57 protein-coding genes, 2 tRNA genes and 1 pseudogene (1 of these 60 only partly in view) are annotated in these 55497 nt (G+C 64.3%); 26 read left to right on the forward strand and 34 right to left on the reverse strand.

Translation table 11 applies throughout. From position 1 onward, the window contains the following. Positions 1-230: transposase (locus G394_RS0110245; protein WP_028577568.1), on the reverse strand; the 230-nt coding region annotated here is incomplete at its 3' end. 44 nt (positions 231-274) lie between these two features. Here G394_RS0110245 and G394_RS0110250 point away from each other — a divergent pair. Further along, on the forward strand, positions 275-790 hold the full coding sequence (locus tag G394_RS0110250; protein WP_051307105.1) for a DedA family protein: 516 nt from the start codon (positions 275-277) through the stop codon (positions 788-790). Positions 791-827: 37 nt separating this feature from the next. On the opposite strand, the gene G394_RS0110255 is transcribed toward G394_RS0110250, so the two are convergent. Next, on the reverse strand, positions 828-1574 hold the full coding sequence (locus G394_RS0110255; RefSeq protein ID WP_028577570.1) for an RNA methyltransferase: 747 nt from the start codon (positions 1572-1574) through the stop codon (positions 828-830). A 9-nt stretch (positions 1575-1583) separates the two neighbouring features. Beyond that, positions 1584-2684, reverse strand: coding sequence for a redox-regulated ATPase YchF (gene ychF, locus G394_RS0110260; protein ID WP_028577571.1), 1101 nt, complete (start codon positions 2682-2684; stop codon positions 1584-1586). 424 nt (positions 2685-3108) lie between these two features. Between ychF and G394_RS0110265 the strand changes: the two genes are divergently transcribed. The 3 genes from G394_RS0110265 to G394_RS0110275 all read left to right on the forward strand — a co-directional run bounded on the left by G394_RS0110265 (position 3109) and on the right by G394_RS0110275 (position 5799). Continuing rightward, complete coding sequence (locus G394_RS0110265) at positions 3109-4263, forward strand: pyridoxal phosphate-dependent aminotransferase (protein WP_028577572.1); 1155 nt, start codon at positions 3109-3111, stop codon at positions 4261-4263. Then, entirely contained in the window at positions 4260-4454 is a 195-nt protein-coding gene (locus tag G394_RS0110270) for a ferredoxin (protein ID WP_028577573.1), read from the forward strand. Before G394_RS0110265 ends, G394_RS0110270 begins: the two co-directional genes overlap by 4 nt. A 145-nt stretch (positions 4455-4599) precedes the next feature. After that, on the forward strand, positions 4600-5799 hold the full coding sequence (locus G394_RS0110275; protein ID WP_028577574.1) for a methyltransferase domain-containing protein: 1200 nt from the start codon (positions 4600-4602) through the stop codon (positions 5797-5799). Positions 5800-5872: 73 nt separating this feature from the next. On the opposite strand, the gene G394_RS0110280 is transcribed toward G394_RS0110275, so the two are convergent. From G394_RS0110280 to G394_RS0110315, 8 genes are all read right to left on the reverse strand, one after another. Further along, positions 5873-6169 (reverse strand): DUF5320 domain-containing protein, encoded by a 297-nt coding sequence (locus G394_RS0110280; RefSeq protein ID WP_028577575.1) that lies wholly within the window; start codon positions 6167-6169, stop codon positions 5873-5875. A 50-nt stretch (positions 6170-6219) separates the two neighbouring features. Further along, positions 6220-6660: an iron-sulfur cluster assembly scaffold protein gene (locus G394_RS0110285; protein ID WP_028577576.1), complete on the reverse strand. Its 441-nt coding sequence runs from the start codon at positions 6658-6660 to the stop codon at positions 6220-6222. 20 nt (positions 6661-6680) lie between these two features. Further along, a complete protein-coding gene (locus G394_RS0110290; protein ID WP_028577577.1) occupies positions 6681-7058 on the reverse strand; it encodes a CGGC domain-containing protein in 378 nt (125 codons plus the stop codon). A gap of 393 nt (positions 7059-7451) precedes the next feature. Further along, positions 7452-7706: a Txe/YoeB family addiction module toxin gene (locus G394_RS0110295; RefSeq protein ID WP_028577578.1), complete on the reverse strand. Its 255-nt coding sequence runs from the start codon at positions 7704-7706 to the stop codon at positions 7452-7454. Further along, the gene (locus G394_RS0110300) at positions 7703-7954 is read right to left on the reverse strand and encodes a type II toxin-antitoxin system prevent-host-death family antitoxin (RefSeq protein ID WP_028577579.1); all 252 of its coding nucleotides are present in this window, start codon (positions 7952-7954) and stop codon (positions 7703-7705) included. The genes G394_RS0110295 and G394_RS0110300 overlap by 4 nt, the downstream gene beginning before the upstream one ends. Positions 7955-8092: 138 nt before the next feature. After that, positions 8093-8959 carry a DMT family transporter gene (locus G394_RS0110305; RefSeq protein ID WP_028577580.1) on the reverse strand — a complete coding sequence of 289 codons (867 nt, stop codon included), beginning with the start codon at positions 8957-8959 and terminating at the stop codon, positions 8093-8095. A gap of 63 nt (positions 8960-9022) precedes the next feature. Further along, positions 9023-9838, reverse strand: coding sequence for a nitroreductase family protein (locus G394_RS0110310; protein WP_028577581.1), 816 nt, complete (start codon positions 9836-9838; stop codon positions 9023-9025). Positions 9839-9849: 11 nt separating this feature from the next. After that, positions 9850-10464 carry a flavodoxin family protein gene (locus G394_RS0110315; RefSeq protein ID WP_028577582.1) on the reverse strand — a complete coding sequence of 205 codons (615 nt, stop codon included), beginning with the start codon at positions 10462-10464 and terminating at the stop codon, positions 9850-9852. A 112-nt stretch (positions 10465-10576) separates the two neighbouring features. Between G394_RS0110315 and G394_RS0110320 the strand changes: the two genes are divergently transcribed. Next, positions 10577-11020: a winged helix-turn-helix transcriptional regulator gene (locus G394_RS0110320; RefSeq protein WP_028577583.1), complete on the forward strand. Its 444-nt coding sequence runs from the start codon at positions 10577-10579 to the stop codon at positions 11018-11020. 173 nt (positions 11021-11193) lie between these two features. Here the strand turns inward: G394_RS0110320 and G394_RS0110325 are convergent. The 6 genes and pseudogenes from G394_RS0110325 to G394_RS0110345 all read right to left on the reverse strand — a co-directional run. Beyond that, positions 11194-11412 (reverse strand): annotated as a pseudogene (locus G394_RS0110325) (transposase); the annotation flags it as partial. A 183-nt stretch (positions 11413-11595) separates the two neighbouring features. After that, the gene (locus G394_RS21195; RefSeq protein ID WP_156902568.1) at positions 11596-11943 is read right to left on the reverse strand and encodes a hypothetical protein; all 348 of its coding nucleotides are present in this window, start codon (positions 11941-11943) and stop codon (positions 11596-11598) included. A 72-nt stretch (positions 11944-12015) separates the two neighbouring features. Then, a complete protein-coding gene (locus G394_RS18785; protein WP_051307106.1) occupies positions 12016-14448 on the reverse strand; it encodes a type VI secretion system Vgr family protein in 2433 nt (810 codons plus the stop codon). 369 nt (positions 14449-14817) lie between these two features. Continuing rightward, positions 14818-16077 carry a DUF401 family protein gene (locus G394_RS0110335; protein ID WP_028577585.1) on the reverse strand — a complete coding sequence of 420 codons (1260 nt, stop codon included), beginning with the start codon at positions 16075-16077 and terminating at the stop codon, positions 14818-14820. Next, positions 16074-16649: a YchJ family protein gene (locus tag G394_RS0110340; protein WP_342663418.1), complete on the reverse strand. Its 576-nt coding sequence runs from the start codon at positions 16647-16649 to the stop codon at positions 16074-16076. The genes G394_RS0110335 and G394_RS0110340 overlap by 4 nt, the downstream gene beginning before the upstream one ends. Further along, positions 16555-16917: a NifB/NifX family molybdenum-iron cluster-binding protein gene (locus G394_RS0110345; protein ID WP_028577587.1), complete on the reverse strand. Its 363-nt coding sequence runs from the start codon at positions 16915-16917 to the stop codon at positions 16555-16557. Before G394_RS0110345 ends, G394_RS0110340 begins: the two co-directional genes overlap by 95 nt. Positions 16918-17017: 100 nt before the next feature. Here G394_RS0110345 and G394_RS0110350 point away from each other — a divergent pair, with 100 nt between their 5' ends. The 3 genes from G394_RS0110350 (at position 17018) to G394_RS0110360 (ending at position 18692) form a co-directional block, all read left to right on the forward strand. Further along, on the forward strand, positions 17018-17329 hold the full coding sequence (locus G394_RS0110350) for a carboxymuconolactone decarboxylase family protein (RefSeq protein WP_028577588.1): 312 nt from the start codon (positions 17018-17020) through the stop codon (positions 17327-17329). A gap of 64 nt (positions 17330-17393) precedes the next feature. Then, complete coding sequence (locus G394_RS0110355) at positions 17394-17783, forward strand: Rid family detoxifying hydrolase (RefSeq protein ID WP_028577589.1); 390 nt, start codon at positions 17394-17396, stop codon at positions 17781-17783. A 9-nt stretch (positions 17784-17792) separates the two neighbouring features. Then, positions 17793-18692: an LOG family protein gene (locus G394_RS0110360; protein ID WP_028577590.1), complete on the forward strand. Its 900-nt coding sequence runs from the start codon at positions 17793-17795 to the stop codon at positions 18690-18692. Between the two features lies 1 nt (position 18693). On the opposite strand, the gene G394_RS0110365 is transcribed toward G394_RS0110360, so the two are convergent. Genes G394_RS0110365 through G394_RS0110380 form a run of 4 tightly spaced genes read right to left on the reverse strand, consistent with a single transcriptional unit; the run spans position 18694 to position 22198 of the window. Next, positions 18694-19305: an ABC-type transport auxiliary lipoprotein family protein gene (locus tag G394_RS0110365; protein ID WP_028577591.1), complete on the reverse strand. Its 612-nt coding sequence runs from the start codon at positions 19303-19305 to the stop codon at positions 18694-18696. 6 nt (positions 19306-19311) lie between these two features. Continuing rightward, the gene (locus G394_RS0110370) at positions 19312-20322 is read right to left on the reverse strand and encodes an MlaD family protein (RefSeq protein ID WP_028577592.1); all 1011 of its coding nucleotides are present in this window, start codon (positions 20320-20322) and stop codon (positions 19312-19314) included. Continuing rightward, on the reverse strand, positions 20322-21077 hold the full coding sequence (locus G394_RS0110375; protein WP_043775501.1) for an ABC transporter ATP-binding protein: 756 nt from the start codon (positions 21075-21077) through the stop codon (positions 20322-20324). The genes G394_RS0110370 and G394_RS0110375 overlap by 1 nt, the downstream gene beginning before the upstream one ends. Beyond that, the gene (locus G394_RS0110380; RefSeq protein ID WP_028577594.1) at positions 21074-22198 is read right to left on the reverse strand and encodes an ABC transporter permease; all 1125 of its coding nucleotides are present in this window, start codon (positions 22196-22198) and stop codon (positions 21074-21076) included. The genes G394_RS0110375 and G394_RS0110380 overlap by 4 nt, the downstream gene beginning before the upstream one ends. 199 nt (positions 22199-22397) lie before the next feature. Between G394_RS0110380 and G394_RS0110385 the strand changes: the two genes are divergently transcribed. From G394_RS0110385 to G394_RS0110400, 4 genes are all read left to right on the forward strand, one after another. After that, complete coding sequence (locus G394_RS0110385) at positions 22398-23546, forward strand: hypothetical protein (protein ID WP_028577595.1); 1149 nt, start codon at positions 22398-22400, stop codon at positions 23544-23546. A gap of 150 nt (positions 23547-23696) precedes the next feature. Further along, the gene (locus G394_RS0110390; protein WP_028577596.1) at positions 23697-24134 is read left to right on the forward strand and encodes a ribonuclease D; all 438 of its coding nucleotides are present in this window, start codon (positions 23697-23699) and stop codon (positions 24132-24134) included. A gap of 181 nt (positions 24135-24315) precedes the next feature. Next, positions 24316-25308, forward strand: a complete 993-nt coding sequence (locus G394_RS0110395; RefSeq protein WP_084435529.1) for an amidoligase family protein — start codon at positions 24316-24318, stop codon at positions 25306-25308. Beyond that, entirely contained in the window at positions 25281-25952 is a 672-nt protein-coding gene (locus G394_RS0110400) for a gamma-glutamyl-gamma-aminobutyrate hydrolase family protein (protein WP_028577598.1), read from the forward strand. Before G394_RS0110395 ends, G394_RS0110400 begins: the two co-directional genes overlap by 28 nt. A 60-nt stretch (positions 25953-26012) precedes the next feature. Here G394_RS0110400 and G394_RS0110405 read toward each other — a convergent pair whose 3' ends face one another. Beyond that, a complete protein-coding gene (locus tag G394_RS0110405; protein ID WP_028577599.1) occupies positions 26013-26978 on the reverse strand; it encodes a hypothetical protein in 966 nt (321 codons plus the stop codon). Positions 26979-27145: 167 nt separating this feature from the next. On the opposite strand from G394_RS0110405, the gene ybgF (G394_RS20205) reads away from it, so the two are divergent. From ybgF (G394_RS20205) to G394_RS0110440, 7 genes are all read left to right on the forward strand, one after another. Continuing rightward, a complete protein-coding gene (gene ybgF, locus G394_RS20205; RefSeq protein ID WP_051307108.1) occupies positions 27146-28015 on the forward strand; it encodes a tol-pal system protein YbgF in 870 nt (289 codons plus the stop codon). Continuing rightward, positions 28008-29135, forward strand: coding sequence for a DNA-processing protein DprA (gene dprA, locus G394_RS0110415; RefSeq protein ID WP_028577600.1), 1128 nt, complete (start codon positions 28008-28010; stop codon positions 29133-29135). Before ybgF (G394_RS20205) ends, dprA begins: the two co-directional genes overlap by 8 nt. A 21-nt stretch (positions 29136-29156) precedes the next feature. Further along, positions 29157-29507 carry a hypothetical protein gene (locus G394_RS18795; protein WP_043775506.1) on the forward strand — a complete coding sequence of 117 codons (351 nt, stop codon included), beginning with the start codon at positions 29157-29159 and terminating at the stop codon, positions 29505-29507. Then, the gene (locus G394_RS0110425) at positions 29507-30331 is read left to right on the forward strand and encodes an HDOD domain-containing protein (RefSeq protein ID WP_084435554.1); all 825 of its coding nucleotides are present in this window, start codon (positions 29507-29509) and stop codon (positions 30329-30331) included. The genes G394_RS18795 and G394_RS0110425 overlap by 1 nt, the downstream gene beginning before the upstream one ends. A gap of 10 nt (positions 30332-30341) precedes the next feature. Next, positions 30342-31280, forward strand: a complete 939-nt coding sequence (locus tag G394_RS0110430; RefSeq protein WP_028577602.1) for a GGDEF domain-containing response regulator — start codon at positions 30342-30344, stop codon at positions 31278-31280. Then, positions 31252-32187 (forward strand): tyrosine recombinase XerC, encoded by a 936-nt coding sequence (locus G394_RS0110435; protein ID WP_028577603.1) that lies wholly within the window; start codon positions 31252-31254, stop codon positions 32185-32187. The genes G394_RS0110430 and G394_RS0110435 overlap by 29 nt, the downstream gene beginning before the upstream one ends. Before the next feature lie 64 nt (positions 32188-32251). Further along, on the forward strand, positions 32252-32875 hold the full coding sequence (locus G394_RS0110440) for a glycosyltransferase family 2 protein (protein ID WP_028577604.1): 624 nt from the start codon (positions 32252-32254) through the stop codon (positions 32873-32875). Positions 32876-32880: 5 nt separating this feature from the next. Here G394_RS0110440 and G394_RS0110445 read toward each other — a convergent pair whose 3' ends face one another. From G394_RS0110445 to galE, 10 genes are all read right to left on the reverse strand, one after another. Further along, positions 32881-33168, reverse strand: a complete 288-nt coding sequence (locus tag G394_RS0110445; protein WP_028577605.1) for a hypothetical protein — start codon at positions 33166-33168, stop codon at positions 32881-32883. Between the two features lie 73 nt (positions 33169-33241). After that, positions 33242-33970: a protein phosphatase CheZ gene (locus G394_RS0110450; RefSeq protein WP_043775507.1), complete on the reverse strand. Its 729-nt coding sequence runs from the start codon at positions 33968-33970 to the stop codon at positions 33242-33244. A gap of 11 nt (positions 33971-33981) precedes the next feature. Next, positions 33982-34515: a PilZ domain-containing protein gene (locus tag G394_RS0110455; RefSeq protein WP_028577607.1), complete on the reverse strand. Its 534-nt coding sequence runs from the start codon at positions 34513-34515 to the stop codon at positions 33982-33984. Between the two features lie 10 nt (positions 34516-34525). After that, entirely contained in the window at positions 34526-34960 is a 435-nt protein-coding gene (locus tag G394_RS0110460; RefSeq protein ID WP_028577608.1) for an NIL domain-containing protein, read from the reverse strand. Between the two features lie 21 nt (positions 34961-34981). Further along, positions 34982-35923, reverse strand: a complete 942-nt coding sequence (gene ybgF / locus G394_RS0110465; protein ID WP_028577609.1) for a tol-pal system protein YbgF — start codon at positions 35921-35923, stop codon at positions 34982-34984. 62 nt (positions 35924-35985) lie between these two features. After that, positions 35986-36189, reverse strand: coding sequence for a PLDc N-terminal domain-containing protein (locus G394_RS0110470; protein ID WP_028577610.1), 204 nt, complete (start codon positions 36187-36189; stop codon positions 35986-35988). After that, a complete protein-coding gene (gene lgt, locus G394_RS0110475) occupies positions 36179-36964 on the reverse strand; it encodes a prolipoprotein diacylglyceryl transferase (RefSeq protein ID WP_084435531.1) in 786 nt (261 codons plus the stop codon). Before lgt ends, G394_RS0110470 begins: the two co-directional genes overlap by 11 nt. Further along, a complete protein-coding gene (gene lspA / locus G394_RS0110480) occupies positions 36945-37484 on the reverse strand; it encodes a signal peptidase II (protein ID WP_084435533.1) in 540 nt (179 codons plus the stop codon). The genes lgt and lspA overlap by 20 nt, the downstream gene beginning before the upstream one ends. Then, on the reverse strand, positions 37477-40287 hold the full coding sequence (gene ileS / locus G394_RS0110485; protein WP_028577613.1) for an isoleucine--tRNA ligase: 2811 nt from the start codon (positions 40285-40287) through the stop codon (positions 37477-37479). Before ileS ends, lspA begins: the two co-directional genes overlap by 8 nt. A 123-nt stretch (positions 40288-40410) precedes the next feature. Next, a complete protein-coding gene (gene galE, locus G394_RS0110490; protein WP_028577614.1) occupies positions 40411-41388 on the reverse strand; it encodes a UDP-glucose 4-epimerase GalE in 978 nt (325 codons plus the stop codon). Positions 41389-41518: 130 nt separating this feature from the next. Between galE and G394_RS0110495 the strand changes: the two genes are divergently transcribed. The 7 genes from G394_RS0110495 (at position 41519) to G394_RS0110525 (ending at position 50839) form a co-directional block, all read left to right on the forward strand. Then, complete coding sequence (locus G394_RS0110495) at positions 41519-44428, forward strand: insulinase family protein (protein ID WP_028577615.1); 2910 nt, start codon at positions 41519-41521, stop codon at positions 44426-44428. Positions 44429-44591: 163 nt separating this feature from the next. Then, positions 44592-46157: a DUF3369 domain-containing protein gene (locus tag G394_RS0110500; RefSeq protein WP_051307109.1), complete on the forward strand. Its 1566-nt coding sequence runs from the start codon at positions 44592-44594 to the stop codon at positions 46155-46157. 18 nt (positions 46158-46175) lie between these two features. After that, the gene (locus tag G394_RS0110505) at positions 46176-47711 is read left to right on the forward strand and encodes a response regulator (protein ID WP_084435535.1); all 1536 of its coding nucleotides are present in this window, start codon (positions 46176-46178) and stop codon (positions 47709-47711) included. Positions 47712-47736: 25 nt separating this feature from the next. Beyond that, positions 47737-49332: a DUF3369 domain-containing protein gene (locus G394_RS0110510; protein WP_028577618.1), complete on the forward strand. Its 1596-nt coding sequence runs from the start codon at positions 47737-47739 to the stop codon at positions 49330-49332. 37 nt (positions 49333-49369) lie between these two features. Beyond that, positions 49370-49455 (forward strand) — tRNA-Tyr (locus G394_RS0110515). A gap of 447 nt (positions 49456-49902) precedes the next feature. Beyond that, on the forward strand, positions 49903-50673 hold the full coding sequence (locus G394_RS0110520) for a hypothetical protein (protein WP_028577619.1): 771 nt from the start codon (positions 49903-49905) through the stop codon (positions 50671-50673). 90 nt (positions 50674-50763) lie between these two features. Next, a tRNA-Thr gene (locus G394_RS0110525) sits at positions 50764-50839 on the forward strand. A gap of 83 nt (positions 50840-50922) precedes the next feature. Here the strand turns inward: G394_RS0110525 and G394_RS0110530 are convergent. Beyond that, a complete protein-coding gene (locus G394_RS0110530) occupies positions 50923-51777 on the reverse strand; it encodes a pirin family protein (RefSeq protein ID WP_028577620.1) in 855 nt (284 codons plus the stop codon). Between the two features lie 689 nt (positions 51778-52466). Further along, positions 52467-55497, reverse strand: the 3' portion of a protein-coding gene (locus G394_RS20210; RefSeq protein ID WP_084435536.1) for a PAS domain S-box protein. It continues 965 nt past the right edge of the window; only the last 3031 of its 3996 coding nucleotides appear in the window; its start codon lies off the right edge, out of view; its stop codon occupies positions 52467-52469.

Raw genomic sequence — 55497 nt, forward strand, 5'->3', positions numbered from 1 at the left:
CGGAGTTCGAGCTTGCCGACGCGGGTGATCAGGGTGCGGCCATAATAGCCACTGCGATAGCCCAGACGGCCCTCTGTGCGCTCACCCTTGGATGCTCCAAGGGCTGCGTCCATCTCGGCCTCCAACGTTTGCTGGACAACCGCACGCACGAGTTCCTTCAAAACATCCTGTTCGCCTTCAAGAAGCCCTTTCAGTTCAGACGACGATAGAATAGAATTCTTCCTGACCATGGCAGACTCCTCCCGGAGTTGTGGATTGGTGGTACAACCCACACATGCCATGGTCTTTCTTTTTGCTGAAGATCCCGCACACTACCGGCTTTCTGGCGCACCGCGGTTACATGGACCTGCGGCTGGTCGTCCTGTGCGCGTATCTCGGCAGCATGGCGGGCGATCAGCTGTTTTTCTTTCTCGGCCGCCGGCACGGGCAGCAGTGGCTTGTTCGCCACGAGGGGTGGCGGGCCGGGATCGAGCGCGTCGACCGGCTCATGTCGCGGTACGGATGGGTTGTGCTGCTGGGCTTCCGCTTTGCCTATGGCCTGCGCTCGGTGACCCCGTTCGCCCTGGGCCTGAGCGGGCTGCCGGCCATGAAATTCGCGGTCTTCAATCTTGTCGGGGCCCTGATCTGGGCGGTGGTCGTGGGAGGTGCGGGGTACCTGTTCGGTTCCACGCTGGAACTTTTCATGGACCGGCTGGCCCGCTACGAGCATCTCATGGCCGCCGGAATCCTGGCGGCGGGCGTTGTCATCTGGGCCGGTCGCCGCTGGCTGAACCGGCGGAGAAAGGCCTGAAGCCTGCCGCCGGCTCTCGGTTCCGCCGGCGCCATGATCAGGCCTGACGGCCCTTGGCGATATTCACGATGCGCTGAATCTGCCGGCACAGGCCCATGAGCTGGTTGTATTCGTTCAGCCGCGGGTTGACCCGGTTCAGGATGCGCTTGATGGACAGCATGAAGTAGTCGGGGTTCTCGGGCTTGAGGTAGTCGATGTCGATGAGGGTTTCGCGCAGTTCGGAGAAGAGGATCTCGCGCTCCTCGTGGTTGATGTAGCGGTCCTTGGGTTGGCCCGCGATCTTGAAGGGTTTGGTCAGCGACTTCTTGAAGCACTCGTAGAGCACGACCATGACGGCCTGGCTCAGGTTCAGGGACGTCAGGCTGTCGGTGGTGGGGATGGTCAGGAGGTGGTTGCACAGCTCCGTCTCGTCGTTGGTCAGGCCCTTGTCCTCGGGGCCGAAGACGATGGCCACGGAGCCGCCGGTGTTGCGCTGCTCGATGATCTGCGGCGCGGCCTCCTCGGGCGTCTGGATGGACTTGCGCCAGCCGCCCGTGCGGGCCGTGGTCCCGTAGGAGAAGGAGTAGGGCGCCAGGGCCTCGGCCAGGGTGGCGTGGATGCGCACGTTGTCCAGCAGGTGCCGGGCGTGGTGCGTGGCCAGGGGCAGGGCCTTGTCGATGTTCCAGTTCCACGGGTCCACGAGCACGATCTGGCCGCAGCCCATGTTCTTGCAGGCCCTGGCCACGGACCCGATGTTCTCGGGGTACTTGGGCCGGAAGAGGATGACGTCGATGTTCTCGAGCACGGCCGTCCCCTAGACGTTGAACAGGAAGTGGACCACGTCGCCGTCCTTCAGGACGTACTCCTTGCCTTCCACCCGCAGCACCCCGGCGGCGCGGCATTTGGCCTCGGTGCCGTGCTTGACGTAGTCGTCGAAGGCGATGACCTCGGCCCGGATGAAGCCGCGCTCGAAGTCCGTGTGGATGACACCCGCGCCCTGGGGGGCCTTGGTGCCCTGGCGGATGGTCCAGGCGCGCACTTCCTTGGGGCCGGCCGTGAAGTAGGAGCACAGGCCGAGCATCTCGTAGCCCGTGCGGATGACGAGATCGAGGCCCGACTCGGTCACGCCGTAGGACGCCAGGAACTCCTGGGCCTCCTCGGGCGAGAGGCCAACCAGCTCCTCCTCGATGCGGGCCGAGATCTTCACGGCGCGGGAGCCGCGGGCTTCGGCCAGGGCGCGCACCTGGCGCACGTAGTCGTTGTCCTCGGCCAGCCCTTCCTCGTCCACGTTCATGCCGTAGATGACGGGCTTGAAGGTGATGAGCAGGAGATCCTTGCGCAGTTCCTGGCCCAGGTCGCTCTTCAGCTCTTCGAGTTCGCAGGCCGGCCTGCCCGCGTTCAGATGCGTGATGAGCTTCTGCAGCAGTTCCAGCTGCACGCCCAGCTTCTTGTCGCCCTTGAGCTGCTTGGACAGGCGGTCGGCCTTGCGCTCGGCAGCCTGCAGGTCGGCCAGGATGAGCTCGGTGTCGATGATGTCGATGTCGCGGATGGGGTCGACCGAGCCGCTGACGTGGATGACGTCGTCGTTCTCGAAGCAGCGCACCACGTGCAGGATGGCGTCGCACTCGCGGATGTTGGCCAGGAACTGGTTACCCAGGCCCTCGCCCTGGCTCGCGCCCTTGACCAGCCCGGCGATGTCGATGAAGTCCACCGTGGCCTGGATGACCTTCTGGGAGGCGGCCAGTTCCTGCAGCTTGGCCAGGCGCGGGTCGGGCACCGGGACCACGGCCTTGTTGGGCTCGATGGTGCAGAAGGGGTAGTTGGCGCTCTCGGCGTTCTGTGCCTTGGTCAGCGCGTTGAAGAGGGTGGACTTGCCCACGTTGGGCAGACCCACGATGCCGATGCTCAGTCCCATGATATCTCCTTCATTCCCTTGCCCGTCGGCAGTCATTCAGCGTGGTCCCGGCATGCGCCGGGAGGCGCGTCGCCCTGCGAGGCGGACCCGGATGGCGGCCTGTGTCTGGATGGAGGGAATGGTTTCGTGCGAATTGCCTCTCGCCCGTCCCCGGGCGTGAGGTGGCGAAGCCATAATATGATCGTTCCGACGACGCAAGGCGAGATATGGCGTGGGAAATGGTACGGCACCGTCCCGCCGGCATTCGCGGAGCATCCGTGGCATGGCGCGAAAGTGCAAAGAATGCTGGCCGATTTTGAGGCAAAGTGTGAAAAATCGTTACCACTTCCACGAGATCGCCGCCTTGGACCGCGCGGAAGAGAATTTGAGCTTTCCTCCGAACGGGTATAAGCGGCCCCTATCACAACTTGCGAGGGGGATTTTCATGAACGAATGCCGCATCAACCCGTGCTGCCAGGACCTGAGTTCCTTCAAGGTCATGGATGTGCTGGAGCGGGCCTGCGCCCTGGAGAGCCAGGGACGGGACATCGTGCACCTGCAGATCGGCGAGCCGGACTTCGACACGCCCGAGTGCGTCAAGGACGCCGCCTGCAAGGCCATCCGCGACGGCCGCTGCCAGTACACCCATTCCCTGGGCATCATCGAGCTGCGCGAGGCCGTCTGCGCCCACTACCACGCCAAGTACGGCGTGGACGTCCATCCCGACCAGGTCCTTGTGACCTCGGGCACGTCGCCGTCCATGCTGCTGGTCTTTTCGCTCCTCTGCCGGCCCGGCGAACGGGTCCTGCTGTCGGATCCGAGCTATGCCTGCTACCCCAATTTCATTCGCTTCACCGGCGCCGTGCCGGACTTCGTGCCCGTGCGCGAGGCCGACGGCTTCCAGTTCCGCGTCGATCAGGTCAAGGCCCGCATGGGTGAGGACGTGCGCGGCATCCTGGTCAACTCCCCGTCCAACCCCACGGGAACGCTGGTCAGCCCCGAGGTCTATTGCGGACTGGCCGAGCTTGGCGTGCCGCTTTTCTCCGACGAGATCTACCACGGCCTGGTCTACGAGGGGCAGGAGCACACGGCCCTGGAATTCACGGACAACTGCTTCGTCTTCAACGGCTTCTCCAAGCTCTACGCCATGACCGGCTGGCGCCTGGGCTACGTCATCGCCCCCAAGGCGTACATGAAGCGCCTGCAGACCATGCAGCAGAACTTTTTCCTGTGCACCAGCTCCATCGCCCAGTGGGCCGGTGTGGCCGCCCTGACCCAGGCCGACGCGGACGTGGCGCGCATGAAGGCGGTCTACGACCAGCGGCGGCGGTACATGATCGGGCGGCTGCGGGAGCTGGACTTCGGCATCGAGGTCGAGCCGACCGGCGCGTTCTACGTCTTCGCCAACGCGAAGAAGTTCACGAACGACTCCATGCAGTTCACCTTCGACCTGCTGGAGAAAGCCGGCGTGGGCGTGGCCCCCGGCGTGGACTTCGGTCCCGGAGGCGAGGGCTACATCCGCTTTTCCTACGCCAATTCCATTGAGAACATCGAGGAGGGCATGCGCCGTCTCGAAAAATATCTGGGAGGCTTGAAATGAACATGGTCGAAGTGGCCCTGAACCGGCCCTGCTGTTCCGGCTGCCTGGCCTGCGTGGAACTGGCCCCGGAGATTTTCGCCTACGACGAGGCCGCCCACGTGGCCGTGATCCTCAAGAACCCCTGCGAGGAAGACCTGGCCCGCAAGGCCGCGGCCTACTGTCCGGACGACTGCATCGAGGTCATCGAATAGGGATTGACGTAAACAAGCAATCAAAAGGCGCTCCATTTGGGGCGCTTTCTTGTTTTATGGGCAAGTCGCAACCGCTCCCTCCTTGACTGTCGAACCCTCCTTCTTATCAGGAATTGTTCTTTTTTAAATTACACCGGAGGCAGTCATGACCGCCATTTCCAACGATACCCTGGCCAACATTCTGTTCCGCCTGCACTGGGAAGAGCACGGGGTGCGCCATGAAGACAGTTTTTATGCCCAGAACGTGAACCTGTGGCGCGATGTATTTCCTGCGGGGCTGGAGAAGGAAATTCTCGGCCTGGAGGAAGGGCGGTCCCGGCATGTGGACCTGCGGCCTGGAGTTCATGTGCCGGTGCGGGACATGCGCAAGGTCGTGACCGTGCCGCGAAAGGCCTTCAAGGTCGCCCCGGACCTTCCGCCCATTGTCCCGACTCAGGGCCGCTTCTACCCCCAGGGCGTGCTGCGTGGCCTGCCCGGCATCTATCCGCAGAATATCCAGCCGTTTCGGGTCATCAATATCGGCGAGGACACGCTGACCGTCGATCTGAACCATCCCCTGGCCGATGTGCAGGCGCGGCTCGAAATTACGCCGCTGGCCGTCTGGACCAAGCAGGCGGAGTTCGGCGGGCAGTGCCAGGACTGGATCTGCGCCCTGACCGATGGGCCGGGGCTGAAGCGCAGGGCGGACAGGGGCACGGATTTCGGCCTGGACACGCCGCTGGAAAAGCCGTTGGGAGAGGGCGACGCCGACTTCTACGCCACGCCGCGCAAGGTCGCCCATGTGGACAGCCAGGCCCGCGAGAACATCGGCAAAGTCTATGCGCGCCTTTTGCCCGGCAGGAAGCGTATCCTCGACCTCATGGCAGGCTGGCAGTCCCATCTGCCGGACGGCGTCACGGCCACGGGCCTGGGTATGAACGCCGAGGAGATGGGCGAAAACCCGGCCTTGTCGTCCCTCGTGGTGCACGACCTGAACGCCGACCCGGCACTGCCTTTCGCGGACCGCGCTTTCGACGCCGTGATCTGCAGCCTGTCCGTGGAATACCTGACCCGGCCCCTGGAGGTCTTCCGCGAGATCGCGCGGGTGCTGGAACCCGGAGGGCTGTGCGCCGTGGTCTTCTCCCACCGCTGGTTCCCGGATCAGGCCGTACGGATTTGGACCGAACTGCACGAGTTCGAGCGGGTTGGGCTGGTCACGGGATATTTTCGAGAGAGCGGCCTCTTCAAGGATTTGTCCACATTGTCCGAGCGCGGCTGGCCCCGGCCCATGGACGCACGGGACCGCTACTATCCCATGATCCAGCATTCGGACCCGGTGCACGCGGTCTGGGGCGTCGCGGGCTGACGGCCGCATCCCTGCTGCCCGCAAAAGGTGACGGTCGCTCCTGTGCGGGGCGGCCGTCGTGTCGAGGGTTGGATTATTCCATGTCCGAGAGACGTTTCTGGATGGCGTCCAGTTGGGCCTGCAGTGCCTCGGCCTGGTTTTTCAGAGCCTGTTTCTCCATGGTCGGGTCAAGCCCGGCGCGGGGGGCGAAGCGGCCCTGGTAGCCGGCCCCAAAGAAACGGTTCCTGCAGCCCCGGCCGCCGCCGAAACCCATCCCGCGGCCGTACCCGTAGCCGGCATTGCCCGGCATTGCCGCGCCGGAGCAGTATCCGGCTCCCCTGCCTGTCATGGCGCCCATTCCCATGGGCCCCGTTCCATCACCAGCTGGCATGACGATCCTCCTTCCCGCGGTCGCGCGGGAGCGGTTGTGTGGAAAAAATGTCATCCTTCCTTGGAGTCGGGGCGCATGTGCCTGTTCACGGCCTCGTGCAGCGATGTCACGGCCAGGAAGGCGCAATGGTGGTGGTCCTCCGGAATCTGCCCGGCCCGGGCCAAAACCTCTTCGCCGGTGATGTCGAGGATCTCCTCGGCTGTTTTGCCCATGGCCATCTCGGCGGCTATGGACCCACAGACCACGCTCGGCCCGCAACCGTCCGTCTCGAAGGACGCGGCGCCGACCCGCTCGCCGTCGAACTTGAGGAAGATGGCCATTGAGTCGCCGCAGGGCCCCCGAAGTTCCGCCGCGCCGTCGGCGTTCGCAAGGGCGCCTCGGTTGGGCGGATCGATCCAGCGCTGAAAGGCCTCCTCGCCCCATGCCTCCCTGGTGTCCTCGTTGATGGTCTCCTGCAGGACCGCGACGATGCGGTCGAAATCATCACCCATGTGCGAAGCTCCTCGTGTTCTTATGTGAAAATGTCGGGACGATAGCCCTTGGGCAGGTGCGCCGTGCCCAGCACGCAGGGAATCCCCGCTGCGCGGGCCGCGTCCCCGGCCAACCGGGCAGCGTCCGGGCACAGCCCGTCGCCTTCGACCCAGCCGTCTTTGTCCTTGTGGGCGAACATGCACGTGCAGAAATGGATCTGTGCGGCCCCCTTGCTCTTCAGAATCCTGGCCATGTCCGCCACGCCGTCCCCAGGGCCGCGGCAGGTGAAAACCCCCACCAATTCGTGCCCATCCCCGTCCTGAAAGCCTTCGCGGCCCTGGTCCAGGGCCTTGAGGCACGAGGTCAGGGGGCATCGTGTTTCGTTTTTTTCGCAGCGGATGATGCCGATCTGTTTCATGTTTTCTCCGTGGAAAGATGTGCTGTGCCCGGCCAGTTTCAGATGGCGGCCATGCTTGGAAGGGCTGAAGCAACAGCAATGCCATTGCCGAAATATGGGCGGTTATCTTTCAACTAGCCAACATAAAAGATAAATTATTTCCGGAAGCGCTACGGCATCGGGGTAGGGACGCATTTCCGCAACTCTCGGGACCGGCAGGGTTGCGGCACTGCAGTACTCAACCTGTCCATGCAAAAATAAGGGTCACATTCAAAATTTGATGGGTGACCCCTGAGTTACGTGGTCCCTGATTTACGCGAATGGGCCGTATCGTATGGGCAGATCTGCGTGTCTGCTCATTTTCCATACTGCCACCCGTGCGATTTGTAGTGGCGAAATTTTTTTCGCCCCGTCCTAATAATGGTAACGAAGCTGGGCGATGAGCAGGCCCTCGTCCGTGGCCTTGTAGACAAAGCGGTGTTCGTCGTTGATCCTCCGGGACCAGTACCCTTTGAGAGCGTGTTTGAGGGGCTCGGGCTTGCCGATGCCGGTGAACGGCTGGCGGGAGGCTTCGCGGATGAGTTGATTGATCCGGGCCAGGGTCTTTGTGTCTGTCTTCTGCCAGTAAAGGTAATCCTCCCAGGCGGTTTCGGAGAAGACGAGTTTCATTCCGCCAAAGCTCTTTCCAGGCCCTGGCCGGATTCGAGTTCGGAGATGGCCTTGAGCAAGCGCATCGCGTTCTTTGGGCTGCGCAGGAGATAGGCCGTTTCTTCCAGGGCCGCATAATCCTCCAGGGACATCATGACAACCGACTGGTCGTTGCCCCGGGTGATGATGATCGGTGCGTGGTCCTCGCAGACTTGGCTCATGGTCTGGGCCAGATTGGCGCGGGCATTGGTATAGGTGATGGCGTTCATTGGTTGTCTCCGTATGTACAATATTCTGTACATAATTCGTGCGGAGATGACAAGGGTCGGGGCGAAAGATTTTTCGCCCCGACAACTGTGGGCGTTTTGACTGCGTGACATCCAGCGTAAGTCTGGGGGGGGGCGTGGTCAGAGCGTAGCAGTGCGGGATGCGAGCAGTGCCTTGGCGCAGCCGCTGGCCATGATCGTGGCGCAGCCTGCCAGTTGCAGGACGGAGAGGTTTTCTCCGAAGATGGTCCAGCCGAAGAAGACCACGGCCAGGGGTTCGAAATAGGCCAGGGTGCCGAAGGTGGCGGCGGGCAGGCGGCTCAGGGCCGCGACGGCGAAGGTGATGGCCAGGAAGCCGGGGATCAGGCCCGTGGCCAGGAGCCAGAGGCCGTTCACGGCGGTGATTTCGGGCCGGGAGTGCAGGAAGAAGGGCAGCATGACCAGGGCTCCGGTCAGGAGTTGGTAGAAGGCGCGGGTCATGACCGGAACGTGGGGCCGGATACGGCGGTTCATGAGGATGAAGCCCGCGTAGCAGAGCATGGCCAGGGCTGCGAGGCCCAGGCCCGCCGCATGGTTTGAGCCGTCCGCGAAATCGAGCCGGAATTCCATCATGGCCGCGAAACCGAGCATGGCCAGGCCGATGAGAATCCAGCCCGCGAGATTCAGCCGCTCCTCCATGAAGCAGTGCGCGAAGATCGAGGCCGCCACCGGGGCCAGATAGACGAGCATGATGGCGTTGGCCATGGAGGTCAGGTTCATGGCCTGCACGTAGAAGATGATGAACCCGGCCAGGAGCGCGCCGTTGACGATCACGGGCCAGGTCGGCCAGCGCCTGAGCGTCCCGGCCTGACGGGTGGCCAGGAGAAAAACGGCCAGGAACCCCGCACCGAGCAGGAGGCGGAAAAAGGTGATGGTCTCGGCGGGCAGGCCGGTGATTCTGGAGAAGACGCCGATGGTGCCCATGAACAGGGCCGAGAGGATGGCCAGGGCGATGCCGGTTGTGTCCAAGGGGAAATTTCTCCGTTGCGCAAAAGGAAAGGACCGGAACGCATGCGCGCTCCGGTCCTTTTTCTATTCGAGGATGTTGACCTTGGCCGGTCCCCGTCTGACGGGGCGGTGGTACTGGACGTCGGGTTTGCCGAAGAGCATCGCGTAGCCGATGGCGTGATCGGCCGGGATGCGCAGGGTTTCGCGCAGCTGCGGGCAGATGGCCAGGGCCATCATGAACATGCCGTCCCACAGGGTGCCAAGGCCATGAGAGCTGGCCAGGAGCTCGAAGGTGGTCAGGGCGATGTGCGCGTCCTGCACCGCGCAGGGCACGCCGGGCGGGGTGCTCGTCAGCAGCATGTGCGGCGCGCCCCGGAAGATGGCGTCGCGGCCTTGGGTCCTCCAAGCCTGGACGGCGAAGCCCAGGTACTGTGCGATGAGCCCTTCCGGCAGCTTCCCGGCGTCGGCCAGCGCCCCGAGGCGCTCCAGGGTCTCGCGGCGAAGCTTGTCCATGAAAGCCTTGTCCCGGACCACCGTGAACACGACGCCCTGGGCGTTGACCCCGGTTGGCGCGTGGCAGGTGGTGTTGACGAGTTCGTCGATGAGGGCCGCGGGGACGTTTTCGTCCCTGTAGCGCCGCACGGACCGCCGCCATTTGATCAGGTCGATCATCTGCGCCGGGGACGGCAGGTCTTTCGCCGGTTCGCTCTCTTCGGGCGTCAGGCCTAGGATGGACACGGCCCCCGTCGGGCAGACCGTGTAGCAGTGCAGGCAGCGGTAGCAGCGGCCCTCGTCGGTCATTGCGGGGAAATCGTCCATGGCGATGATGCCGGCGGGACAGTCCGCCGCGCACTCGCCGCACTGGATGCATTTTTCCCGGTCGATGCTGAAATCGATCATCTGAACCTCCCTCATTCGCTCACGGCTTCCAGGGCGGGGAACGTCGCCAGGTGCGGCTTTATGGCCGCACCCAGCCAGGCGATTGTCTGCCCCAGATTCTTCATGTTGCCAAGCCCTTCGGCATCGCCCTCGACCTCGCCCTTGTCGCGGCCGTAGGCCATGTTCCAGTAGACCGAACCGGGGATGAGCATCTGGTTCATGAGGAACATGTGGTTGATGGTGTCGTAGACGTGGGTCGCCCCGCCGCGGCGCACGGCCACCACGGCCGCACCGATCTTGCCCTTGAAGGCGCGGCCGTTGGCCAGGGCCACGAGGCCGGCGCGGTCAAGCAGCGCCTTCATCTCGGCCGAGACGTCGGTGAAATAGGTCGGGGAGCCGAAGATCAGGGCGTCGGCCCGCAGGAGCTTCTCCATGACCGGGTTGAAGACGTCGTTCTTCATGGCGCACTGGCCGTCCTTGTTCTCGAAGCATTTGTAGCAGGCCTGGCAGCCGCGGATCTTCTGCCCGCCGACCTGGACCAGCTCCGTTTCCCAGCCCGCCTGGGCCAGGGGGGCCAGAACCCTGTTCAGAAGAATTTCGGTGTTGCCGCCCTTGCGCGGGCTGCCGTTGACTGCGATCGCGTACATATTTCGTCCTCCATGTTGGGGTTGACTGCGTGTTCCGGACGCAGATAGAGCACATGTCGACGTTTTTGAAAAGTACTGTCTTGAATGTCTGGTACGTACACGGAGTATAGTAATGAGCAAAGACCGGCCTGCGCCCTGCAAAATCAAGGAGATAGGCGGGAAGCGCTACCGCTGCTATTTCGAACTGACCCTGTCCGTCATCGGCGGGAAATGGAAGCCCATCATCCTCTACCATCTCTCCCTGGCCGACGCCGTGCGCTTCGGGGAGCTCCGGCGAGGCATGCCCGACGTGACCGAGCGCATGCTGACGCGCCAGCTGCGCGAACTGGAGGCCGACGGCCTGGTGCACCGCGAGGTCTACCGCGAAGTGCCGCCCCGGGTCGAGTATTCCCTGACGGACATGGGCGCGAGCCTGATCCCGATCCTCAAGCAGATGCAGGCCTGGGGGGTGGCGTACGAGGAGTTTCTTGGCGGGGAGGGGCGTTTCGGGGAGGAGGGGTATGAGCGTCCTCCTCAATCGGATACATCAGTCTGTTCGGCGGTAGGGGGAGATTGATCAGGGGCATGTCAAGATGGGTGCCTGAAGGCCGAGGATGAGTTTTCAGCGGCGCCGGGAGGAGGGGATGAAGGGCCGCACAGGGATGGCCGGCCCGTTAGCGCAGCCGCCTTGGCCTTGATCCGATTCTCATGGTCAAGAAAGAGACCGGATCGTCATTCTCAAACCATGTTGCGGCTCTTGCCGTTCCGAGTATTGCCGGTGGGGTTTGCGACGGGCGCATGCTTTGAATGGCCGAGATGGTCGGTCATTTCGGCGTTAAGGGCTCGCTCGACGAGGGCCTTGGTCAGTTGCTTGAGAAGGCCTTCCTCGTCGATGAGGTCTTCAGGCTTCTTGTAATCCGCCAGGAGGGCGTCGATCAGGTCGACTGGAAGAGGCTTGCGTGCGGTCATGTCGTCTCCTTGTGGGGTCGATTATCGACAACTGACCGTTTACACAAAATATTTTACCCCCCCCCATACGTACCTGAACAAAAAAGCCACCCATTACCAGATGGCTTCATTTCCAATCGTCAAACCGGTCTGACAAAACTCCTCGTCGACGTGAATACCAACCTCCATGCTATACACAATATTTCACTTCATGATACAGTAAGGCAATTTCTTACCTGCATTTGGATATTTTGTACCTATTTCATTTTCACTAAGCACAACGAAGTCAATCAAGTCTATGACTATATCTACTTCTAATTCTGGATATCTTCCCTGCTCTTTTATGTAGCCGTCTTTCTTAATTTTTTCATTTATCATATCAAACACAGAATTATGCGTCGCACTAAGAATCGCAATATTTTTTTCTGTTTCTATATAATAAAATTTTATTACATATTCACTATCAGTCCATGATCTCGTAGAGTGAATATAATTTTTTGTAATTTCAGTAAATTTTTGTAAATACTGATCAGAAATTTTGTTTGTTTTCATATCGTATGACTCCGTTGAGCAAATTGTTATTATCAGTGTTGCTATAATAAAAAACTTCATAATAATTACTCATTAGTTATCACAAAATACTGTATCACCATTCCCATTGATATAGTAGAAATCTCCATCCGATGAAATAACCATATAGAACAAGCACTTATTCTTGGCATATGCGGCGAATTCCATGTCTTGGTTGCTAGGTCTTGCACTTGAAAAAACATGCGTATGAAAATTCCCGATGGCGTTAGCTGGTTTTGGATCGGGGATGACCATCATTGCTTCCCCCTTTTTGAAGGCACTCACCGTGTATTCCCCTGGGGTGTCTTCCAGAATCCAGCCTGAGAATTCCACGCCGTTTTCCCGGGTCAGTTCCATGGCACGGGCAAGGCCCTTCTGAACCGCCTCGCTCCCCTTGACGGCCATGACCGTTCTGCAGATTTCCTCCTCTGACGTTACTATCGCTGGAACCGGCTTCTGCAAACCGGGAAGAATCTCTCCCACAGATCCCATGTGCTGGCTCATTCCTTCCCCTTGCAGGCTGTTCGTCACCTCACGCTCATTGCTGTGCGGCAGCAGCGGCCTCGCTCCCGACCCCACGCCCGGACTCCCGCCTGAGTTGATTTTGACCTTGGCGCCACCCACGTACACCCCCGACGGGTCTATCTTGATGAAGCCCGACCCGGCCTTGATGGTCAGTTCCGAACCGGCCTCGACGACGATCTTGCGGCCCGCCGCCACGTGGGTCTCCCGGCCTGTGGCCGCGAGCCATTTGTCGCCGATCCGGCAATGCCTGCTGCCACGGACCGTCAGGTGGTCGTCCGACAGGAGTTCGACCTTGCGGTCCAGGCGAACCGTCTGCTGGTCTTCGCCTTTCACCAGGGAGTAGGAGAAATTGTCGATGGTGCGGTGCTGGTCGTGTAGGATGTGTTCTTTCCAGTCGTTCTTCACGTAGACGTTCACGTCCTTCTCGGCGTGGACGTAGATCTCCTCCTGTCCCTTCCTGTCTTCCACGCGCAGTTCGTTGAATCCGCGCGGCTCTCCTTGGGTCCCCGGCGTGGACATGGATTTGAAGATCGTGCGCGTCTTGTGTTCGGGGAGAGGGTACGGGACAGGGTTGAAGGAGTTGAAGACCCGGTCCGTGATGATGGGCCGGTCCGGGTCGCCATCCAGGAAGGTCACGACGACTTCGTGACCGATGCGTGGGATGGCCATGGTCCCGAACTGTCCTCCCGCCCAGCCCTGGGCCGCGCGGATCCAGCAACTGGTCTTTTCGTCGCGGCCTCCCTGCCGGTCCCAGTGGAACTGCACCTTCACCCGCCCGTACTGGTCCGGGTAGATCTCTTCGCCGTCCGGCCCGGTCACGATGGCCGTGTGCAGGCCGGGGATGAGGTTTCGCGGGTGGCGCGACGCGGGGATGAAGCGGGTCGTGTTGGGGATGGCCTGGACGTTGGCTGCATACGTCATGCCCCGGTCCGGTGCCTCGTGCTCCAGGACCTGCGGCTGTTCGCCCCTGTGCTCCACGCGCACGACCCACCATCGGCGGTTGAGGTCCCGCCGGTGGTGGTCGTAGAGTTCGAACACGTATCCCGGCGTCATGCGGGAGGCGTCGGTGTCGGCGCGCACGAGCTCGCCCATGCACAGATTGCGCTGCAGTTCCAGATCCACGTAGCGCTGCCCGTCCTTCTGCATTTGGTACAGGTGCGGATAGCGGTACCGCTCCAGGGTCATGCCGGGCGGGACGGGCGCCTTGGCGGGATCGGTCTCGGCCAGGCCGACCTGCAGGTCCAGGCGCGTCTTCGCGAAGTTCCACTCGCGGAAGGTGAAGGCGTCGCTGCCGATGGCTCGGCCCGGTTCCATGCTGCGGACCGTGGCCGTGTCCGCCTCGGTGCCCGCGCCGGGATGGAAGCGCAGCAGGCTTTCGCCGTGAATGCGGGGCCCGTCCTGCATGTCCGAGAAGCAGAGCACGTGGCGGTCCTCGTGGTGCTCGAAATAGAAGTAGATGCCCTCCTCCTCGCACAGGCGCGAGATGAAGTGCAGGGCCGTCTCGCCGTACTGCACGCAGTACTCGCGGGGTGCGTAGTCGAAGAAGCATTTGAATGCGTAGCTGTCGCCGGTGAAGTTCTGCTCCTTGAGGATTTGCTCGATGATCCGGGGCACGCTCAGGTTCTGGAAGATGCGGTGGTCCCTGGTCAGGCCCAGGAACCACAGGCGGGGCACGATGGTGGCGCGGTAGTGGGTGCGGACGTTGGCGGTGTGCAGTTGCTCGAAGAAGCGGACGACGCCGTGCACGAGCCTGACCCCGCCGCTTGTGTCCGCAATGCGCAGGCACGCGGGCCTGGCCAGGACCTTGGCGAAGTCGATGTTGATGGACTCGTGGACCAGTTCGATGACGAACTCGTAGGGTTCGTGCACCTCTTCATGGCCGGAGAAGGCGTAGACCTTGAAACCCGTCTCCCCGGAAGAATCGAAGGTGAACCACGGACTGTCTGCTGTCGGATGCCGCATGAAACCTCCCCGCGCCGTGTCCCGGCACGCGTTTTCCGCTCATCGTGCCAGTATCGCGAAAGCATAACCATTCGGGAATGTGTGTACTTTTTGTGCGATTAGTCTGGTGAGAAGAGACCTGGCGGAGGCGGAGTCAGTGCGGGATAGACGGAGAAAAGCCGGCATGTGCGCAACGGCGGGTTGCCTGACGGCGATCACCCCGCCCTTGAGTTGAGTGCTGAAATATGAGGGCCTGCAATTCGATTTTTTGTTAGCAATGGCAGATGATCGGGCGGTCCTCGTACTCACAGGTCAGGGCGCCAATGATTTCCAGCCATCCCCTGACGCAGACGGAAGACGCCGGATGATCGGCTGGACCAAGCGCGGAACTCAGCTCGTCATGAGCCAGGTCACCGCCGCCCCGGCCGGGATGAGCATGAGGCCGGGCACGAGGATGCGGGGCAGGAGCTTGCCCGGATCCTGGTGGAAGTACTTGCAGGTCATGAGGTAGCAGATGTGCATGGGCGAGGCCATGATCCCGGCCAGGCCCGAATAGAAGCCCAGGCTCAGGACGGCCGGGATGAGGTGCGCCTGCCCCGTGGACTGGGCCAGGCCGAAGAGCAGGGGGAAGGTCGCGCCGACGAAGGCGATGGTGATGCCGGACACGAAGCCGACCAGGAAGGGCAGGGTCGCGGCCATGATGAAGACGGCGTTCCCGCCGCCGATGGCCTCGGCCAGGGCGTCGACCACATGCCCCTGGTGCAGGATCTCCTTGAAGATGAAGATGGCACCGACCACGGCCAGGAGGGACATGGTGTTGTCCTTGCCCGCTTCCCGCAGCACTTCGGACCACCGCGCCCTAGCCATGACCAGGCTCACGGCGCAGGCCAGGATCAGGGCGGCGATGACGCCGTACTCCATGGCTCGTCCCGGCCAGAGCGTGGCGCACAGCCACTCTCCGGCGATGGAGCCCAGGATGGCCGTGAAGAGCGGGATGCCGCCGCTCCAGCCGGAGTCGACCTCGCCGTCAGCGGAAGGCGCCTGCAGCCGGGGAGCGTGCCTCAGGGCCGGCCGCAGGATGAAGATCCAGCCGAGGAAGGCGGTCACGACGGGCCCCGGCCACATCAGGGCCACGAGCCCCGTGACCGGGATGCCGGCCAGGGACGATGCCAGGATGAGGCCTGGGTACAGGGGCCAGGCCAGTTCCCAGAGGTGGCGGAACCAGTAGTTGATGAGGGTCTGGTCCCGCGGGGTCACGTCGAGTTCCTCGGCCGCCTTCTGGACCATGGGCGCAGAGAAGATGGCCCCGCCGGGCATGGGCAAAAGTCCGATGAGGGCCGGAAAGAAGACGAGCAGGAGCGAGCGCGAGCGCACCCGTCCGCGGATGGCCCGCATGAACCGCGCCGACTGGCCCGAGGCCGAATAGAGGGCGCTGAAGGCCAGGATGACGGCGATGATGGCGCAGAGGATGAAGGCCTCCTCGGTCAGCAGCGCCCCGGGCACGGCCCGGGCCCAGTCCAGGGGCGAGAGGCCGAAGAGGAGCGCCAGCACGAGGCTGCCGGCCAGAATGGACAGGCCGAGGCCCAGTTTCAGCCGGATGCCCGCGAGCATCACGGCGAAGACGGCGGCGACGGACAGGACGGCCGTCATGACCGGTCAGCGCAGCATTTCTTGAATTTCTTGCCGCTGCCGCAGGGGCACGGGTCGTTGCGGCCGACCTTGGGGCTTTCGTTGCGCACGGTCTCGGTCTCGTGCTCGCCGTCGAGGTAGTACCAGCGTCCCTCGCGGCGCACGAAACTGCTGCGTTCGGTCAGGCGCTGGGTGCCGCCCTTGTGCCGAAACGTCGCCCGGAAGCGGACCATCCCTTCATCCCCGTCCTCGGAGGCCTCCAGGATTTCGAGGTTCAGCCAGTCCGTGTCCCGGTTCCAGCGCCGGATGTCTTCCTCGTGGAATTCCTCCTGGTGCTCCTCGACCATGGACTCCCGCAGATGGGCCATCTCGTTGCGGGTGAAGGCCGTGAAGCGCGAGCGCATCAGGGCTTCGGGGGTGGGGGCGACGGTTTCGCCGGCGATGACGGGGCCGCAGCAGTTTTCGTAGGCCAGGCCGGAGCGGCAGGGGCAGTCCATGTTACGCATCCTCGTGGCTGCAGCCTTCGTGAGTGCACAAGATGGGCTGGTCGGCGATCGCGCCGCGTGCCCAGTCCCCGAGCACGTCGCGGACATCGCCCACGCAGCCTCTGACGACCGTGATGCCGTGTTCGGCCATCTTGCTGATGGCGCCCTGGCCGATGTTGCCAACGAGCATGATGGTCACGCCCTTACCCTGCATGGTCACGCCCACGGTGGACTTGCAGCCGCAGCCCGAAGGCGGGAGGAAGGTTTCCTCCTCGACGATGCCCTTGTCGTTGTCGAGGGTGAATATGGTGAAGGTCCGGGCATGGCCGAAGTGCTCGTCGACGCGTTTTCCGGCGGTGGGAATGGCGATTTTCATGGCAAAACTCCTTGTTTTTCGGATCAGGTTGCCCGTATGATCGTTTCACACCGACGTCAATGTGCGACAGGGCGGAGAAAAGCTCCGCAGGAGGCTGGAAATGAGCGAAGGAAAGCCGAAACATTATCGGAAATTGCAGGAGATGTACCCGGATCTGATCGGCGCCGCCGAAACCCTGGGCAGGACGGCCCAGGAGGCGGGGCCGCTGGGCGAGAAGGAGATGCAGCTGGTCCAGCTCGGGGCGTCCGTGGCCCTGCGGTCCGAGGGCGCCGTGCGTAGCCATGCTCGCCGGGCCTTGCAGGCCGGGGCGACGGCCGCGGAGGTGCGGCACGCGGTCATCATCTTGACCAGCACCATCGGATTCCCTACCGTCGCGGCGGCCCTGGACTGGCTGGAAAAGGTCCTCGAATAGCCCTTTTTCGAACCTGATGTTATGGAGAGCGGCCTCATGGGGCCGCTTTCGCTTGGAGTGCACCATGCAGAAAATGGAATTCATCGCCACGGACAAGGCTCCGGCCGCCGTGGGTCCCTACTCCCAGGCCGTGCGCACCGCGGGATTCGTCTACGTCAGCGGCCAACTGGGCCTCGTGCCCGCCACGGGCGCCTTCGCCGGCCCGGATTTCGAGGCCCAGGCCCGTCAGTCCCTGGCAAACGTGGGCGCCATCCTGGCCGCTGCCGGGTGCGGCGTGACCGACGTCGTCAGCGTGGACGTGTTCGTCACGGACCTGTCCAACTTCAAACTCTTCAACGCCATCTACGACGAATTCATGGCCGGACACAGGCCGGCCCGCGCCGCCGTGCAGGTCTCGGCCCTGCCCCTTGGCGGAGTGGTCGAAGTGAAGTGCGTGGCCGTGGCCCGGCCCTAAGGAACATTCATGGTCAACAAGCGAACCCGCCGTTTCGGCGTTTTCCCCTCGGCCAACGAGGACGCCCAGGCCGCCCAGCGGCACAAGGGCACGCCCCAGTGCACCTCCGACTCCTACCGTCTGGCCTTCCAGGATCAGGAGTTTCTGCTGCGTCAGGAACTGCGGCCCGTGCGCCTGCAGCTGGAACTGCTCAAGCCCGAACTGACCCTGCAGGAGCACCAGATCGAGTCGACCATCGTCGTCTTCGGCAGCGCCCGCATTCTCGACCCCGAGCAGGCCAGCATCCGGCTGGAGAAGGTCATGGACGGGCTGAAGAAGAACCCCGACGACCTCGTGCTGCAGCAGGAACTCGTCCGGGCCCGCACGGCCATGACCAACAGCCGGTACTACTCCGAGGCCCGCAAGCTCGGACGGCTCATCGCCGAGAGCATGGACAGGCACGGGCACGTGGTCGTGACCGGCGGGGGCGGCGGCATCATGGGTGCGGCCAACCAGGGCGCCCACGACGTGGACGCCATCAGCATCGGCATGAACATCGTCCTGCCCTTCGAGCAGGAGCCCAACCCCTACATCACCCCGGAGCTGAGCTTCCAGTTCCACTACTTCGCCATCCGCAAGATGCACCTCTTGATGCGGGCCAAGGCCATGGTGGCCTTCCCTGGCGGCTTCGGGACCATGGACGAGCTCTTCGAGACCCTGACCCTCATCCAGACGCGCAAGGTCAAGCCCATCCCGGTCCTGCTCTTCGGCCGGCGATTCTGGCAGAAGGTCATCAATTTCGAGGCGCTGGTGGAGGAGGGCACCATCAACGAGGAGGATCTGAAGATCTTCCGCTACGTCAGCACGGCCGAGGAGGCCTGGGAGATCATCTCGGCCAGCAACGGGCCGACCACGGACGGCAAGTACTAGCTCAGTTCCCCACCGCCCCGCGCACGTCGGAGATGATCCGTCCCGAGAGCGTGCGCATGACCCGGCTCATGGCTTCGACCACCGAGCCGGGATTTTTTTTGGCGCTGGGCTCGGACCCGCGGTAGGTGCGCTGGAACAGGACCATGTCGGGCGCGGAGGCGGCCCGCAGGTCCAGCAGGGTGACGGTCAGTTCGGCCGTGGCCAGCCAGCGGTCCTGGCCGTCCACCTCCAGCCATTCTTCGACCATGCCCTCGATGCGGTGGGTTGCCGGCAGGGCCGAACCCGGCCCGGTCACGGCCAGGAACAGGCCGCTGGCCTGCAGGTCGCGGCGCAGGTAGTCGGCGGCCAGGATCTGGGGCGCACTGCGCCACTGGTGGTAATGGTATTCCTGCCGGCCGAAGGACAGGTCGCGGTAGATGATCTTGGCCGTGTTGTACTCCGGGGCCACGCCGAAGCGGCTCACGCTGACGACGGCCTGCGTCCGTTCCCCGGACACCGCCGGGGGGTCGTACTCCAGGGTGTAGTAGCGGGTGTCGGGCGCTGCGGTGCGGGCCGCGCCGCAGCCCGTCAGGGCCAGGACGAGGATGGCGAGGGCGATCAGGCGGATGTGCATGGTATTCTACTCCTCGGTTGCCCGGGGGGCTTTGGGTTCTCCGAACAGGAGCTGAGCGGGCTGGTCCTTCACGCTCGTGATGAGGGAGTTCAGGTTACCCGAGGTCTGTTCCAGGTTCTCGGCTGTGGCGGACAGTCTGTCTTCGAGGTCGCGGATGGTGGCCTGCATCTGCAGCATGGTCGCCTGGCTCTGGGTCATGAAGGCGTCGGTTTTGAGGGCCGCACCGGCCAGGGCGCCCATGGTCGTGTCGACGTGCGGCCGGTTGGCGTCGAGCATGGCCTGGAACTGCGCCAGCACGGCGTCCATGCGCGTCAGCTCCTCGGCGGCCTTGTCCATGAGCCTGCGCGAGGCCTCGATGCTGCCGTCCACGTTCCTGGCCATGGACTGCAGGCGCTGCGGGCTGGCGGCGGCGTTGATACTGGCCAGGAGCGTGCGGATGTCCGCGGAAATGTCGCCGATGCGGGCCTGGGCCACGGCGTTGTCCAGGGAGCTGAAGGCGTTTTTGGCCTGGTCGGAGATCCCCCTGAAGTCGATGGCCTTGATCTGGGCGGCGATGTCGTTGATCTCCCGGAACAGCTTGCGGATGTCCGAGGGCTTGGAGGCGATGACCGGGTGTTCCGGAGTGAAGTCGAGGGCCGGCGTCGGGCCGTCCAGGGGCGTGCGCTTGTCGATCTCCACGAACATGGCGCCGGTGATGCCGACGTTGGAGATGGCCGCGACGCTGCCCGCGAAGCGCTTCTCGTCACCCGCGTGATCGTCGTCCACCTGGATGACGACCTCGATGAGGTGGTAGTCCGGCGCGATGCGGATGGCCTGGACGCGGCCCACGGGCACGCCGCGGTACTTGACCGGCGAGTCGACGTTCAGCCCCTGCACGGACTCGTCGAAGTAGGTCACGTAGAGTTCGCCCTTGCGCAGGAAGGAGGTCATGCCCAGCCAGATGATGGCCAGGGTGGCCAGGCCGAGCCCGGCGGTCATGAACAGGCCTACGGAAAAATTGACGCGAGCGGAAGCCATTATCCCTCCATCCCGGGCTGGCGGTTGAAGAATTGGCGCACGAAGGGGTGCGCGCTTTTTTCCTTGAGTTCGTGCGGGTCGCCTTCAGCGATGATGGATTTCGACGCCGCGTCGAGCATGACCACCCGCGAGGCGATGGTCAGGATGGAGGACAGCTCGTGGGTCACGACCACGAAGGTCGTGCCCAGGGTCCGGTTGAGGCGCAGAATGAGCGCGTCGAGTCCGGCCGAACTGATGGGGTCCAGGCCGGCCGAGGGCTCGTCCAGGAAGAGGATCTCTGGGTTCAGGGCCAGGGCGCGGGCGATGGCGGCCCGCTTCCTCATGCCGCCCGAGAGTTCCTCGGGCAGATGATGCTCGAAGCCCTCCAGCCCGACCTGGCGCAGCTTGAGGCGGACCAGGTCGTCCACGGCCCGTCCCCGAAGGCCCGAGTACTCGGTGATGGGCAGGGCCACGTTCTCGCCCAGGGTCATGGAGGAAAAGAGCGCCCCTCCCTGGTACATGACGCCGATGCGGGCCAGAATGCGTCTGTAGGATGCGTCGTCTGGGTTCATGTTCATGCCGGCGATGCTGATGCCTCCGGCCATGGGCCTGTACAGTCCGACCATGTGCTTGAGCAGGGTCGACTTGCCGCAGCCGCTGCCGCCGAGGATGACGAAGACTTCGCCGGCGTGGATGTCGAAATTCAGGTCGCGCATGACGACATGGTCCCCGAAGCCCATGGTCAGACCTCGTACGGTGATGACGGGCGCGCTCATGGCCGCCAGTACCTCAGGATGACGGCCAGAATGGAGTCCGTCAGGACGACCAGGAAGATGCTTGTGACCACGGCCGAGGTCGTGGCCTGGCCGACGCTGGCCGCCCCGCCACGCACGCGGTAGCCCTTGAAGCAGCCCACCGTGGAGATGAGCACTGCGAAGATGACGCTTTTGAACAGCCCCCAGTTGATGTCGAAGATGGACAGGGTGCTCATGGTCTGGGTCATGTAGGCGTTCAGGGTCAGGTTCAGGGTCCCCACGCCGATGACGAGGCCGCCGGCGATGGCGAAGAGGTTGGAAAAAACCGTCAGCAGCGGCACGACCAGGACCGAGGCGATGACCTTGGGGGCCACGAGGAACATGGCCGGCTTGAAGCCCATGGTGATCAGGGCGTCGACTTCCTCGGATACCTTCATGGTCCCGATTTCGGCGGCAAAGGCCGAGCCCGAACGCCCGGCCACGATGATGGCCGTCATGATGGGGCCCAGCTCCCGGACCATGGCCAGGGCCACCAGGGACGCTACGTAGATGTTGGCCCCGAACTGCTGCAGCTGCACCGCGGACATGAAGGCCATGATCAGCCCCAGCAGAAAGCTGATCAGGCCGACGATGGGCAGGGCGTCCACCCCGACGCGCTGCATGTAGGAGATCGTGTCACCGAGGCGCAGCCGTCCGGGGTGGATCAGGAGGGAGGCCAGGGCCGTGGTCGTCTCGCCGACGAAGGCGACGTGGCTGGCGGTCTGGTCGACGACATACATGGTCTTTTCGCCGAAGCGTGTCAGCAGGTCCGGCCTGACGCGGCGGACGGGGCCGGGCTCGGGCGGGGAGTCCAGGCGCAGGAAATTCAGGAGTTCACGGACGTGGTCCGGGGTGCGCTCCATTTCGAGCTTCCCGCCTGACGCATCGGCCAGGCGCCTGAGCTCCATGATGACCAGGGCGCCGCAGTCGTCCATGCGCGTCACCCCGCCCAGATCGACGCGTATGCGCTGCGGCAGGGGACGGGGGGCGTTCGCGAGCCGGTCCAGGATTGTCGGGACGGACTGCAGGTTCAGCGCGCCCCGCAACGTCAGGGACAGGGCGTCGGACCCGATGGAAATGTCGAGGTCGGCTGTGTTCTTCATGGTGCGGTCGAATTGTTCGATATTCGGAACTCATAGCCGAGGGCGGACAGGTCGTCTACACTGCGGGGACGCCGTCCGGCGCCTTGTGACGGGATTCCCGATCTTGAAACTGCGAACGGGGTGTGAGAAAGGGGGCTGAACAGGTCGCGGTATCGTCCATCCTGCCGCGGTCCCCCCACCATGTAACCGGAAGTTTTTCATGACCCTTCGCCTTCTCTGCCTTCTGGCCGCCCTGGTTCTCGGGTTCGCGGCCCCTGTCCGTGCCGAGTCCCTGCCGTCCGTCCCGGAGTCCCTGTACCCCGAACTCGAATATCTCCTGACCGTGCCCCAGGGATCGGCCGACCTCGCCGCCGACAAGCTGAACGGCATCGTGTCGTTTGTGGCTTCCACCCCGCAGGACACGAGCATGGCCATGCGGGACCGCGACAAGGCCTCGGGCGCCTTTCACGCCTTCACCCTGCGCGGGAGTCTGGCGCGGGTCGTGGACTACGCCTACAATCCTGACATCCCGGTCTACGTGACCATGCCGTCCTCGGTGCGGGAGCAGGAGTGGCTCGACCCGGCCACCCGTGACGCCCTGAGGGGCCTGTCGCGGGCCGTAGAGCAGGGCGGCTCTTTCATGTTGCGCGGTCGCGAGCGCGAGATCATCACGCCCGACGCCAACACGGGCGGCTACTACGCCTACAAGCAGGACCGGGCCCTGAGCGTCTTTCCCGGCCCGAAGGGGCCGATCATCGTCTCCGTGGCCTGCCAGAACGAGCCCTCGGACATCGGCCGCAAGGGCTTCGTGGTGGGGCCCGACTCCGACTGGAACTACCTCTACTCGGCCGAGACCGGGCTGACCAAGACGGGCCTGGGTTGGGTCGATTCCTACATGTACAAGGCCTACTCGGTCCTCGTGCTCGTCTCCGACACCGAAGCCGGCGTCGTGCGCGCCGGATCCTTCAAATGGCTGAACGCGGGTTGGGCCAAGGTCAACATGGTCAAGCAAATGCACATCGTCAATGGCATCAAGCGCTTCGCCGCGGATTTCAAGGCCGTTCTCGAATCCCCCCGTCTGCCGCAGGCCGGGGAACTGGCCGCCATGTACAGGGAACTGCAGGGGGATAGCCCCGAGAGCCTGCGCGCCCAGGTCGCCCCCTACCTCGACGCCATCGCCACCGGCGGGTCGTCCTCGTCCCTGGCGGGGCCCTTCAAGCAGTTGCTGGCCTCGGGCGAGTACCTGCGGGACATGAGCCGGGAGGAGATGGTCAAGATCGTGCTCAAGGAATTCCTCAAACAGCGCCTCGGCCGGCAGACCCTGATCCAGGTCGCCCGGGCCGGGACGCCCGGGACGACGCACCCCTGACCTGCGGTCCGTCCTGACAACCCCGCCTCGGGCGGCCCGGAGCTCCATGGCTGACAGCGCGCGTTTCGAGTCAAATCGGGATCCGGTTTCCCTCGGGCCGGCGTGCACCGTACGTCCTCGCTCGGGCCCTGCGCCGAAGGGGAGGCGGGCGTGACCCGGCCCGGCGACGAGGCGCGCCAGCGGGCCCGCGGCATTCGCGACGAGGCACTTTCCCGGCTTGCCCAGCGGGACCGGGACTCCATCGACCATCTGCGGGCCGAACTGGCCGAAATGAAGGCCATGTTGCACAGGCAGGCCGAGCAGCTCGCAACTCTGACGACCCTGGTCTCCTCCCTTTCCGTCACGGCCTCCGGACCCGAAGACGCTCCCCCCGCATCCACCCCCCGCCCCTTGTCCGGCGCCAAGCGCGCCGCCCTCGAACGCATCCGCGACCTGCGCCGCCAGGATCTGTCTTTCGCGCGCATCTGCGAGATCTTCCAGGCGGAGCAAATCCCGACGCTGTCAGGGGACGGGCAGTGGTCCAAGGGCACCTTGTGGAACCTCTGGCGCAACCACGGCCACCAGCTCGGCACGGCCGACAGGGACTGACTCCGCCGTCGCGTCTGCCGCAACCCATCCTCAGCATTCCCTGACCCGCACCGCCAAGGGGCTGGATAACCAGGCCGATTCGTGGGATGGGATATTCACGTGTTCGACGCGTCAGGACAACGTCCCGGCCTGCGCGCGGCGGGTTTCTGGCATCGGGCGGGATTGATGGCGAGAGACGTTCATGAAGCAGTCTGCAGGTTTTTTCCGCATGCCGCCGCAGCTCGGTACGAGCGACGGCAGTTCCCGGCGCGTGGGGTTTGAGCTGGAGTTTTCCGGCATTTTCCTGGATGACGCCGTCGCCGCCCTGGAGAAGTCCATGGGCGGGCGCGTCACGTCGAGGACGGCGGCGGAAGTGCGTTTTCAGTCCGAAGGCCTCGGCGTGTTCCAGGTCGAACTGGACTGGTCCTTCCTGAAGGTCAAGGCCGCCCGGACCGGCGACGAAGCGGACTGGGGCGGCGAATGGCTCGAACTCCTCAGCCATGCCGCGGCCCTTTTCGTGCCCGTCGAGGTGGTCTGCCCTCCGGTTCCGCTCGCGGACATGGCCATGCTGGAGCCTCTGCTGCACGCATTGCGTGAGGCCGGCGCCGTCGGCACCGAGGAGTCCCTCCTGGCGGCCTACGGGCTGCACATCAACGTCGAGATGCCGCAGCTGGACGCCCCGACGCTGTATGCCTACCTGAAAGCCTTCTCCCTGCTGCAGTGGTGGCTGGTCGAGGCCCACGACGTGGACATCGCACGGCGGGTCAGCCCCTTCGTCGACCTCTACCCCGAAGCGTACATCCGGCTGCTGTGCACGGAGCCGGAGCCGACCATGGACAGGATTTTCGCCGATTATCTCGAACACAACCCCAGCCGCAACCGCGCCCTGGACATGCTGCCCCTGCTGGCGCACATTGATGAAAAGCGCGTGCGCCGGAGCGTCAGCGACATGAAGGTCCGGGCCCGTCCGGCCCTCCATTACCGCCTGCCCGATTGTCTCATCGACCGCCCCGAGTGGTCTCTGTCCGATGCCTGGAACATCTGGTGCGTCGTGGAGCGCCTGGCTGGCAGCGGGGATGACCTCCGTGCGCTGTCCGATGCCTTCCTGGCCGCCGAAAGGCCCATCCTGGGCGTGAGCCGCGGCGACTGGGTCGAGTTCGTTGACCGATGGCTGGCAGACCGCGCGTTGGCGTGACCGGCAACGGCCGGCTCTGGTCGCCGGCCTGGTGGTGCACCCGGCTGGCCCTGCGGCTGGCCGGGGCCGCGCCCGTACGCATCAGCGTGCGCCACAGGGCTAGCGTGCGCAGCATGGACGCTCTCGTCATCGGCGGCGGCAACGACATCAGCCCCGAGCACTTCGGCGGCGACCTGTCGGGCAAGGTCAAGGCCGACCCCAAGCGCGACCTGCTGGAGATCGAGTGCATCCGCTGGGCCCTGTCGCACGGGGTGCCGCTTTTGGGTATCTGCCGCGGGGCGCAGCTCATCAACGTGGTCCTGGGCGGCACGCTGCACCAGGACATCCGTCACCTGCGCAAGCGTACCTCCAACCGGCCGGGCCTCCTGCCGACCAAGCGGGTGCGCCTCGACCCCGACTCCCTGGTGGCAGGCGTCTGCGGCACAGACAAACTCAGGGTCAACAGCCTGCATCACCAGGCCGTGCACAGGCCCGGCACGGGACTGACCGTGGTGGGGTGGGACCGCGACGAGATCGTGCAGGCGGTGGAGTGCGTCGGGGAGCGTCCGGCCATCGGCGTGCAGTGGCACCCGGAGTACATGCTCTACCTCCCGTCGCAGTTCGCGCTCTTCCGCTGGCTGGTGCGCAGCGCAAAAAAGGCATGACTCCCTGACCGGGAATCATGCCTTCGCTGTCGGTGCGGCGCGGGCCCGCTTTATTTTCGGCTACATGACCAGGTGCAGGACCCTGGGCATGAAGGTCGGCACGTCCCAGCCGGGGACGTAGCGGTTCAGGGTCTCGATGATGGCGACAGCCAGCAGGCCCGCGTGCAGCATGGTGGCCAGCGCGATGACGATCATGCTGCCCTTGAGGCGCATGGGATTCTCGCTGACGCAGACCAGGAGGGACAGGGCCATGGCCAGGACCAGGCAGGCCGCCGAAGCCGCTCCGGCGTAGAAGATCTGGGGCAGGTGCAGGTTGAAGACGCCCTTCAGGCTCAGGTACATCCAGACCGCGATCATCAGAGTGACCAGCCCCAGGGCGATGTGCCATTTGCACAGGAAGGGCGGGGCGAAACGGTAGTAGTCGCGGCCCCAGTCGTCGGCGTTGCGGCGCAGCAGCAGGTAGACGAGTCCTCCGGCGGCGGTCAGGCACAGGGCCATGGGCAGCCACAGGGCCGCCAGGGGCCACACGGACGAGCCCCATGGGGGAAGAAAGGCCGGGTCGTCCAGGGGCAGGCCCCGGAAATAGAGCAGGGTCAGCAGGACGAGGCCCCAGTATCCGCATTTGACGGCCACATTGCCGACGCAGCCGAGCAGGACATGCACGGTCCGGCGTTCCTTGGCCGTCTTCCAACCCAGGTCGTAGGCCACCAGGGCCAGGGTCCCGAAAAAGGGCAGGGCCAGGGTCACGGCCAGGAGCATCTGGTTGGCGAGGGCGAATTCGGACTGCCAGAATGGGCGCACCATGAGCAGGGCCCACCCGGCCAGGATCGCGACCCAGAAAAGGGCGTGGCCGCGCACGCCGAGCCGTGAAACCTGCCGGGCCACGCGGGCCGGGAAGGGTTTGCCGGAAATCAGTCCGATCAGTTCGCTGACCAGGGAGATGGCCGGCGCCCCCCAGAACAGGGCCGCCAGCAGGAGCAGAAGGGGGAGAAGGGCGAACGCCCACTGGGGTACGGAAAGCGCCATGGGTACCTCGCGCGTGATGTCTGTATGTCGAAGAGTATGGTCAAGGGTATCGAATGCGGGCTATCTGCACCAAAAGGGCGTAAGAGGCAAGGCGCGCGCTCCCTTGAAAATCGGTCCGTTCTCTCCTATGCCTCGGTCGTAACCACGGGGGATATGGTGGCGAAGCCATGAAATCAGTGCTGGCCTTCGGGGCCGGAGTGCTTGTCGGCGTCCTGCTTACGTTCGCCGCCGGCATGTACGTGCATCCGGGCCAACCCGGCCGGGCTGCTGCGGAAAAGGCCCTTGCCGGGCTTTTCGCCGTGATGCGGGCCGTACCGGCGCGGATGTCCGCCGCCCTGGACGCAGTCACCGCCCCCAAACCGGTCGTCCTGCGCCGACCCGTCGCGCGTGTGCTGCGCATGACGCGCACCGGAGTCGTCCTGCTCCACACCATCCTGCCCGACGAAACGAAAGCGGCCGCAAGGCCGATCCCCGACGAGCGACGGCAAACGGCCTCCCTGCCGGCCCCTGAAGCCGTGCCTGCGGCAGGTCCTGAAACCCCGCGCGGCCCGGAACCGGCGCAGTCCCCTGTAACGCCGACGTCCCGAGCCGAAGGGGGCACGCCACCGAAGGCGGCCGTCAAGGCCGGTCCCGAAAGCGTGTACGCCCAGGCTCTCAAGGCCTACGAAGCGGGCCGGCACGAGGAGGCACGGCAGCGTTTCGCCGCCTTCCTGAAGGCTTTCCCCGGCCATGCCCTGGCGCCCAACGCCCTCTACTGGACGGGCGAGACGTGGTACGACCAGGGCCGTTACGACCTGGCCACGGAGGCCTTCGCTCGCGTGCTGCGGGAGCACCCCCGCCACGCCAAGAGTCCCGATGCGCTGCTGAAGATGGCCTACGCGGCCATGCGCCAGGGTCGCCACGACGCGGCCAGGGCGTATCTGGACCAGCTCGATGCGCGCTATCCCGATTCCGGCGCATCCCGGCTGGGGCGGCAGGCTCGGGGCAGGCTGCAGGGCAGCGGCGAGAGCGGCACCATGGTGGCGGTTCATGGATGAGTTCTCCGCCAGTCTGGCACTGCGTCACACCCGCGGCCTGGGGCCGCGGACCTGGAAGCGCCTGCTGGACGCCTTCGGCGGCGCCGCGACTGCTGCCGAGCAGTGGGCGTCCTGGGCCGGGCGCGGGCTGACTCCGGCCCGCATGCAGGAGGAGTTCGGGCGCGGTGGCTGGCGAGAGAAGGCCCTGGCCGAGGAGCGCAGGGCCCGGGAACTCGGCCTGTCCGTCATCTTCTACAACGACCCTGCCTGGCCCGATCTCCTGCGCGAGATACCGGACCCTCCGCTTTTCCTGTACCATCTCGGCGACCTGAGCCTGCTGGCGCGGCCATGCGTGGCCGTGGTCGGCTCCCGCGAGGCGTCGCGCTACGGTCTGGGCATGGCCGAGACCATGGCCGCTTCCCTGAGCCGCGCCGGGATCTGCGTGGTTTCGGGCTTCGCCCACGGCATCGACCGGGCCGCCCACGTCGGGGCCCTCGGCGGCGTGGGCGGGACCGTCGCCGTGCTGGGCACGGGCCCGGATCTGGTCTACCCGGCGTCCAACCGCGACCTCTGGGACCGCGTCGCCGCCGAGGGCCTTATCGTCAGCGAATTCGCGCCGGGCACGCGGCCCGACGGCATGAATTTTCCCCACCGCAACCGCATCGTCAGCGGCCTCTCCCTGGGCGTCCTCGTGGTCGAGGCGGCCCTGGGCAGCGGCAGCCTCATCACGGCCGAACTGGCCCTGGCCCAGAACCGCGACGTCTTCGCCCTGCCCGGTCCGGCCAATCTCAAGACCTACCGGGGGAGCCACCAACTCATCCGGCAGGGCGCCTGCCTGGTGCAGAACGGCGAGGACATCCTGCGGGAACTGCAGCCGCGCCTGCGCGGTCTCTCCTTGCCTGACGCCCCCGACACCTTATCTGCTGAACATGCCGCGCCGGAGATCGGACGGCCCGAACCGGACGATCCCGAACACAGAGTGGTGCACCGCCTGCTCCGCAACGGCGACCCGCAGCACATCGACACCCTGACCCGCGGCACGGGCTGGACTGCGGACAAGGTCAGCGCCACGCTCCTCTTCATGGAATTGCAAGGCCTTGTGAAGCAGCTGCCGGGGATGTACTATGCCCTCGCAACCTGACTGAAGGCATCGGAGAAACGCATGCAAAAGATACCCTTGCAACTGGCGAGGCCGGACATGGTCCTGGCCAAGCCCGTGGCCCGCGACAACGGCATGGTCCTCGTGGCGGCCGGAACGAAGCTGACGGATTCCCTCATCTCGAAACTGGGCAACATGGGGGTGGAGGAGGTGGCCGTGCAGGGCGACGCCCTGGGCATGGGCGACGGCTGCGGAGCCGAGGCCCTGGCGAAGAAGCAGGAGCGGCTGGATTACCTCTTCCGCAACTTCAAGGAAGACAAATACATGCAGCGCGTGAAAGGGCTCATTTCGGACTACTATGCGCGCAAGTGCGCCCTGGCCGCGGCCCAGGCGGCGAAGACGGGGGGTGAATGATGGACGAAGATCTGCGTACGAAGCAAAAGGGCGAGATCCTGGCCGTCAAGGACCTGCCCACCCTGCCCGGTGTTCTGGAGGAGGTCGCCGTCCTGGTGCAGGATCCCAACACCTCCACGGACCAGATCAGCAAGGCCATCTCCAGGGACCAGGTCCTGTCGGCCAAGGTCCTGAAGATGGTCAACTCGCCCATCTACGGCTTCCCCGGACGCATCGGCTCTATCCAGCACGCCCTGGTGCTCCTGGGGTTCAACGTCATCAAGGGCATCATCATCTCCACCTCCGTGTTCGACGTCATGAACGAGAACATGAAGGGCCTGTGGGAGCACAGCCTGGGCTGTGCCCTGGCCAGTTCCGCCATCGCCCGGGCCATCGGCTGCAAGGACCCGGAGGAGTATGCCGTGGCCGGCCTGCTGCACGATATCGGCAAGGTCGTGGCCGCCGTGCAGCTGCCGGACAGCCGCGCGGCCATCGACGCCCTGGTCCGCGAGAAGGACCTGTCCTACCGCAAGGCCGAGGCCGAGGTCCTGGGCTTCGCCCACGACCGCATCAACCTCTGGCTCTGCACCTACTGGAACCTGCCGCCCAACCTGAAGGAAGGACTGTCCTACCATCACCGCCCCATGTCGGCCTCCCTCTACCCGAAGGTGGCGCAGGTCGTGCACGTGGCCGACTTCCTGGCCCGGCTCCACGGCGTGGGCAGCGGTGGCGACGATCAGGTCAGCGTCCTGGACGAGGGGGTGCTGGAGGCCCTGGAGATCACCCCCGAGATCCTGTACCGGATCATGGACGATCTGGAGCGCGATTTCATGGACCTGATCTAGGACGGCGGGCATGAAGGACGGCAAGCATTTCTTCCTGGTCACGGCCGACCCCAAACTCGAAGGGAGCCTGCGGGCCCTGTGGCCCGAGGAGGAGGTCAAGTGGACCTGCTTCGGCCGGGGAACGTCGGCCCTGGAGTTCCTTTTTTCGGAACCGCCGGACCTGCTGGTCGTGGACGAGCAGTTGCCCGACCTGGCCGGGGCCGATCTGGTCCGGCTCATCAAGGGCGAGAACGTCTACCGCCAGCTGCCCGTGGTCCTCTGTCTGGCGGGCGAGGATGTGGCCGAAACCCTGGATTTCAGCACCCTCGAGATCGACGATTTCCTGATCAAGCCCCTTTCTGCGGCCACGGCCAAGGCCCGCCTCGTCCTGGCCTACCACCGCTCCACCCGAGAGCTGGACGCCAGCCCCCTGACCAAGCTGCCGGGCAACACGTCCATCATCCACAAGATCCAGGACCTCATCGATCGGCAGGAGGACTTCGCCCTGGCCTACATCGACCTGGACCACTTCAAGTCCTTCAACGACAAGTACGGCTTCTCGCGCGGGGACGAGGTGCTGCTGATGACGGCCCGGGTCATCGTCAATTCCATCCGGGGCTTCATGGGCGCGAACACCTTCGTCGGGCACGTGGGCGGCGACGACTTCGTCTTCATCGTGCCGCCCGACAAGGCCGAGAGCGCCTGCCGTCAGGTCATCGACAACTTCGACTCCATCGTGCCCCATTTCTACGACCAGGAGGACCGCGCCCGCGGGGCCATCCATTCCCTGGACCGGCGGGGCCACGAGCAGGTCTTCCCCATCATGGCCATCTCCATCGCCGTGGTCTTCAACCGTGGCGGCCGTCTCAAGCATTTCGGCGAGGCGTCCCAGATCGCCATGAACCTGAAGAAGGAAGCCAAGAAAAATCCGGGGAGCTGCTATGTCATGGACAAACGGTCCGGCTCCTGACCCAGTCGCCCTCTTCCTGCTCTACCTCGACGCCCAGCGCGGCTACTCGCCGGCCACCGTGGCGGCCTACGGCACGGACCTGGAGGGCGTGCACGTCTTTCTGCAGCGGCGGGACAAGGGCCTGCACGACCCGGCGGCGGTGACCAAGAACGACGTCACGGCCTTCCTCGCCGACCTGCACCGCAGGAGCCTGGCCAAGTCGAGCGTCTGCCGCAAGCTCTCGGCCCTGCGCGCCTTCTACCGCTTCCTGCGCCAGCGCAAGCTCGTGGCCGACGACCCGTGCGCGTCCCTGTCCAACCCGAAGCTGCCCAAACTCCACCCCAAGGTCCTGAACGTCGATCAGGCCGTCCACCTGGTAGAGTCCGACGTCACGCCTGACCCCGAAGGCCTGCGCGACCTGGCGCTGCTGGAGGTCCTGTACGGTTCGGGGCTGCGCGTCAGCGAGGCCCTGGGGCTCGATTTCGGGGATGTCGATCTGGATCAGCGGCTGCTGCGGGTGCTGGGCAAGGGCAGGAAGGAACGGGTCGTGCCCCTGACGAACCCGGCCGTGGAGCGCCTGCGGCGCTATATCGAGCAGAGGGGGGCCTTCGGCCCCGCGCCGCGGGAACAAGCCATATTTTTGGGAAAGCGAGGGGGCAGGCTGACGCGCAAGCAGGCCGGCCGCATCGTCAAGGCCATGGCGGCGTTAAGCGGAGTCCCGTCCTCCATCAGCCCCCATACCCTGCGCCACAGCTTCGCCACGCACATGCTCCAGGCCGGAGCGGATCTCAGAAGCGTGCAGGAGTTGCTGGGGCACTCGCGCATCTCGACCACCCAGCGCTATACCCACCTGGACCTGGCGCAGATCATGCGCGTCTACGACTCGGCCCATCCCCTGGCGGGGAAGACGGGCGAGTCCGAAGAGTGAGCGTATGCACAGCCAAACCATCATCCGTCACGCCATGCCACACCCATTATCTCTCTGAGGAAAAATGGAAAGCGTCTTTATCCGTTCATCCGATCTTTCCGCGGTCACAGGGCTGGAGCACGACAAGGTCGTACTCGTTCTTCCTTACATTGATCGAGAACTGACCAGTAAAGCGGAACTGGTCCTCAAGCGGAGGGCCATGAGTGACGGCCTTCTCGTACTTGTTGAGGACGATGTGCGGCTTGGTTTCATCCGGGTTGCAAACATGGTTTTCGCAAGAAGTGCCTCGCAGTATTTCGGCTACCTAGCACAGGACGTCTTTCCCGGCGAAGGATGGCTCCGCTGCGCACTTGATGTCTTGGACAAGTCCGGAGGCAATCTCATCGCTTTGAACGACGGTCGATTTTTCGGCAATATCGCCGTGTTCGGAATTGCGCGTCGCGTCTGGGTTCGCGGGCTATACCACAATTGCCTGTTTTACCCTGGGTATAAAAGTCATTTCGGCGATACGGAACTGTCCGTTTTGGCCCTGAACGCCGGCAAGCTTGTCTTCAGCCCGAATTGCCTGATGATGGAGGCTGATTACGAAAAGCACCTCAAGGGAAACAACCGGGATGATGACTCGTTGTACCGGGAGAGAGCCAGATCGGGCTTCAACGGGATGACGGCGCCTTTTGAGCCCGCTTGACACGCCTACTGCATCTGGTCGGCCCCGGCCAGTGGCACGTCCAGGTCATTGGACAGGACCCACAGGGCCAGCAGGTGGCGCAGGGTCAGGTCGGCCTGGGCCATGGAGTCGCGGCCCGCGTCCTGGCTCGCCATCTCCTGGATGGCCATCATGTATTCCCGGGCCAGGGTGAACTCGGCGCAGATTTCGCGCACGAAGTCCTCGTAGGTGTCCGGGTCCTGCTGGTAGAGCTGGTCCAGGACGCTCATGGTCCTGGTCAGGTTGAAGAGGGTGATGTCGCTCATCTGGGGCATGGTGCTTCTCCGTGAAAAGAGCCGGCCGCGGGGCATGTCCGCGGCCGGCTCGCTGGTGTTTCAAATGTGGCGGCTACAGGCCGAGCTGGCTCAGGAGGTCGTCCACGTCGGTCTGGGACGCCCCGGTCTGGGGGCCTTTGAGGCCCGTGGCCCGAGCCTTGGATGTCTGGCGGATTTCCTCGACGCTGCGCTCCGGGTTCTCCTCCATGGCCTTCATGGACAGGCCCGTGGCCATGTAGAGCTCGAAGACCACCTTCTCGATCTGCTGCAGGGCGGCGACGATGCGCTTGATGCGCTGGCCCGTCAGGTCCTGGAAGCTCAGGGTGGTCATGATCTCCATCAGGTCCTCGCCCAGGGCCTGTTGGCCTGCGCGCAGTTCAGCGATCTCGGGCGAGGCGTCCCGGGCCGCCAGGGAATCCAGAAGCGTCGTGGACCTTTCGGTTTGGTCCAGGTGCTTCTCGACCAGGGTCATGATGCTCTCGGTAGCCTTTTCCGTGGTCTGCAGGATGGCGCCGAGCTGGGTCGAGGCTTCGGAAAACATCTCGTCGGCCACAGGCGCCGGCGTCTCCACGGGCAGCGCCGTTCCGTTTATCGCGGCGGCGTTGATTTCCTTGTAGATGGACTTCAGGCCGTCCTGCAGGTCCTTGCTGATGGCGCGGTAGAATTCGCCCTCGGTCAGAGCCATGGTCAGGGCGCGGTTGATCTCTTCGGAAAGCGCCGCGGAGATGACGTCGCGGATGGTGCTTTCGGCCCGGGCCGTGATCCTGTTCAGCAGTTCCTGGCTCAGCTGTTCCTTGTGCATCGAGCCTCCGGTCAGGATGAGGGGGAGAGGTGCCTCTCCCGCAGTTGTTCGCGCTGCCGGTCGACCACGAACTGCACGATCTTCTCGCGCTCGGCTTCGCGCATCTCCCTGAACTCCAGGGCCCAGACCTTGTGCCCCCGGTGTTCTTCCTCGCGGATGAGCACCCCGGTGGTGCCTGCCAGAGTCTGTGGCTGGCTGCCCAGGGCGACGACTACCTCCACGGTCTGGCCCAGCCGGAAGTCGCGGTCCGCGCTGAAGCGCAGTCCGGCGCCGCTGATGTCGTGGATGAGGATGGTTGCGGGGAAATCCTCCTGCAGGGACTGCTGGGTCAGGAGCGCGAGGATGGCGCTCAGCTTCTCGTTCATGCTCCGCAGGTACTGGACGAGCCCGTCGGGCAGGGCGTCCTGGGCGGCCTCAGAAAGCTGAGGCCCGGATGCGGCCGGCGAAACGTTGAAGAGGGGCTTGAGGCTGCCCTCGGGCAGGACCCGCAGATACCCTTTCAGGGCCGTGTCGATGCGTGCAAAGGTGCGCTCCGCGACGCTCATGTTCCCTCCGTCACCAGACGTTGGTGTCGACTTCCATGACCATGGCGTGCACGGGGCAGACGGTGACGCACATGTTGCAGGCCGTGCACTTCTCCTGGTCGAAATCGACCTTCCTGGTTTCGAGATTGAGGTGCAGCGCCTTGGACGGGCACAGCGCCGTGCACAGGCCGCAGTGCATGCACAATTCCTCGCTGCGCGAGATCTCGTGGGCCACGGGGGTGACCTTGATGCCCTGCTCCTGCAGGTAAGTCACGCCCTGACGGTAGTGCTCCGTGGTGCCCGAGAGCTCCAGGATCATGTGTCCCTCGCGGCGAGGGTTGATATTGGCCTGCAGGATGTTGAAGGTCAGGTCAAAGAGCTTGGCCAGGTTGTACATCATGGGCTGGCCCGACGATTCCGGGGGGAAGCGCAGGCTGACGATGCGGCTGTATTCGTGGGTGGTCATGTGCTGTCCTGCCGTTGGCGGCTACTTGCCTTCCTTCAGGTACGCCTGGGCCCGTTTGGCCTCGGCGGAATCGGGGTATTTCTTGATCAGGTCCTCGAGGACCAGCTTGCCGGCCTGGTCCTTCTTCAGCTTGTAGAAGGAGATGCCCTGCTTGAGCAGCGCCGGCCGGTACTTGTTGGATTTGCTGTGTTCCTCGATGACCTTTTGGTAGGTCAGGACGGCGTTGGCGTAGTCCTGCAGCTGGAAGAAGCATTCGCCCTGCCAGAAGATGGCGTTGGGCACGAGGGGGTCCTTGGGGAAGCCCTTGACGAACTCGGCCCAGGTCGTCTGGGCCTGCTTGTACTTCATGGCGTAGAATGCTTCCAGGGCCTTCTGGTACAGCTCCTGTCCAGGCACGTCGGAGGGAGTCTCAGCTCCCGCCGCCTGGGCCGGCTGAGGCGCCTGGGGCTGGACGACGGCCGGCTTGCCGGGAGCCATCGGGGCGACGGGGGGCTGGGCCGCGGGAGCCTGACCGGCAGGCATCTGCGGCGCTATGCCCGGTGCGGCGGGGGCGGCTTCGGTCCTGGGCATCTCGTCGAAGACGACGCCGAGCTGCGAGGCCATGAACATGTTCCGGCGCTCCAGCTCCTGGACCTTGGCGTTCAGGGAGTCGATGGTCAGGCCACCCTGCATTTCCTGGGTGCGGCGGTAGTCCTCCATCTGGCCGCTCAGAGCCGCCAGCTGGCTGCGCATGGAGTTCAGCTCGGCCCAGCTGTTGGCCTGGACCGGCTGGGAGCGGGCCAGGTCGGACTCGATCTTGGTGATGCGTTCCTGCAGCTTGGCCTGCTCCTGTTGCTGGTAATAGACTTGGCTGCTCAGGCGGTCGAAGTCCTTCTTGGACGTGACGCAGGCCGGAAGGGTGCCGAGCATGACGGCCAGGGCTCCGGCCACGAGGATTTTGCTGGATGCGCGGAAAGAAGTCATGGAAACCTCTCTGAAGTGCTGTTTTGCTCTTCCCTGACCTCCCGTGTCCCGGGAGCAGGGGGTTATTTTTTCAGGGCGCGTTTTCTGCCGAAAAGGATATAGCCCACACCGCCCAGGACCGGCAAGATGACTTGGGCCACAATCCAGGCGGCTCGTTCCTGCTGCGTCGGGAATTCGTTTTTGTACAGGTGCATGATGGACCACAGGTTGGGGATGATGGGCACCAGCAGCACCGGCAGGGCCCAGACGGGTATGTCAGCGAACATGGCGATTCCTTATGAAAATGAGGTAGATGCCGAGGAGAACGGCGCACAGCGCGATGAACTGGGTCACGCTGATGGGGCCGAAATCGCCGCGGTAGTCGGAGCGGAAGAGTTCGATCACGTAGCGGAAGGCCCCGAACAGGACCAGGAAGAGGCCCATGAGCTGTCCCGGCGCCTTGACGAAGGGCTTGGCTGCCAGGATTGCGGCGAAGCAGACCAGCCCGGCCAGGCTGTGGTAGAGCTGCGTGGGGTGCAGGGGCACGTTCAGGGGCGCCAGCGAATCGGGGTGATGGAAGGTGATGGCCCAGGGCAGGTCGCAGGACGCGCCGTAGCAGCAGCCCGCAGCCAAGCAGCCGATGCGCCCGATGGCCTCGCCCAGTCCGATGCCCGGGGCCAGGAGGTCCATCCAGACCCAGGGGTCCTGCTTTCTGATCCTGAGGAAAGCCAGGGCCAGAATGGCGGCCATGATGGCCCCGCCGGAAAAGACCAGGCCGCCTTTCCAGAACATGAGGATTTCCTGGGGGTTGTGCCAGAAATACGTCGGGTTGATGAGGACGTACAGCAGGCGCGCGCCCAGAATGGCGCCCAGGATGATGTAGAAACCCAGGTCCGAGACCGTCTCGGGGTTCAGGCCGCGCTGTCTGGCTTCGCGCATGGACCAGCCGATGCCCAGCAGAAACCCGGCGGCCACGAACAGGCCGTAGGTGTGCAGGGCGAAGGGGCCGAACTGGATGCCGAACAGCACGAAGGGCGGGAACTCAAGGATTGTCGGAAACACAGCGTCGCCTCTGCTGGTAGAAGGACACGAGAAGGGCGCCGGCGCCGATGCAGATGCCCATGTCGGCTACATTGAAGGCCGGCCAGTGCCACTGGCCCACGTAGAAGTCCAGGAAGTCGATGACCACCCCGAGCCGTACGCGGTCCACGAGGTTGCCCAGGGCCCCTCCGAGGATCAGGCCGAGACCGTACACGTAGAACGGGCCGTCGTCGTCCTTGCTCCTGGCCAGCACCGCGATGAGACCCACCGCCAGGATGGAGACGACGACGAAGAACGGGCGCTGCCAGTCGATGTCATGCCGGTTCAGAAAGCCGAAGGCCGCGCCCCGGTTCAGGACGTGCACGATATCGAAGAACCCCGGAATGACCGTGAAGCCCTTCTCCCAGACCGGGATGGCCTGCTGGATCCAGAGCTTGGTCAGCTGGTCCAGGGCGATGACGATGCCGGCCAGCGCCGCGATGAGGCGGTAGCGTCGCCTCATGTCCGGCGGCGGGCAGGGGACGTGCTTGGGCTTAGGCATGGTAGTCCTGCAGCACCTTGGTGCAGCGCGGGCAGATCTGGGGATGGGCCGGGTCCGTGCCCAGGTTCTCGTCGTGGATCCAGCAGCGTGCGCACTTCTCTCCCTTGGCCCTGTCCACGACCACGGATACGCCGGCCACCTCGCCCTGGACAGCGTCGGCCGGGGCCGGGGCGTCGGTGACCGCGGCTTGGCTGACGATGAAGACGTCGCGCAGGTCCGAGGCCACGGACGTGAGGCTCTCGAAGGCCTCGCCCGTGGCGTGCAGGGTCACACTGGCGTCGAGGGAATGGCCCAGGGCCTTGGACTGGCGCAGGGGCTCGATGGCCTTGGTCACGTCGCCGCGCACGGCGAAGACGAGGTTCCAGACGGCCTCCTCCTCGTCGCTCAGGAGTTGCCCTTCGATTTCAGGAACGCGCATGGCGAAGACCGTGCCGCCCGCCGGGCGCATGGCCTCGGGCAGGTGCTGGAAGATCTCCTCGGCCGTGAAACTGAGGATCGGCGCCATGTCGTTCACGATCATGAGCAGGATGTGGTACAGGGCCGTCTGGGCCGAGCGGCGCTCCAGGCTCGTGGCGCCGGTGACGTAGGCGCGGTCCTTGATGATGTCGAGGTAGTAGGAGCTTAAGTCCGTGGTGCAGAGGTTGTGCAGGTTGTGGTAGACCTTGTGGAACTCGAAGCCCTCGTAGGCGGCCTGCACGGCCTGGTGCCGGGAGCGGACCATGTTCAGGGCGTAGCGGTCCAGGGACAGCATGTCGGCCGTGGGCACGGCGTCCGTGGCCGGGTTGAAGTCGCTCAGGTTGCCGATGATGAAGCGGCAGGTGTTGCGGATCTTGCGGTAGGCATCCACCAGGCGGCCGATGATCTCGTCGGAGATGCGCAGGTCCTCCTGGTAGTTCTCGGAGGCCACCCACAGGCGCAGCACCTCGGCGCCATGCTTGGCGATGACCTCCTGCGGGGCCACGACGTTGCCGATGGACTTGGACATCTTGCGGCCCTGGCCGTCGAGGACGAAGCCGTGGGTCAGCACGGCCCGGTAGGGGGGCACGCCGCGGGTGCCCATGGAAGCCAGAAGCGACGAGTGGAACCAGCCGCGGTGCTGGTCCGTGCCCTCCAGGTACAGGTCGGCCGGGAAGGAGCATTCCTCGCGGCCCTCGACCACGGCGGCGAAGCTCGTGCCGGAGTCGAACCACACGTCGAGGATGTCGTCCTCTTTCTCCCAGTGCGTGCCGCCGCACTGGGGGCAGGTCAGGCCCTGGGGCACGACGTCCCCGAGGGGCGCCTCGAACCAGTAATCCGCCCCACGGGGGTGGCTCTCGAAGCGGTCGACGATGCCGTGGGCCCAGTCGCCGTCGAACCAGGCGTCGCCGCAGTCCTTGCACAGGAGGGCGATGATGGGCACGCCCCACATGCGCTGTCGCGAGATGCACCAGTCGGGGCGGAACTTGATCATGCTGTGGATGCGCTCCTTGCCCCAGGACGGGACCCAGCGCACGTCGTTGTCGATGGCGTCCAGGGTCTTGGCGCGCAGGTCGTTGGCCTCCATGGCGATGAACCACTGGGTCGTGGCCCTGAAGATGACGGGCTTCTTGCAGCGCCAGCAGTGCGGGTAGGAGTGCCGGATCTTCTCGCTGGCCAGCAGATTGCCGACCTCGGTCAGCTTGGCCATGACCAGGGGGTTGGCCTCGAAGACGTTCTTGCCGCCGAAGAACTCCACGGACGGCAGGAAGCGCGCCTGGTCGTCCAGGGGCGAGAGGATGTCGAGGCCATAGCGCAGGCCCGTCTCGTAGTCCTCGCGGCCGTGGCCTGGGGCGGTGTGCACGCAGCCGGTGCCGGCGTCGAGGGTCACGTAGTCGGCCGTGACCACGGGGGACGGGCGGTCGTAAAAAGGATGGCGGGCGACGAGGCCTTCGAGGGCCGCGCCGGTGACCGTGGCCAGGGATTTCCACTCGGACCAGCCGAATTTCCCGGCGCAGACCTCGGCCAGTTCCCTGGCCAGGACGTAGAAGTTCCCGTCGGCCTCGATGAGGTCGTACTCGAAATCGGGGTGCACGGCCACGGCCAGGTTGTCCGGGATGGTCCAGGGCGTGGTGGTCCAGATGACGATGTAGCTTTTGCCCGGGGCGGCCTGGGGGAAGACTTCAGCCAGTTTGCCGGATTCCAGGGGGAAGCGTACGTAGATGGACGGGGAGGTGTGGTCGTCGTACTCGACCTCGGCCTCGGCCAGGGCCGTCTCGCAGGAGCCGCACCAGTAGATGGGCTTCTTGTTGCGCTGCACCGAGCCCTTTTTGTAGAAATTGGCCAGTTCCCGGGCCGTGGCGGCCTCGTACTGGGGCGTCATGGTCAGGTAGGGCTTGTCCCAGGTGCCCAGCACCCCGAGGCGCTTGAACTCCTCGCGCTGGATGTCGAGGTACTTGAGGGCGTATTCGCGGCACTTCTGGCGGATTTCCAGGATCGAGTACTTGTCCTTGCCGCCCAGCTCCTGCTCGACCTTGAGCTCGATGGGCAGGCCGTGGCAGTCCCAGCCGGGGACGTACTGCGCCTTGCGGCCCGTCATGTTGCGGTGCTTGACGATGACGTCCTTCAGGATCTTGTTCATGGCGTGGCCGATGTGGATGTGGCCGTTGGCGTAGGGCGGCCCGTCGTGCAGGACGTAGGGCTCCTTGCCGTCGTTGGCGGAAACCATGGCCCCGTAGGCGTCGCTTGCGTACCAGCCTTCAAGGACCTTGGGCTCGTTCTGGGTCAGGCTGGCCTTCATGGGGAAGGTGGTGGCGGGGAGATTGAGGGTTTTCTTGTAATCGCTCATGGGGCGGCGCTCCTGAAGTTTATGCTCTGTGCCGTCCGGCCACGGGACTTCGGCACGGGTTCGTCAAGTAATGAAGGGGAGAACAGTGGAATATCCCGCACCCGAAGTCAAGTTTGCAGCGTCTTACAGCTTTTTTTCCCAAGCGTAGGCCGAGAGGGCGATGGCGTCGATGTCGTCGTGCCGCGGCACCCAGGCCATGGTAGCCCGGATGCGCGACGGGTCGGAGATGAGGGCCGGGGGGTCGCCGGCGCGCCGTCCGCTTTCCGCCACGGGGAAGTCGACGCCGCTGACCCGCTTCACGGCGGCCGTTATCTCGCGCACGGAGTAGCCGTGGCCATAGCCGCAGTTGAAGACGCCAGAGGGGTTGCCCGCCTCCAGGTGCCGCAGGGCCAGGACGTGGGCTGCGGCGAGGTCGGCCACGTGGATGTAGTCGCGGATGCACGTGCCGTCGGGCGTGTCGTAGTCCGTGCCGAAGATGTGCAGGGCCTCGCGCCGGCCCAGGGCGGCCTGTGATGCCACCTTGATCAGGTGCGTGGCGTTGGGCGTGCACTGGCCGATGCGGCCCGCCGGGTCGGCCCCGGCCACGTTGAAGTAGCGCAGGATGACGTAGGTGAAGCCGGGGTGCGCGGCGGCCGTGTCCTGGATGACCCACTCGCTCATGAGTTTGGTGCGGCCGTAGGGGTTGATGGGCTTCGTCGGGCTGTCCTCGGTCACGGCCGGGGTGTCGGGCATGCCGTAGACCGCGGCGGTGGAGGAAAAGACGAAGCGGGGGATGGCGTTCTTGACGGCCAGTCGGATGAGCTCCGTGGTATTGTTGGTGTTGTTCATGTAGTATTTGAGCGGGTTCTCCACGGACTCGGGCACGACGATGGAGCCCGCGAAGTGCAGGACGGCCGAGAAGCCCTCCTCGGCCATGAGGGCGTCCAGGCGGTCCGTGTCGGCCAGGTCGCCGACCACGAGGCGCGCCGGTGGCAGCACGGCCTCGGCCCGGCCCGTAGAGAGGTTGTCGTAGACCACGACCTCGCAGCCGGCCTCCAGCAGGGCCAGGGTGGTGTGGGACCCGATGTACCCGGCTCCGCCGGTGACCAGTATCTTCGCCATGGATTTTTCCTCGCGTTCAGGTTGACTTTGCCGCTTCGCTCTTTACAGAAAGCCTTCGTGTCTGCAAAGCGGTTTGGCCGTGTATGACAGCAACTGCGCACAATAAGCGAATCACCATGAAGGAGCACCCATGCCCACCGGTTTCACCCTCGTTTCCTCCACGCATGTCCCGGAGATAGCCTCCCAGGCCGACCTCTACGTCCACGACAGAACCGGTGCGCGCATCCTCTCGGTCAGAAACGACGACGAGAACAAGGTCTTCGGCATCACCTTCCGCACGCCCCCGGCCGACTCCACGGGCGTGGCGCACATCCTGGAGCACTCGGTCCTGTGCGGGTCGCGCAAGTACCCGGTCAAGGAGCCCTTCGTGGACCTCCTCAAGGGCTCCTTGCAGACCTTCCTGAACGCCATGACCTACCCGGACAAGACGTGCTACCCCGTGGCCAGCCAGAACCTGAAGGATTTCTACAACCTGACGGACGTGTACCTCGACGCTGTCTTCTTCCCGCGCATCACCCCCGAGATCTTCGAGCAGGAGGGCTGGCACCTGGACCTTCCGGCCGCGGATGCGGAACTGGCCGTCAAGGGCGTGGTCTACAACGAAATGAAGGGCGTCTACTCCTCGCCCGACTCGCAGCTGGCCGAGCAGTCCCAGCAGTCCCTCTTCCCGGACACGACCTACGGCCTGGACTCGGGCGGCCACCCCCGCGCCATCACGGACCTGACGTACGAGCAGTTCGCGCGGTTCCACCGCACCTACTACCACCCGTCCAACGCCTGGATCTTCTTCTACGGCGACGACGACCCCGAGGCGCGCCTCGAACTGCTGCGCGAGTACCTGGACCGCTTCGAGGCCCTGGAGGTGGATTCGTCCGTCGGCCTGCAGCCCGCCTTCGACGGCCCGCGCGAGGTGTGCCAGGGCTTCGAGGCCATGGGCGAGGAGGACGAGGCCCTGGGCATGCTGACCATGAACTGGCTCCTGCCCGGCAAGGAGGACCCCGAGACGGTCCTGGCCTGCAAGATCCTCGACGGCCTGCTGACGGGCATGAACGCCTCGCCCCTGCGCAAGGCCCTCATCGAGTCGGGCCTGGGCGAGGACCTGACGGGCGCGGGAGTCGAGCACGAGATGGCCCAGATGTACTACTCCGTAGGCCTGAAGGGCGTGCTGCCCGAGAATTTCGAGGCCGTGAAGGCCCTCATCCTTTCCACCCTGCAGGACATCGTGGACAAGGGGTTCGAGGCCGACCTCATCGAGGCCGGCATCAACTCCGCCGAGTTCGACCTGCGTGAGAACAACACCGGCTCCTACCCGCGCGGCCTCATCGTCATGCTGCGGGCCCTGGGCTCCTGGCTCTACGACCTGGACCCCCTGGAGCTGGTGGCCTTCGAGAAGCCACTGGCCGCACTCAAGGACCGCCTGGCCCGTGGCGAGAAGGTCTTCGAGGAGCTCATCCGCCGTCATATCCTCGAAAACCCGCACCACACCGTTGTCGTCTTGGAACCCGAGGAAGGCTACGCCGCCCGCGTCGACGACGAAGAGCAGGCGCTCATCCGCTCCCTGCGCGAAGCCCGCGCCGACCTGGGCGACGAGGAGCTCGTGCGCCGTACGGAACAGCTGCGGCGCATGCAGGAGACCCCGGATTCCCCCGAGGCCCTGGCGACCCTGCCGTGCCTGTCGCGCGAGGACATCGACCCCGAGGTGCGCGTCGTGCCCACCGAGGCCCGCGACTGGGACGGGGCCACGGCCCTGCTGCACGACCTGCCGACCAACGACATTTGCTACCTGGACTTGGCCCTGGACCTGGGCGCCGTGCCCGAGCGGCTCATCCCCCTGGTGCCCCTCTTCGGCCGCGCCCTGACGGAGATGGGCACGGACCTCGAAGACTACGTGTCCTTCTCCAAGCGGATCAACAGCAAGACCGGCGGCGTCTACGCCCGCACCCTCCTGACCCAGCGCGAGGGCGGGCCAGACCCCGTGGCCCGGCTCGTGGTGCGCGCCAAGGCCGTGGGCGCGAGAGTGGGGGACATGCTCGGCATCGTGGGCGACGCCCTGACCCGGACCCGCTTCGACGACCGCGAACGCTTCCGGCAGATGGTCTTGGAGGAGAAGGCGGGACTGGAGCACGCGCTGGTGCCCTCGGGGCATCATTTCGTGGGCCTGCGGCTGCGGTCGCGCTTCAACCTGGCCGACAGCCTGCAGGAGCGCATGGGCGGCGTCGAGAGTCTCCTCTTCCTGCGGGAACTGGCCGGCAGGATCGACGGTGACTGGAACGGCGTCCTGGACGACCTGGAGACCCTGCGCCGGGCCGTGGTGCGGCGCGGCTGCGCCGTGGTCAACCTGACCATGGACGAGTCCATGCTCGCCGGTCACTGCGAGCGCTTCCGGGAATTCGCGGCCGGCCTGCCCGGCGGCGTGGCCGAGCGGGCGGTCTGGTCCGGCCCGGCCGCGGCGGAGCACGAGGCCCTGATCATCCCGGCCCAGGTCAACTACGTCGGCAAGGTCTGCGACCTGCACGCGGCCGGGTACGGGTTCCACGGCTCCAGCCTCGTGGCTTCGAAATACCTGCGCACGACCTGGCTCTGGGAGCAGGTGCGCGTCCTGGGCGGGGCCTATGGCGGCTTCTGCAGCTACGGCCGCCTGACGGGCCTCATGAGCTTCGGCTCCTACCGCGACCCCAACATCGCCTCCACCCTGGCGGCCTTCGACGGCTGCGGCAAGTTCCTGGAGACCGTCAGCCTGGACCGGGGCGAACTGCTCAAGGCCATCATCGGCACCTCCGGCGACCTGGACCCCTACCAGCTGCCCGACGCCAAGGGCTTCACGGCCATGACCCAGCACATGGCCGGCGTGACCACGCCGACGCGTCAGCGCATCCGCGACGAGGTGCTGGCCACGGAAGAAGGCCATCTGCGCTCCTTCGGCACGCTCCTGCGCGAGGCCGCGGCCTCGGGGTTGGTCTGCGTCATGTCCGGCGAGGAGGCTCTGGCCAGGGCTGGCCTGCAGGGGCTCGAACTGCCGAGGAAGCTGAAGCTGCTCTAGGAAGATCGATCGGGCCCGGAGGAGGCGGGACTGCGCCGCTGCGCCGTTGCGGCGGCATCCGTCAGGTTTTAAAAAGGTTTTGATAAATGTCGGTTCGCGTGGCATGAGGGTCACACTGAATCCGCCGGCCCAAGGCGGACGAGACCTCAAACGCGGTGAACCGATGAACGACATCTCCCACTCCTCCCCTGGCGCGCACTCCGACGAACTGCTGTTTGCCGCGGAAGCCGACGCCGCCGGCTTCAGGGCGCTGCCCGGATGGAAGCTCCTCATCGTCGACGACGAGGAGGAAGTGCACGTCATCACCAGGATGGTGCTGGAAGGCATGACCTTCTCGGGCCGGGGGCTGTCCTTCCTCAGCGCCTATTCCGGCCGGGAGGCCGCGGAGATCCTGCGCGCCGAGCCCGACGTCGCCGTCATCCTCCTGGATGTGGTCATGGAGACGGGGCAGGCCGGCCTCGACCTGGTGGAGTTCATCCGGGGCGAGCTCGGCAACCGGCTGGCGCGCATCATCCTGCGCACGGGGCAGCCGGGCCAGGCTCCGGAGCGCGACGTCATCACCCGCTACGACATCAACGACTATAAGCACAAAACCGAACTCACGGCCCAGAAGCTCTTTTCCACCGTGACCACGGCCATCCGCTCCTACAACGACCTGCGCGCCATCGAGAAGACCCGCCAGGGCCTGGAACTCATCATCTCCTCCACGCGCGGGCTTTTCCAGCGCGGCGACATGGAGCTTTTCGCCCGCGGCGTGCTGGACCAGATGAGCTCGCTGCTGCGCGTCAACGAGGACTGCCTGTTCCTGCATTCGCCCTCCGGCTTCGCGGCCACGGTCCAGGACGGGGACATAGCCGTGCTGGCCGGCACGGGGGAGTTCAGCCACTGTGGGATCGGCCTGGCCTGCAGCCTGTCCCTCGACGTGCTGGACGCCCTGCGGACGGCCGTGCGGGAGAAGTCGAGCCAGTTCACCCGCGACCATTTCGTGCAGTATTTCCGTTCCAGACGAGGCGGGGAAAACCTGCTCTATTTCCGCTTGAACCATCCGCTGAGTCCCTTCGAGCATCGACTGGTCGAGGTCTTTTCCCGCAACGTGGCCGTGGCCATGGACAACATGCAGCTTGGCCTGGAATTGGCCAACAGCCAGAAGGAGATCATCTTCACACTGGGTGAGTGCGTGGAGTCCCGGTCCAAGGAAACGGCGAGCCACGTGCGCAGGGTTTCGGAATGTTGCCGCCTCATGGCCGAACGCCTCGGCTTCGCCGCCCAGGACGCGGAACTCCTGCGTCTGGCCTCGCCCATGCACGACGTGGGCAAGATCGGCATTCCCGATTCCATCCTGCTCAAGCCCGGGCCCCTTTCGACCGAGGAGTTCGAGGTCATGAAGACGCACACCCGCATCGGCTTCCAGATGCTCAAGGGGTCGCCTCGGCCCATCATGCAGGCCGCAGCCGTCATCGCCCACGAGCACCACGAGCGGTGGAACGGGCAGGGGTACCCGCGGGGGCTGCGCGGAGAGGAAATCCATCCTTACGGCCGCATCGCCTGCCTGGTGGACGTCTTCGACTCCCTGCTTTCCCGCCGCGTGTACAAGGAGGCCTGGCCCTTGCCGCGCGTACGAGACTACATCGCCGACGAGCGGGGCGGCATGTTCGACCCCGGCATGGTCGACATCCTGCTGGGCGACCTGGATGCCTTCACCGCCCTGCGCAACGAATTTCCCGACTGAACCGACGGGGTCCTGTTCATGAGAAACGACGACATGATGGATGAAGTCCGCTTCGCGGAGGAGACGCCGCCGGCATCGTCGGAAGGCAATGGCGCGTGGAAGGTCATGATCGTGGATGACGACGATTTCGTCCACAAGGTGACCGAACTGACCCTGGGCGACTACCGCTACCAGAACACGCCCGTGCAGTACCTGCACGCCTATTCCGCCCTAGAGGCCAAGATGCTCCTGGACGAGCATCCGGACACGGCGGTCATTCTCCTCGACGTGGTCATGGAGACCGAGAACGCGGGCCTGGAGTTCGCGCGGTATGTCCGCCGGGAGGCGGCCAACTCCTTCGTGCGCATCATCCTGCGCACGGGTCAGCCGGGCCAGGCGCCCGAACGCAAGGTCATCACCGAGTACGACATCAACGACTACAAGCACAAGGCTGAGCTGAGCGAGCAGCGCCTGTTCACGGCCATCACGGCGGCCATCCGCTCCTTCAACGACCTGCGGACCATCGACCAGAGCCGGATCGGGCTGCAGGGCATCATCGCCGCGTCGGCGGAACTGTTCGCGGTCAAGGCGGTGCAGGACTTCTTCGTGCTCGCGCTGGAGCACATCCTGCGCACGGGCCGCTGCGCCGGCCTGTCGTGCTCCGAGTTCGGCCTGGTCGGGACGGTCCGGGAAGGCCGGGTCGAGGTCTTCGAGTCCCGGGGGCTGTTCGACCCAGGCGACGGCTTTTCGGGGCCGGCGCGGCGCATGCTCGAACTGTGTTGCGCCACATCGGCGCAGCGCCGTCTGCATGTCCTGGAAAAGGAGTTCGCGGCAGGCTTCTACAACAGCCACACGGACCAGGACTATGTCCTCTACGCCTCCTTCGGCCGCCCCCTGAACGAGATGGAGCAGGGCCTGCTGCACATCCTTGGCGGCAACATCGCCGTGGCCCTGAACAACCTGTTCCTGACCGAGGAGATCGTGGCCACCCAGCGCGAGGTCGTGCTGACCCTGGGCGAGGTCGTGGAGACGCGTTCCAAGGAGACGGCCCAGCACGTCAAGCGCGTGGCTGAATACTCCTACCTCCTGGCCGTCAAGGCCGGGCTGTCCGAAGACAAGGCCCAACTCCTGCGCATGGCCTCACCCATGCACGACGTCGGCAAGATTGGCATCCCCGACTCCATCCTCTTCAAGCCGGGCAAGCTGACCGAGGAGGAGTTCAACATCATCAAGACCCACACCGTCATCGGTCACTCCATCCTCAAGAACTCGCCGCGGCGGATCATGCGCACGGCCGCGACCATCGCCCTGCAGCACCACGAACGCTGGGACGGCACGGGCTACCCGCACGGGCTGGTGGAGGACGAAACGCACATTTTCGGCCGCATCACGGCCCTGGCCGACGTCTTCGACGCCCTGGCCTGCGACCGCGTCTACAAGAAGGCCTGGCCCCTGGACGAGGTCCTGGCCTACCTGCGGGATCAGCAGGGGCGGCAGTTCGACCCGCGTCTTGTGGATATTTTCCTGGCGAACATCGACGGGTTGCTGGCCATCCGCGCCACCTACCCGGACTAGACGCCCGACGGGACACGGAGGGTTCATGACCGGACACGACCTGCGCGACGACCTGGTGTTCGCGGACGAGGAAGTCGTCGCCGCTCCCGCGCGGGGGCAGGACGCCTGGAAGCTCCTCATCGTCGACGACGAGGAGGAAGTGCACAGCATCACGCGCATGGTCCTGGGCGGCTACGAATTCGAGGGCGCGCCCCTTGTCTTCCTGAGCGCATACAGCGCCGAGGAGGGCCGCCGGGTCATGGACGACAACCCCGACGTGGCGGTCATGCTGCTTGATGTCGTCATGGAGACGCCGCACGCCGGTCTCGATCTGGCGCGCCACGTGCGTGAGGCGCTGGGCAACCGGCTGGTGCGCATCATCCTGCGCACGGGCCAGCCCGGCCAGGCTCCGGAACGGCAGGTCATCATCGACTACGACATCAACGACTACAAGAACAAATCCGAACTCACGGCGCAGAAGCTCTTCACCGCCGTGACCACGGGCATCCGCTCCTTCCGGGACCTGCAGGCCATCGACCGCAGCCGCCAGGGCCTCGAGGACATCATCACCGCCTCGGCGGATCTCTTTCGCACGAACAGCCTGGAGCGTTTCGCCCGCGGCGTCCTGACTCAGATGACGTCGCTCCTGCGCCTGGAGGAAAGCTCCATGTACCTGGGCGCGGGTTCGGGATTCGCGGCCCGGGACAGGGAGGACGACTTCGTCATCATCGCAGGCACCGGCGATTTTTCGGACATGAAGTCCCGGCTGGCCAGCGAGGCCCTGGACGGGCAGGAGCTGGAGCTGGTCCGCAGGGCGGTCGGCGCCGACGACTGCCTGTTCGACCACGAGTGCTATGCCGGCTGCTTCGGCATGGACAGCGGGTCGCGCCATGTCCTCTTCCTGCGGATCAAACGCTGCCTCTCGGAACTGGAACAGCGCCTCGTGCACATCTTCGCGGCCAACGCCGCCGTGGCCTTCGAGAACCTTCTGCTCAACCGCGAGATGACCGAAACCCACCGCGAGGTCATCTTCACCCTGGGCGAGGTGGTCGAGAACCGGGCGCTGATCGAGGGCCTGCACGTGCACCGCGTGGCCGAAATGGCCCACCTGCTGGCTTGCAAAGCCGGCCTCGACGAGGACGACTGCGAACTGCTGCGCCTAGCCATGCCCATGCACGACGTGGGCAAGGTCGCCATCCCCGACCGCGTGCTGCTCAAGACCGGCCCCCTGGATGAGGTTGAGCGCCGTATCGTCGAGGAGCACCCGCGTCTGGGATTCGACATCCTGAACCGTTCCGGGAACCGCATCATGCAGGCTGCCGCGCGCATCGCCCTGGAGCATCAGGAGTCCTGGGACGGCAGCGGGTACCCGGCGGGCCTGGCGGGCGAGGACATCCACATTTTCAGCCGCATCGCGCGGGTGGTGGACGTGATGGACTCGCTCTTGAGCGAGCGCGTCTACAAAAAGCCCTGGAGCGTGGAGGATACGCTGGCCCACCTCCGGGAACAGCGCGGCCGCCAGTTCGACCCGGTCATGGTGGACCTGCTCCTGGGGCACCGGCAGGAGTTCCTGGCCCTGCGGGAGAACATTCTTCAGCAGAGCCGGGATGTTGAAATGGGGGAGAGCGAAAAAAAATCTTGACCGTGCAGTCTCGTTCACCTATCAAGCCCCTCTGCCTGGAGGGGTTCCCGAGTGGCCAAAGGGAACAGACTGTAAATCTGTCGTCGAACGACTTCGGAGGTTCGAATCCTCCCCCCTCCACCAGCCGACCACAACCCGCTTTCGAGCGGGTTTTTTCGTTTGTGCGCCCCGCAATGATCTCCGGCCTGAAGCGCGTGCGGGCATGGTCGGAGGGATCCGTATCCCGACATATGCGCGGTGCGAAGATGTCGCGTGCGGCCTGCGCCCAGTTGTGTGCATCACGTGCGGCAAATTTTCCGCGTCGTGCAGGCTGACCGCCAGCGTCACTGCGAGCGCAGCGCTGCAGTCCATCTCCATCATTTCACGCCAGGGATTGCTCGCGCATAACCCGACCCGTTCGTCGAAGACTCCTCGCAATGACGCCGCTCGCAATGCGTCATGACAAGTGAAACGCGGCAGTGGCCGCCGATTCCGTGCATCGCGTCCGGCAAGGGGATTCTGCCCGATTGCGCGCCCGAGGCTGGACGAAATCCCGCGGATATGTGATTTTCGCGCGAAAGGAGGCCTCCCATGTTCGTACGCACCCTCTTCGTTGTTGCGCTTCTTTTGTGCTTTTCCGGGCTCTCGACGGCGGGATATGCCGAACCCGTGCACGGCGCGCGCGGGATCGTTTATGGCGAGTACCAGCTGCATGTCGCCTGCGATCCGGCACCGGCCGGTGCCAACGCGCCCGTCCGCCTGGATCTGACGCTGGCCGACCCGAACGGGGCCACCGTCACGGATCTGGACCCGGCCGGCGCCCCGGAACTGGCCATCGTCCGCCAGGGGCTCGACGTGTTCACGCTCATGCGGCCGTCCATGGGGGCAGGGGGCGTGTTCACCATGAACCTGACCTTTCCCGTGCCGGGAACCTACTTCGTCTATCTGGGCCTCACGCCCCTGGGCGGCTGGCCCGTTACCGCCATGACCGAACTGCAGATCGCTGGCGATGCAGTGGCCCCGCTGCCTCTTGAGGTACACGTGCCGGGCAGGGTGGTGAGCGAAACCCTGGGCGCGGACATCGCCGTGCACAAGACGCCGACCGCCCATCGGATAGACCTCGGCCTGATCCAGCCAGACGGCTCCCCGCTGACGGATGTGGACATTGCCTCGGGCGATCTGGTCATCCTGAGCGCGGATGGAAAGGAATTTTTCCACGCCCGTCCGGTCCCGGCCGAAAACGCCACCACCGCCGCCTTCGAAGCCGTCTTTCCGCGCCCCGGCATCTACAAGGCCTGGGCCCAGTTTCAGGGGGCCGGCAAAGCCCTGGAACTGCCTTTCGCGCTGGAAATCACTGATTGACGAGAGAATAACCACAGACCAAGGCGCCCGATCTCCACTTTTCCCTTGACGCTCGTCCACGCCTTGGATAGCTACGACTTCGCTGTTTTCGCCAGGATAGCTCAGTTGGTAGAGCAACTGATTCGTAATCAGTAGGTCGAGAGTTCAATTCTCTTTCCTGGCTCCAGTAAAAACAAGGGGTTAGCTTTTAATAGCTGGCCCCTTTTTCTTTGTGCGCACGGTAGGGCGCACCTCTTTGGCGGCCTGACTTCAGCGGGCGGCGTCGATCCGGTGCTTGAGGAACGTTTCGTCACGCAGTTCCTGAAAGGCGAGGTCCAGTTCGGCCTGGGTGTTCATGACGATGGGGCCGCCCCAGGCGATGGGTTCGTGGAGGGGCTTGCCCGTCAGGAGCAGCAGGCGCAGGGGACCGTTGCCCGCTGTCGCCGCCAGTTCGTCCCCGTCCTCGAAGAGCACCAGGGTGCCGTTGGCAACGGCGCTGCCGTTGATGGTCCCGTCGCCGCCGTGGACAAAGGCGAAGGCGGTGTGACCCCTGCGGGTCGGGAGGATGAATTCCCTGTCCGGGGCGATGGCGCAGTCCAGGTACTGCGGGTCGATGACCACGTCGTCCACCGGCCCGGTCACGCCTGCGACGGTGCCGGCGATGACCTTGACGGAGGCCTCCGGCGTTCTGACCTCGGGGATCGCGTCGGCAGTGATGTCGCGGTAGCGGGGCGGCATCATCTTGCGGCTCGCGGGCAGATTCGCCCAGAGCTGGAAACCGTGCATGGCCCCGGCCTCGTCACCTTGCGGCATTTCCTGATGGATGATGCCGCTGCCGGCGGTCATCCACTGCACGTCCCCGGCGGAAATGACCCCGCTGTTGCCGAGGCTGTCGCCGTGCGCGACGTCGCCTTTGAGCACGTAGGTGATGGTTTCGATGCCCCGGTGGGGGTGCCAGGGGAAGCCCTTGACATACTCGTGCGGGTGGTCCGAGCGGAAATCGTCCAGCATGAGGAAGGGGTCGAAAAGCGCGGCGTCCCTGCTGCTGAACATCCTGCGCAGGGTCACGCCCGCGCCTTCGATCACCTTCTGGCCCTGGTAGATGTGCCTGATTTCCCTTCTCATCGTGTCTCCTTCGGCCCTTTGGCCGTCGCTATTGCGCATCCCTGTTCCCCCTGTGGGCCGTATGCCCGCCCATCCGTGCCGCGTCATGGCGCCGCGTCCGGCGACCTTTCCGCTGGCCCTGGGGCGGTCCTTTGCGCGCCACTGCGTTGATGGGGGCTTCGTGGCCTGTCGCTGTCTCGTCCCCGCCCTGATCCGATGCCGCGTCAACGATCATGCACCGCGGCTTTTCTTCTCTTTGTCTCGGCACAGACACGCGTGCAGGTCGAGCATGAGACCCATTGTCCGTTGTCCGGTCCTGTTGATGCCGGGGCCTTTCGGCTTCAGTCTGGTATTTGAAAATTTATGCGATTTGCAGGTTTCCTATTCAGTTTGTTCATGAAGTCTATTAGCTTTCTCCCATGCCAAACATGAGGTGGAATATCGTGCGGAAAATAGTGGCGGAGGGCATGGCCGCATTTTTGTTTACTGCTACAGCAGGATTCGCTTTGCAACAGAGTCCTGAGCAGGACGCGTACCTTCGTTCTCTCGGGCCGGTCAGCGTGTGCGTTGATCTGACCTGCCGGGAAGCGGACATGACGATGCGTTCGCTGACCATGGCCGCATACACCATCAAGAAGGAAGGGTGGTTCAACCTGAAGATCGCCGGCGAGATTCCGGCGTACGCCAACCGGATGCGCATCGGCGAGCCGTCATTTTTTCGTGCGCTTCATGACCCTGTCGAGGGCGTCCCTGAGATCGTCCAGGTGGACGGGTTTGCTGAGATAGTCGGTCATGCCGGAGGCGAGGAATTTCTCCCGGTCTCCGGCCATGGCGAACGAGGTCAGGGCGATGATGGGAATGTTGGCTTTTGCGCCGGCTCCTGATTTCCGGATTGTCTTCGTCGCCTCGATTCCGTCCATGACCGGCATTTGGATATCCATGAGGATGCAGTCGAAATTCCCTGATTCCCATCGTTCGACTGCCTCGAGTCCGTTCTCTGCCGTGGACGGGCGCACCCCTGCCTTTTCCAGAAGCTTGCGCATGAAGAACTGGTTGGAAAGGTCGTCTTCGACCAGCAGGACATTGCCTGACGGGAGGCCATTTGCGGCCTCGTTCGACTGCACGTCATTTTGCGGGATTGCCGTGCCGGTGCGCCCGAAGGGCAGGATCACATGGGCGGACGTCCCTTCGCCGGGCAACGTGTCCATGACTATATGCCCTCCCATGAGTATTACCAGGCGCTTGACGATGGCCAGGCCGAGTCCGGCGCCTTGGTGTGCCTTGCTGTACGTCGCATCGACCTGCACAAAGGGGGTGAAGAGATCCTTGAGCCTGTCCTCCGGGATGCCGATGCCCGTGTCATGGACGGAGAAGGCGATGCGGATGTCGTTGGACCTCGGTGAAGCGATGGGGTAAATTTCAAGGGTGATGGCACCCTGGTCGGTGAATTTGAAGGCGTTGCCCACCAGGTTGAACAGGATCTGCCGAACCCGCGCCTCGTCGCCGATGAGGGCTTCGGGCGTGGCCGGGTCGATTCGGCACAGCAGGGGTACGTTCTTTTCCTTGTAGATGATGTCGAAGAGTTCGGAAACCGACTGCGCGAGATCGCAGACGCGGAACTCCCGCCGTTCGAACTCAAGCCTTCCCGTCTCGATCCTGGAGATGTCCAGGATGTCCGTGAGGAGCCTCGTCAAGCGGTGCGTTGAACGGATGGCCATGTCGATGTATTCCGCCTGCTCCTGATCCGGGTCGGTTGTCTGCAGGAGCTGCATCATGCCACTGATGCCATTGAGTGGGGTGCGTATTTCATGGCTCATGTTCGCCAGGAATTCGCTTTTGGTCTTGTTCGCGGCTTCGGCCTCCAGCCTGGCCCGAATCAGCTGGTCTTCCATGGTCTTGCGGTCGGTAATGTCGTCCACGACCCAAATGACGCCCTTGTTCAGGTCCGTGGGATCCAGAGCTTTTCCGGACAGCATGCACCATACCGTAGTGCCGTTCTTTTTCTTGAGTTGAAAGTCAATTTGCTTCTGATTTTTTTGGGTTAGCTTGTCGTAGTATCTGCGTCCAAAATCGATGAAATGCTCTTGGTCGACATGCAGTTCGCGGACGCTCATCCCAACCATGCTTTCCGGGGATTCATAGCCGCATATTTCTGCCAGGCGTTGATTGGCTCTGACCAGACGCCTTCCTCCCCGTAAAAGCATGATGCCGACCTGAGAATTTTCGAAGATGCTTTCAAAATCATTTTTGATTTCCGCTAACAGTTTTTCCGCATTCTTGCGTGACGAGATGTCGCGAACAGCAGAGAACGCATATTCCTGATCTGCGAGTTGGATGGGAACGGTGATGACTTCAACCGGGATTTCAGTTCCATCTTTGTGCAGGTCAATGCCTTCGAAACTTGGTCGATTCAACTCCGTGAGCACGGTTGACCCGAGTTTTCCCCGAACCGAAGGGGCCTGGATGTCCGTCAATGCGAGTTGCAGAAGCTCGTCGCGGTCATATCCCAGAAGCGTGCACGCGGCCATGTTGGCATCAAAAAGCGTGTCGTCCTTGCGCCAGATGAATAAAGGGTCTGGCGACTTTTCAAAAAGGACCCGAAAGCGTTCCTCGCTTTTTTTCAGCGCTTCTTCAGCGTGCTTTCGTTCCGTGATGTCCTGGTTAACGCCGATTGTTTTGATCTGTTGCCCACGAGTGTCCTTAACCACCATGTAGCGCACTACGATGTCGCGCACCTCGCCGCCTCTTTTGACAATGCGGTGCTCGATCTGCGCCGTGCGGTTATCGTAAACTCCCGCTCTGATCTTCCCGATTTCCGATGCAACGAGTTCCGCCTCCTCGGGGTGCACGAATTCACGTGCGTACGTCTCGGCGGACATGAAAAAACCGCCTTCACGTTCGCTCGTTGTTCCGTACAGGGAATAGAACTGTTCGTTGAAGGCGAATGTCATGGTCGAAAGGTCCAATTCCCAGTGCCCCATGTGAGCCATTTCCACGGCCAATGACAGACGCTCCTCGCTGACTTTCAGTTCGTTCTTGATGCGGCGCTGTTCGAGCAGGAGTATGGCGCTGTTCACGAAGGCCGTGATCTGGTTGATGTCGTCGTGCGAGTATGCCGATGGCTTGTTGGCCACCACGGCGAGGGCAACGACCCTGTTGTCTCTGAGAATCGGTACGGAGAGGAGATTTTTGATGGGGACGTGTCCCGGGGGGAGTCCACGCTTTCGCTCCGTGGTCTGGTCGTAGTCTTCGATGACGACGGCGTGCCGTTCGGACACCGCCCTGGCCCAGACTCCGGCCCTGTCCAAGGGGAAGTGGATGGGGTTCTCTGCGACCGCGCATGCGTGCATCACCTCCCGTGACCAGGAGTGGATGACCATGTCGCTTTCCTTGTCGTCAAGAAAGCCGAAGAATGAGTATTGGCTGCCCGTCAGGGTCTGAATTTCTTCGAGCACCAGGTTGCAGAGTTCGCGATAGCCCGCCTCGACCATGCGCGAGATATGCCACAGGGCCGTGAGCCTGGCCTTGAGAGCGGCCTGTTCTTCCATGGCCCGCCGGATCTCGGTGATGTCACGGAATTCCACCGCGCGGACCAGCCTGCCTTTGTAGGGGAAGTTGCGGGCCTCGAGGCGTACAGGGTATTCCTCTCCGTTTTTGCGGACCCCGAATGCTTCGTAGGGTTTCTCGTAACCCGTGATGATGTTGCGCATGACCTCGCTTCTGGAACCTTCGGCGATGAGG

The sequence above is a fragment of the Desulfomicrobium escambiense DSM 10707 genome (assembly GCF_000428825.1).
Classification (GTDB): Bacteria; Desulfobacterota; Desulfovibrionia; order Desulfovibrionales; family Desulfomicrobiaceae; genus Desulfomicrobium; species Desulfomicrobium escambiense.

Coding starts and splice junctions, on each gene's coding strand:
- G394_RS0110250 (WP_051307105.1), top strand. CDS start 275: ATGCCATGGTCTTTCTTTTTGCTGAAGATCCCGCACACTACCGGCTTT.
- ychF (WP_028577571.1), bottom strand. CDS start 2,684: ATGGGACTGAGCATCGGCATCGTGGGTCTGCCCAACGTGGGCAAGTCC.
- G394_RS0110265 (WP_028577572.1), top strand. CDS start 3,109: ATGAACGAATGCCGCATCAACCCGTGCTGCCAGGACCTGAGTTCCTTC.
- G394_RS0110270 (WP_028577573.1), top strand. CDS start 4,260: ATGAACATGGTCGAAGTGGCCCTGAACCGGCCCTGCTGTTCCGGCTGC.
- G394_RS0110275 (WP_028577574.1), top strand. CDS start 4,600: ATGACCGCCATTTCCAACGATACCCTGGCCAACATTCTGTTCCGCCTG.
- G394_RS0110280 (WP_028577575.1), bottom strand. CDS start 6,169: ATGCCAGCTGGTGATGGAACGGGGCCCATGGGAATGGGCGCCATGACA.
- G394_RS0110285 (WP_028577576.1), bottom strand. CDS start 6,660: ATGGGTGATGATTTCGACCGCATCGTCGCGGTCCTGCAGGAGACCATC.
- G394_RS0110290 (WP_028577577.1), bottom strand. CDS start 7,058: ATGAAACAGATCGGCATCATCCGCTGCGAAAAAAACGAAACACGATGC.
- G394_RS0110295 (WP_028577578.1), bottom strand. CDS start 7,706: ATGAAACTCGTCTTCTCCGAAACCGCCTGGGAGGATTACCTTTACTGG.
- G394_RS0110300 (WP_028577579.1), bottom strand. CDS start 7,954: ATGAACGCCATCACCTATACCAATGCCCGCGCCAATCTGGCCCAGACC.
- G394_RS0110310 (WP_028577581.1), bottom strand. CDS start 9,838: ATGATCGATTTCAGCATCGACCGGGAAAAATGCATCCAGTGCGGCGAG.
- G394_RS0110315 (WP_028577582.1), bottom strand. CDS start 10,464: ATGTACGCGATCGCAGTCAACGGCAGCCCGCGCAAGGGCGGCAACACC.
- G394_RS0110320 (WP_028577583.1), top strand. CDS start 10,577: ATGAGCAAAGACCGGCCTGCGCCCTGCAAAATCAAGGAGATAGGCGGG.
- G394_RS21195 (WP_156902568.1), bottom strand. CDS start 11,943: ATGAAAACAAACAAAATTTCTGATCAGTATTTACAAAAATTTACTGAA.
- G394_RS18785 (WP_051307106.1), bottom strand. CDS start 14,448: ATGCGGCATCCGACAGCAGACAGTCCGTGGTTCACCTTCGATTCTTCC.
- G394_RS0110335 (WP_028577585.1), bottom strand. CDS start 16,077: ATGACGGCCGTCCTGTCCGTCGCCGCCGTCTTCGCCGTGATGCTCGCG.
- G394_RS0110340 (WP_342663418.1), bottom strand. CDS start 16,649: ATGTCCGCGACGTGCTCGGGGACTGGGCACGCGGCGCGATCGCCGACC.
- G394_RS0110345 (WP_028577587.1), bottom strand. CDS start 16,917: ATGAAAATCGCCATTCCCACCGCCGGAAAACGCGTCGACGAGCACTTC.
- G394_RS0110350 (WP_028577588.1), top strand. CDS start 17,018: ATGAGCGAAGGAAAGCCGAAACATTATCGGAAATTGCAGGAGATGTAC.
- G394_RS0110355 (WP_028577589.1), top strand. CDS start 17,394: ATGCAGAAAATGGAATTCATCGCCACGGACAAGGCTCCGGCCGCCGTG.
- G394_RS0110360 (WP_028577590.1), top strand. CDS start 17,793: ATGGTCAACAAGCGAACCCGCCGTTTCGGCGTTTTCCCCTCGGCCAAC.
- G394_RS0110365 (WP_028577591.1), bottom strand. CDS start 19,305: ATGCACATCCGCCTGATCGCCCTCGCCATCCTCGTCCTGGCCCTGACG.
- G394_RS0110370 (WP_028577592.1), bottom strand. CDS start 20,322: ATGGCTTCCGCTCGCGTCAATTTTTCCGTAGGCCTGTTCATGACCGCC.
- G394_RS0110375 (WP_043775501.1), bottom strand. CDS start 21,077: ATGAGCGCGCCCGTCATCACCGTACGAGGTCTGACCATGGGCTTCGGG.
- G394_RS0110380 (WP_028577594.1), bottom strand. CDS start 22,198: ATGAAGAACACAGCCGACCTCGACATTTCCATCGGGTCCGACGCCCTG.
- G394_RS0110385 (WP_028577595.1), top strand. CDS start 22,398: ATGACCCTTCGCCTTCTCTGCCTTCTGGCCGCCCTGGTTCTCGGGTTC.
- G394_RS0110395 (WP_084435529.1), top strand. CDS start 24,316: ATGAAGCAGTCTGCAGGTTTTTTCCGCATGCCGCCGCAGCTCGGTACG.
- G394_RS0110400 (WP_028577598.1), top strand. CDS start 25,281: ATGGCTGGCAGACCGCGCGTTGGCGTGACCGGCAACGGCCGGCTCTGG.
- G394_RS0110405 (WP_028577599.1), bottom strand. CDS start 26,978: ATGGCGCTTTCCGTACCCCAGTGGGCGTTCGCCCTTCTCCCCCTTCTG.
- ybgF (WP_051307108.1), top strand. CDS start 27,146: ATGAAATCAGTGCTGGCCTTCGGGGCCGGAGTGCTTGTCGGCGTCCTG.
- dprA (WP_028577600.1), top strand. CDS start 28,008: ATGGATGAGTTCTCCGCCAGTCTGGCACTGCGTCACACCCGCGGCCTG.
- G394_RS18795 (WP_043775506.1), top strand. CDS start 29,157: ATGCAAAAGATACCCTTGCAACTGGCGAGGCCGGACATGGTCCTGGCC.
- G394_RS0110425 (WP_084435554.1), top strand. CDS start 29,507: ATGGACGAAGATCTGCGTACGAAGCAAAAGGGCGAGATCCTGGCCGTC.
- G394_RS0110430 (WP_028577602.1), top strand. CDS start 30,342: ATGAAGGACGGCAAGCATTTCTTCCTGGTCACGGCCGACCCCAAACTC.
- G394_RS0110435 (WP_028577603.1), top strand. CDS start 31,252: ATGTCATGGACAAACGGTCCGGCTCCTGACCCAGTCGCCCTCTTCCTG.
- G394_RS0110440 (WP_028577604.1), top strand. CDS start 32,252: ATGGAAAGCGTCTTTATCCGTTCATCCGATCTTTCCGCGGTCACAGGG.
- G394_RS0110445 (WP_028577605.1), bottom strand. CDS start 33,168: ATGCCCCAGATGAGCGACATCACCCTCTTCAACCTGACCAGGACCATG.
- G394_RS0110450 (WP_043775507.1), bottom strand. CDS start 33,970: ATGCACAAGGAACAGCTGAGCCAGGAACTGCTGAACAGGATCACGGCC.
- G394_RS0110455 (WP_028577607.1), bottom strand. CDS start 34,515: ATGAGCGTCGCGGAGCGCACCTTTGCACGCATCGACACGGCCCTGAAA.
- G394_RS0110460 (WP_028577608.1), bottom strand. CDS start 34,960: ATGACCACCCACGAATACAGCCGCATCGTCAGCCTGCGCTTCCCCCCG.
- ybgF (WP_028577609.1), bottom strand. CDS start 35,923: ATGACTTCTTTCCGCGCATCCAGCAAAATCCTCGTGGCCGGAGCCCTG.
- G394_RS0110470 (WP_028577610.1), bottom strand. CDS start 36,189: ATGTTCGCTGACATACCCGTCTGGGCCCTGCCGGTGCTGCTGGTGCCC.
- lspA (WP_084435533.1), bottom strand. CDS start 37,484: ATGCCTAAGCCCAAGCACGTCCCCTGCCCGCCGCCGGACATGAGGCGA.
- ileS (WP_028577613.1), bottom strand. CDS start 40,287: ATGAGCGATTACAAGAAAACCCTCAATCTCCCCGCCACCACCTTCCCC.
- galE (WP_028577614.1), bottom strand. CDS start 41,388: ATGGCGAAGATACTGGTCACCGGCGGAGCCGGGTACATCGGGTCCCAC.
- G394_RS0110495 (WP_028577615.1), top strand. CDS start 41,519: ATGCCCACCGGTTTCACCCTCGTTTCCTCCACGCATGTCCCGGAGATA.
- G394_RS0110500 (WP_051307109.1), top strand. CDS start 44,592: ATGAACGACATCTCCCACTCCTCCCCTGGCGCGCACTCCGACGAACTG.
- G394_RS0110505 (WP_084435535.1), top strand. CDS start 46,176: ATGAGAAACGACGACATGATGGATGAAGTCCGCTTCGCGGAGGAGACG.
- G394_RS0110510 (WP_028577618.1), top strand. CDS start 47,737: ATGACCGGACACGACCTGCGCGACGACCTGGTGTTCGCGGACGAGGAA.
- G394_RS0110520 (WP_028577619.1), top strand. CDS start 49,903: ATGTTCGTACGCACCCTCTTCGTTGTTGCGCTTCTTTTGTGCTTTTCC.
- G394_RS0110530 (WP_028577620.1), bottom strand. CDS start 51,777: ATGAGAAGGGAAATCAGGCACATCTACCAGGGCCAGAAGGTGATCGAA.